General features: G+C 60.6%; 51 protein-coding genes (1 of these 51 running past the window's edge). 26 read left to right on the top strand and 25 right to left on the bottom strand.

Annotated features, from left to right (window positions below; translation table 11 throughout):
* The 3 genes from M5B44_RS10450 to M5B44_RS10440 all read right to left on the bottom strand — a co-directional run.
* Positions 1 to 1198, bottom strand: the 5' portion of a protein-coding gene (locus M5B44_RS10450; protein WP_248739119.1) for a TonB-dependent receptor. The gene continues 1007 nt to the left of window position 1, outside the view; only the first 1198 of its 2205 coding nucleotides appear in the window; its start codon is at positions 1196 to 1198; its stop codon lies beyond the left edge, outside the window.
* 147 nt (positions 1199 to 1345) lie between these two features.
* Positions 1346 to 1747 (bottom strand): ParB N-terminal domain-containing protein, encoded by a 402-nt coding sequence (locus M5B44_RS10445; protein ID WP_248739118.1) that lies wholly within the window; start codon positions 1745 to 1747, stop codon positions 1346 to 1348.
* Between the two features lie 15 nt (positions 1748 to 1762).
* A complete protein-coding gene (locus M5B44_RS10440) occupies positions 1763 to 2650 on the bottom strand; it encodes an HpcH/HpaI aldolase/citrate lyase family protein (protein WP_248739117.1) in 888 nt (295 codons plus the stop codon).
* A gap of 609 nt (positions 2651 to 3259) precedes the next feature.
* Between M5B44_RS10440 and M5B44_RS10435 the strand changes: the two genes are divergently transcribed.
* The 12 genes from M5B44_RS10435 to M5B44_RS10380 all read left to right on the top strand — a co-directional run bounded on the left by M5B44_RS10435 (position 3260) and on the right by M5B44_RS10380 (position 18391).
* The gene (locus M5B44_RS10435; protein ID WP_248739116.1) at positions 3260 to 4654 is read left to right on the top strand and encodes a Y4yA family PLP-dependent enzyme; all 1395 of its coding nucleotides are present in this window, start codon (positions 3260 to 3262) and stop codon (positions 4652 to 4654) included.
* A 14-nt stretch (positions 4655 to 4668) separates the two neighbouring features.
* On the top strand, positions 4669 to 5712 hold the full coding sequence (locus tag M5B44_RS10430) for a PLP-dependent cysteine synthase family protein (RefSeq protein ID WP_192553384.1): 1044 nt from the start codon (positions 4669 to 4671) through the stop codon (positions 5710 to 5712).
* Positions 5713 to 5740: 28 nt separating this feature from the next.
* Positions 5741 to 6889 (top strand): NAD/NADP-dependent octopine/nopaline dehydrogenase family protein, encoded by a 1149-nt coding sequence (locus M5B44_RS10425; RefSeq protein WP_248739114.1) that lies wholly within the window; start codon positions 5741 to 5743, stop codon positions 6887 to 6889.
* Positions 6890 to 6934: 45 nt separating this feature from the next.
* Entirely contained in the window at positions 6935 to 8788 is a 1854-nt protein-coding gene (locus tag M5B44_RS10420) for an IucA/IucC family protein (RefSeq protein ID WP_248739113.1), read from the top strand.
* 13 nt (positions 8789 to 8801) lie between these two features.
* A complete protein-coding gene (locus tag M5B44_RS10415; RefSeq protein ID WP_248739112.1) occupies positions 8802 to 10046 on the top strand; it encodes an MFS transporter in 1245 nt (414 codons plus the stop codon).
* Positions 10047 to 10060: 14 nt separating this feature from the next.
* Positions 10061 to 11245: an aminotransferase class V-fold PLP-dependent enzyme gene (locus M5B44_RS10410; RefSeq protein ID WP_248739111.1), complete on the top strand. Its 1185-nt coding sequence runs from the start codon at positions 10061 to 10063 to the stop codon at positions 11243 to 11245.
* An 84-nt stretch (positions 11246 to 11329) separates the two neighbouring features.
* A complete protein-coding gene (locus M5B44_RS10405; protein WP_085708459.1) occupies positions 11330 to 11845 on the top strand; it encodes a sigma-70 family RNA polymerase sigma factor in 516 nt (171 codons plus the stop codon).
* The gene (locus M5B44_RS10400; protein ID WP_248739110.1) at positions 11846 to 12823 is read left to right on the top strand and encodes a FecR domain-containing protein; all 978 of its coding nucleotides are present in this window, start codon (positions 11846 to 11848) and stop codon (positions 12821 to 12823) included.
* A gap of 94 nt (positions 12824 to 12917) precedes the next feature.
* Positions 12918 to 15332: a TonB-dependent receptor gene (locus M5B44_RS10395; RefSeq protein WP_248739109.1), complete on the top strand. Its 2415-nt coding sequence runs from the start codon at positions 12918 to 12920 to the stop codon at positions 15330 to 15332.
* Between the two features lie 64 nt (positions 15333 to 15396).
* Complete coding sequence (locus M5B44_RS10390) at positions 15397 to 16584, top strand: ABC transporter substrate-binding protein (protein ID WP_248739108.1); 1188 nt, start codon at positions 15397 to 15399, stop codon at positions 16582 to 16584.
* Positions 16581 to 17642, top strand: coding sequence for a FecCD family ABC transporter permease (locus M5B44_RS10385; RefSeq protein WP_192553379.1), 1062 nt, complete (start codon positions 16581 to 16583; stop codon positions 17640 to 17642). Before M5B44_RS10390 ends, M5B44_RS10385 begins: the two co-directional genes overlap by 4 nt.
* The gene (locus M5B44_RS10380) at positions 17636 to 18391 is read left to right on the top strand and encodes an ABC transporter ATP-binding protein (RefSeq protein WP_248739107.1); all 756 of its coding nucleotides are present in this window, start codon (positions 17636 to 17638) and stop codon (positions 18389 to 18391) included. The genes M5B44_RS10385 and M5B44_RS10380 overlap by 7 nt, the downstream gene beginning before the upstream one ends.
* Positions 18392 to 18525: 134 nt before the next feature.
* Here the strand turns inward: M5B44_RS10380 and M5B44_RS10375 are convergent, their stop codons facing one another.
* From M5B44_RS10375 to M5B44_RS10345, 7 genes are all read right to left on the bottom strand, one after another.
* On the bottom strand, positions 18526 to 18912 hold the full coding sequence (locus tag M5B44_RS10375; RefSeq protein ID WP_248739106.1) for a DUF5376 domain-containing protein: 387 nt from the start codon (positions 18910 to 18912) through the stop codon (positions 18526 to 18528).
* 60 nt (positions 18913 to 18972) lie between these two features.
* Positions 18973 to 21099 carry a TonB-dependent receptor family protein gene (locus M5B44_RS10370; protein ID WP_248739105.1) on the bottom strand — a complete coding sequence of 709 codons (2127 nt, stop codon included), beginning with the start codon at positions 21097 to 21099 and terminating at the stop codon, positions 18973 to 18975.
* Positions 21100 to 21192: 93 nt separating this feature from the next.
* On the bottom strand, positions 21193 to 22152 hold the full coding sequence (locus M5B44_RS10365) for a LysR family transcriptional regulator (protein ID WP_248739104.1): 960 nt from the start codon (positions 22150 to 22152) through the stop codon (positions 21193 to 21195).
* A gap of 98 nt (positions 22153 to 22250) precedes the next feature.
* On the bottom strand, positions 22251 to 23606 hold the full coding sequence (locus M5B44_RS10360; protein ID WP_248739103.1) for an FAD-dependent oxidoreductase: 1356 nt from the start codon (positions 23604 to 23606) through the stop codon (positions 22251 to 22253).
* 37 nt (positions 23607 to 23643) lie between these two features.
* Positions 23644 to 24699 (bottom strand): Rieske 2Fe-2S domain-containing protein, encoded by a 1056-nt coding sequence (locus tag M5B44_RS10355; protein WP_248739102.1) that lies wholly within the window; start codon positions 24697 to 24699, stop codon positions 23644 to 23646.
* A gap of 180 nt (positions 24700 to 24879) precedes the next feature.
* Positions 24880 to 25149, bottom strand: a complete 270-nt coding sequence (locus M5B44_RS10350) for a hypothetical protein (RefSeq protein ID WP_248739101.1) — start codon at positions 25147 to 25149, stop codon at positions 24880 to 24882.
* A 64-nt stretch (positions 25150 to 25213) separates the two neighbouring features.
* Entirely contained in the window at positions 25214 to 25984 is a 771-nt protein-coding gene (locus M5B44_RS10345) for an AraC family transcriptional regulator (protein ID WP_085733987.1), read from the bottom strand.
* A gap of 235 nt (positions 25985 to 26219) precedes the next feature.
* Between M5B44_RS10345 and M5B44_RS10340 the strand changes: the two genes are divergently transcribed.
* The 5 genes from M5B44_RS10340 (at position 26220) to M5B44_RS10320 (ending at position 32736) form a co-directional block, all read left to right on the top strand.
* Complete coding sequence (locus tag M5B44_RS10340) at positions 26220 to 27851, top strand: APC family permease (RefSeq protein ID WP_134827150.1); 1632 nt, start codon at positions 26220 to 26222, stop codon at positions 27849 to 27851.
* A gap of 22 nt (positions 27852 to 27873) precedes the next feature.
* The gene (locus tag M5B44_RS10335) at positions 27874 to 28800 is read left to right on the top strand and encodes a 4-hydroxyproline epimerase (protein ID WP_248739100.1); all 927 of its coding nucleotides are present in this window, start codon (positions 27874 to 27876) and stop codon (positions 28798 to 28800) included.
* Positions 28801 to 28855: 55 nt separating this feature from the next.
* Entirely contained in the window at positions 28856 to 29803 is a 948-nt protein-coding gene (locus M5B44_RS10330) for a dihydrodipicolinate synthase family protein (RefSeq protein ID WP_248739099.1), read from the top strand.
* Between the two features lie 67 nt (positions 29804 to 29870).
* A complete protein-coding gene (locus M5B44_RS10325; protein ID WP_248739098.1) occupies positions 29871 to 31448 on the top strand; it encodes an aldehyde dehydrogenase (NADP(+)) in 1578 nt (525 codons plus the stop codon).
* Between the two features lie 4 nt (positions 31449 to 31452).
* Positions 31453 to 32736, top strand: coding sequence for an NAD(P)/FAD-dependent oxidoreductase (locus M5B44_RS10320; RefSeq protein ID WP_248739097.1), 1284 nt, complete (start codon positions 31453 to 31455; stop codon positions 32734 to 32736).
* On the opposite strand, the gene M5B44_RS10315 is transcribed toward M5B44_RS10320, so the two are convergent.
* From M5B44_RS10315 to ycaC, 5 genes are all read right to left on the bottom strand, one after another.
* The gene (locus M5B44_RS10315; protein WP_248739096.1) at positions 32729 to 35662 is read right to left on the bottom strand and encodes a bpX6 domain-containing protein; all 2934 of its coding nucleotides are present in this window, start codon (positions 35660 to 35662) and stop codon (positions 32729 to 32731) included. The two genes, M5B44_RS10320 and M5B44_RS10315, sit on opposite strands and share 8 nt — an antisense overlap.
* Positions 35655 to 37490 carry a hypothetical protein gene (locus tag M5B44_RS10310; RefSeq protein WP_248739095.1) on the bottom strand — a complete coding sequence of 612 codons (1836 nt, stop codon included), beginning with the start codon at positions 37488 to 37490 and terminating at the stop codon, positions 35655 to 35657. Before M5B44_RS10310 ends, M5B44_RS10315 begins: the two co-directional genes overlap by 8 nt.
* Positions 37490 to 37924, bottom strand: coding sequence for a hypothetical protein (locus M5B44_RS10305; RefSeq protein ID WP_248739094.1), 435 nt, complete (start codon positions 37922 to 37924; stop codon positions 37490 to 37492). Before M5B44_RS10305 ends, M5B44_RS10310 begins: the two co-directional genes overlap by 1 nt.
* Entirely contained in the window at positions 37921 to 39042 is a 1122-nt protein-coding gene (locus M5B44_RS10300) for an AAA family ATPase (protein ID WP_248739093.1), read from the bottom strand. Before M5B44_RS10300 ends, M5B44_RS10305 begins: the two co-directional genes overlap by 4 nt.
* 187 nt (positions 39043 to 39229) lie before the next feature.
* On the bottom strand, positions 39230 to 39862 hold the full coding sequence (gene ycaC, locus M5B44_RS10295) for an isochorismate family cysteine hydrolase YcaC (RefSeq protein ID WP_065261269.1): 633 nt from the start codon (positions 39860 to 39862) through the stop codon (positions 39230 to 39232).
* A 225-nt stretch (positions 39863 to 40087) separates the two neighbouring features.
* Between ycaC and M5B44_RS10290 the strand changes: the two genes are divergently transcribed.
* Positions 40088 to 41650 carry a sensor domain-containing diguanylate cyclase gene (locus M5B44_RS10290; protein ID WP_248739092.1) on the top strand — a complete coding sequence of 521 codons (1563 nt, stop codon included), beginning with the start codon at positions 40088 to 40090 and terminating at the stop codon, positions 41648 to 41650.
* A gap of 20 nt (positions 41651 to 41670) precedes the next feature.
* Here the strand turns inward: M5B44_RS10290 and M5B44_RS10285 are convergent, their stop codons facing one another.
* Positions 41671 to 43113: an aldehyde dehydrogenase family protein gene (locus M5B44_RS10285; protein WP_248739091.1), complete on the bottom strand. Its 1443-nt coding sequence runs from the start codon at positions 43111 to 43113 to the stop codon at positions 41671 to 41673.
* 124 nt (positions 43114 to 43237) lie between these two features.
* On the opposite strand from M5B44_RS10285, the gene M5B44_RS10280 reads away from it, so the two are divergent.
* The 5 genes from M5B44_RS10280 (at position 43238) to M5B44_RS10260 (ending at position 47704) form a co-directional block, all read left to right on the top strand.
* Positions 43238 to 44140: a LysR family transcriptional regulator gene (locus M5B44_RS10280; protein WP_248739090.1), complete on the top strand. Its 903-nt coding sequence runs from the start codon at positions 43238 to 43240 to the stop codon at positions 44138 to 44140.
* A 90-nt stretch (positions 44141 to 44230) separates the two neighbouring features.
* Positions 44231 to 45124, top strand: a complete 894-nt coding sequence (locus tag M5B44_RS10275) for a hypothetical protein (RefSeq protein WP_248739089.1) — start codon at positions 44231 to 44233, stop codon at positions 45122 to 45124.
* Positions 45121 to 45957 (top strand): suppressor of fused domain protein, encoded by an 837-nt coding sequence (locus tag M5B44_RS10270; RefSeq protein ID WP_248739088.1) that lies wholly within the window; start codon positions 45121 to 45123, stop codon positions 45955 to 45957. The genes M5B44_RS10275 and M5B44_RS10270 overlap by 4 nt, the downstream gene beginning before the upstream one ends.
* 147 nt (positions 45958 to 46104) lie before the next feature.
* Complete coding sequence (locus tag M5B44_RS10265) at positions 46105 to 46650, top strand: GNAT family N-acetyltransferase (protein ID WP_248739087.1); 546 nt, start codon at positions 46105 to 46107, stop codon at positions 46648 to 46650.
* A 79-nt stretch (positions 46651 to 46729) separates the two neighbouring features.
* Complete coding sequence (locus tag M5B44_RS10260) at positions 46730 to 47704, top strand: hypothetical protein (RefSeq protein ID WP_248739086.1); 975 nt, start codon at positions 46730 to 46732, stop codon at positions 47702 to 47704.
* Positions 47705 to 47741: 37 nt separating this feature from the next.
* On the opposite strand, the gene M5B44_RS10255 is transcribed toward M5B44_RS10260, so the two are convergent.
* A complete protein-coding gene (locus M5B44_RS10255) occupies positions 47742 to 48632 on the bottom strand; it encodes a LysR family transcriptional regulator (RefSeq protein WP_085733973.1) in 891 nt (296 codons plus the stop codon).
* 168 nt (positions 48633 to 48800) lie between these two features.
* On the opposite strand from M5B44_RS10255, the gene M5B44_RS10250 reads away from it, so the two are divergent.
* Both M5B44_RS10250 and M5B44_RS10245 read left to right on the top strand, forming a co-directional pair.
* Positions 48801 to 49790: a zinc-dependent alcohol dehydrogenase family protein gene (locus tag M5B44_RS10250; protein ID WP_248739085.1), complete on the top strand. Its 990-nt coding sequence runs from the start codon at positions 48801 to 48803 to the stop codon at positions 49788 to 49790.
* Between the two features lie 41 nt (positions 49791 to 49831).
* Positions 49832 to 50296 (top strand): thiol-disulfide oxidoreductase DCC family protein, encoded by a 465-nt coding sequence (locus M5B44_RS10245; RefSeq protein WP_248739084.1) that lies wholly within the window; start codon positions 49832 to 49834, stop codon positions 50294 to 50296.
* Here M5B44_RS10245 and M5B44_RS10240 read toward each other — a convergent pair.
* Together M5B44_RS10240 and M5B44_RS10235 are read right to left on the bottom strand one after the other, a co-directional pair.
* The gene (locus tag M5B44_RS10240) at positions 50279 to 50770 is read right to left on the bottom strand and encodes a DUF2269 family protein (RefSeq protein WP_248739083.1); all 492 of its coding nucleotides are present in this window, start codon (positions 50768 to 50770) and stop codon (positions 50279 to 50281) included. The two genes, M5B44_RS10245 and M5B44_RS10240, sit on opposite strands and share 18 nt — an antisense overlap.
* A 2-nt stretch (positions 50771 to 50772) precedes the next feature.
* A complete protein-coding gene (locus M5B44_RS10235; RefSeq protein WP_248739082.1) occupies positions 50773 to 51900 on the bottom strand; it encodes a saccharopine dehydrogenase NADP-binding domain-containing protein in 1128 nt (375 codons plus the stop codon).
* A gap of 184 nt (positions 51901 to 52084) precedes the next feature.
* Between M5B44_RS10235 and M5B44_RS10230 the strand changes: the two genes are divergently transcribed.
* Entirely contained in the window at positions 52085 to 52993 is a 909-nt protein-coding gene (locus M5B44_RS10230; RefSeq protein ID WP_248739081.1) for an alpha/beta fold hydrolase, read from the top strand.
* 81 nt (positions 52994 to 53074) lie between these two features.
* Here M5B44_RS10230 and M5B44_RS10225 read toward each other — a convergent pair whose 3' ends face one another.
* From M5B44_RS10225 to M5B44_RS10200, 6 genes are all read right to left on the bottom strand, one after another.
* Positions 53075 to 53554, bottom strand: a complete 480-nt coding sequence (locus M5B44_RS10225) for a hypothetical protein (RefSeq protein ID WP_248739080.1) — start codon at positions 53552 to 53554, stop codon at positions 53075 to 53077.
* Between the two features lie 154 nt (positions 53555 to 53708).
* Positions 53709 to 54905: an FAD-dependent monooxygenase gene (locus M5B44_RS10220; protein WP_248739079.1), complete on the bottom strand. Its 1197-nt coding sequence runs from the start codon at positions 54903 to 54905 to the stop codon at positions 53709 to 53711.
* Positions 54905 to 55432, bottom strand: coding sequence for a MarR family winged helix-turn-helix transcriptional regulator (locus tag M5B44_RS10215; RefSeq protein WP_248739078.1), 528 nt, complete (start codon positions 55430 to 55432; stop codon positions 54905 to 54907). The genes M5B44_RS10220 and M5B44_RS10215 overlap by 1 nt, the downstream gene beginning before the upstream one ends.
* A 157-nt stretch (positions 55433 to 55589) precedes the next feature.
* Positions 55590 to 56096 (bottom strand): peptide-methionine (S)-S-oxide reductase MsrA, encoded by a 507-nt coding sequence (msrA, locus tag M5B44_RS10210; RefSeq protein ID WP_248739077.1) that lies wholly within the window; start codon positions 56094 to 56096, stop codon positions 55590 to 55592.
* Positions 56097 to 56228: 132 nt separating this feature from the next.
* Complete coding sequence (locus M5B44_RS10205; RefSeq protein WP_248739076.1) at positions 56229 to 56684, bottom strand: VOC family protein; 456 nt, start codon at positions 56682 to 56684, stop codon at positions 56229 to 56231.
* A 136-nt stretch (positions 56685 to 56820) separates the two neighbouring features.
* On the bottom strand, positions 56821 to 57381 hold the full coding sequence (locus tag M5B44_RS10200) for a fasciclin domain-containing protein (protein ID WP_248739075.1): 561 nt from the start codon (positions 57379 to 57381) through the stop codon (positions 56821 to 56823).
* Positions 57382 to 57494: the final 113 nt, after the last annotated feature.

Here is a 57494-nt window from a genome sequence, read left to right as displayed (position 1 = left end):
GGGTGACCGGGCCAGTGGCGAACAGCGCGCGCATCCCCACATCGGCCGTTGAACGATCGACGTTGAACTTGTAGTAACCGGGAATGTTGCTGGTGTCGCCGGCGTCGTTGAGGATTCGCGGCACCTGGTCGGACATGCGCTTGACGTCGGAGCGACCACCGCCGGCGTGGGCGAACACGGTCAGGTTGTCGTTGAGGTCGTACTCGCCGCCGAGCAATGCCGACTGTTCCTTGGTGTCCGACCAGCCCCAGTCCTGCGGCAGGTTGGTGCGGCCGTTCGGTGCCGAGGGAACCTTCACGCCCGGTGCAATGGTGAACGGTCGCGAGGCCGCGTCGAAGCTCTCTTTCTGGCTGATGTAATCCAGATTCAGGCGCAACCGCTCGCCCTTGTAATCGAGAGCGATGGCACCGATGTCCAGCGCACGTTCCTGATTGTCGATGGCGGTATCGCCGCCCTGGGTGCTGCCGTTGAAACGGATGCCGAACTGGTTCTCGCTGCCGAAACGTCGACTGACGTCCAGATGCCCGCCTACTTGCGAGTCGGAGGCGTAAGTGCCGGTGAAGCGGGTCAAGTCTTCGTCCAGTGGCCGCTTGGGCACGATGTTGATCACGCCGCCGACTCCGCTGTTGGGCGAAATCCCGTACATCAGCGCGCCCGGCCCTTTGAGCACTTCAACGCGTTCGGCGTATTCGGTGAACACCCGGTAGTTGGGCGCTACGCCGTACACACCGTCGTAGGCCAGCTCGCCGAGGTTGCCCTCGCCTATCGCAAATCCGCGAATGAAAAACGAGTCGACGATGCCGCCGGTCTGCCCGGTGGAGCGCACCGAAGGGTCGCGCTCCAGTGCATCGGCCACGGTCACCGTTTGCAGGTCGGCGAGGGTTTTGGCGGTGTAGCTGGTCACGCTGAACGGCGTGTCCATCACGTCCTTGTTGCCCATCATCCCGAGTCGCGCGCCCCGGGCGACCTGGCCACCGGCGAGCACTTCCGGCAATGCGGTCGCGCTGTTGTAACTGGCGTTGACGTTGGTGGTGTCCAGCGTCAGCCCTTCCGTGGAGACGGCGTCTTGTTGCTCGGATTGCTTGGGGTCTGCTGCCCAGACAGTGGCGCTTCCTGCGGCCAGAATAGAACTCAGCATGGCGGTGCGAATAGCCAGGGTTAACGCGCGTTCACTGCAAGGTCGACGTGCAACAGACATGACGATGGGGTCCTTCTCGAATGGCTGAAAATGGTAATCACTCCTATTTGCCAGCCAGCAATCGAAAAAGTATCAGCGTCGTCGGAATTTTTTTGGCGATCGGTTTGCGCGGAGGATGGGCGGGAGAAGCCCACCCTCCGGCACAGGTCAGTCGTACAGGCATTGCAGCGGAATGGAGATCACCGGTAGCGCGGGGTCGAACGCATGCCGGGTGGTCTTGTACGGGAACAATTCGCCGCGCTCGATGGTGGTAAAAATCCGCGCCACTTCGAACGCCTGCCCGGTTTGCCAATGCCGTACACAGACACGCGGATCGGCGTAGTCGAGCTGGATACACGGCACCCGTTTCAACCCCAGCGCCCGCGCTGCGTTGAACCGGTGATTGCCGTCCATCACGATGCCCAGGGAGCGCTCGACGATGATCGGTTCCAGCCAGTGCCCGGCCTGGATGATCGCTTCGCGCAGGCGCTGCACGTTGAGCGGATCGACCTGCTCGGATTGCCGCACGTCGCACAGTGGACGCAGGGCAATCTGGTAACCATGTCCCATGATTCGTCCCCCGTTTCAGCAGGCATCCGCGTTGGCGACCAGCGCGTACTGGCTGGCCATGTCCCGCAGGCGTTGCGCCTGTTCGATGAGCGGCAGATCGACCATTTCGCCATCGACTTGCACCGCGTGGCTGCCCCCGGCCACGGCATTCAGGACCCGGTCCGCCCACGCCAGTTGGCGGGCGTTGGGCAGGTAGGCCTTCTGCACCGTGGCGATTTGCGACGGGTGGATACACAACTTGGCGCCGAACCCCAGCGACCGGGCGTAACGCGAATCGCGCTCGACCAGCGCCATGTCGCTGATGGCCGGGGTCACGCCATCGATCGGCGCCGGCAATCCGGCAACTCGCGACGCCAGCACGATGCGATTGCGGGCGAACAGAAACGCTTCGGGAATCTGGCTGCAATCGATGTCCAGCGAGAAATCCAGCGAGCCGAATGCCAGCCGCGCCAGGCCGGGAATCGCGGCAATCGCCTCGACCTGATGCAAGCCCTTGGCGGTCTCGATGATGGCGACGATTTGCAAATCACGGTTCCATTCCAGCAGGCGTTCGACCACGCGGGACAAGCTTTCGGGGCATTCGGCCTTGGGCAGGAAAATCCCTGCGCAGCGCTCGGGGTAGCGCATGTCGCCCAGCCAGGTCATGTCCTGGCGAAACAGCGAACTGCCGACGCTGTTCAGCCGGATGTAACGCTGGCTGGCGGTTTCGGGCGTGCTCTGCTGCCAGGCCCAGATCGACGCCCGGGCCACGGCTTTGCTATTCGGATGAACGGCATCTTCGAGGTCGAGAATGATCGCGTCCGGCCCGGCCTCGACCGCTTTGGAAAAGCGCTCCGGCCGGTTGCCGGGAACGAACAGGTAGCTGATGGGAAGCGTGGCGTTGGTGCTGTGACGAACAGTCATCGGGACTCTCCTGAGCGTGCTTCAGTCGTGGGTTTTCAAAAAAATTCGAACACCTGTTACAGGGGAAAAAACGGGCTGAATCCCGGTGTCTTGAATCAACCGTCAACACCTTGAATAACAAGGCGTTGACGGTTTTTAAAATCAACACGCGAGCGCTTACTTGAGCATGCGAACAAACGGCTTCGCACTCCCCTGTTGTGTGTGTTCATTCAAAAATATTTGAAAACCTTACTTGATAATCGTTCCTGTTCGCAATATTGTTCGAGCCACTGACAGGGTCAGGATTCAAATCAAGACCTGTGATTTTGTTCACGGAAAGTTCGGCGCAATGATGTCATTTACATGTCAGGTAATGGCACTTCAAAAGAGACAAGGCCACCACTCATTGGCCTTCTCCTTGCCTGCCTGAACCTTAAGGAGTGGGGTTCTCATGAAACAGTTTTGTGAAAATTTTATGAAAGAACATACCCCGTGTTTATTTGCAGAGCGGATCTGTCATCCGCCTCCACCTCTTTAAACCCTCGTATCTGACGAGCAGCAAGAACACACGACTCGACAAAGATTAGTTGTCGACCCGCACATGGCGAATATCGACGCTAGAGGTTTTCTATGCCTGAATTAATTGCGCCGCCAACTAAAGAAACAACAGAAGTTCAATACCCAAAAGTGCTGAAACCGTTAATTGACCCTGTTATCGCCAATCTACTTGAACATTCTCCGGAAAAACTTGTTGAACTCGTTAACCAACACGGATCCCCGCTGAATCTGGTATGGCCACATGCATTTGAGGCCAACGTTCAGGCGCTGCAATCGGTATTGAAACGACATGACGTCGACTACGCGATTTTCTACGGTGCCAAGGCCAACAAGTCGCAATGCCTGCTGGCTGCGGCATCGGCTTCGGGCATCGGCACCGACGTATCGAGCCTGTTTGAGCTGCAGGCGGCACTGCGCGCTGGAACGCCGGCGGAACATTTGTGTGCGACCGGGCCGGCCAAAACGGCAGCGTTTCATAGCGCACTGTTGCAAGGCGGATCGCTGATTTGTGTGGATTCACTGGAAGAGTTCAGCCATCTCAAAGCGTTGCTCGACACTTTGCACCCACCGGCCAAAGCCCGGATTCTGCTGCGTTACAGACCGACAAGTTGCCCGGCGAGCCGCTTCGGAATGGGCGCCGAGGATTTGTTTCAGTGCCTGCAAGTGCTGACCGAACAACGTGAGTCGTTCCACTTCGAAGGGTTCCATTTCCACCTCGGCGGCTACGGCTACGAAACCCGGGTACAGGCTTTCCGTGAAGTCACCGGCTTCATCGATGCGGCAAGGGAAATGGGCCTCGACCCGGTCATGATCGACATCGGTGGAGGCCTGCCGATGCGATATGTAGATCCGCAGGATTACAACAGTTTTCTGCAGAACGACAACAACCCGAGCCATTATCAGAACCGTCGAGTACCCGACTCTTTTTATCCTTATGGCAGCAGTCTGACGGCTTGCCAGTGGCTGGAGTTATTCCTGGAGTCGGATCATTCGCCGGGAAAAACCATTGCCGGTTACTTGAATAGCCAGAATATAAAACTGGCACTGGAACCGGGCCGTAGTCTGGTGGATCAAGCAGCGATAAGCGTCTTTCGCGTGACCCGCACCAAACTACTGGCCGACAACAAAGTTGTGGTCTTTGCCGAAGGCAGCAGTTTCAGCGCGTGTGAAACCTGGTTCTCGTCTGAATACCTTGTCGATCCAATTCTTATTACATCAAAAGTATCGAAACCTGTTCCCATGCAAGCCTACATCGCCGGCCATAGTTGCCTGGACGATGATGTGATTACTCATCGCCTGATCAACTTCGACACAACACCAAAAACCGGCGACTTATTGATCTACGCCAACACCGCTGGTTATCAGATGGACTTGCTGGAAAACGAATTTCATCGCCACCCGTTGCCTCGGCGATTGATGGCGACGTGTTGTACGGAAGGTAACTACACATTCACACCTGACTATTAAGGGAAGACGTCCAGATGATACTGAATAAAGTTTCGGATCTTATTGGCAATACACCAATGTTGGGCATTGATGTTCCGGATACCAACGCCCGACTTTTGCTCAAGATAGAGAAGAACAACCCCGGCGGCAGTATTAAAGACCGCATGGCGCGAAACATGGTATTGGCGGCACTCAAGTCCGGAAAGCTGAAACCCGGTGGCGTGGTCGTTGAATCATCTTCCGGCAATACCGGTATCGGCCTGGCCATGGCAGCCGTGGAGTTCGACCTGCATTTCATTGCCGTGGTCGATCACCATGCGGCGCAGGACAAGATCGCGGTGATGAAGGCACTCGGTGCCGAGATTCGCTTTGTCGCCGGAACCTATCGGGAAGACGAAGTGGCTGTGGTCGAGCGTCAGCGGCTGGCTGCCGAACTGGCCTCGCAGATCCCCGGTGCGGTGTTCATGAACCAGTCGGACAACGCGGCCAACGCCGGCGGCTACAGCGACTTCGTCCGTGAAACCATCGCCCAGGCCGGTGGCCACATTGGCGCGTACGTCGGTTGCGTCGGCACCGGGGGCTCGATGACCGGCATCGCACGGGGTCTGAAACTGCACAACCCGGACATCGTCACCGTGGCCGTCGAACCGGCCGGCTCCATTGTCTTCGGCCATCCCGGCTATCCGTATTACCAGTCGGGAACCGGCACTCCCGCCGGCGACACTGTCGGCCTGGTGCTCGACTACAGCTGCATCGACCTGGGCCTGCAAGTCACCGATTCCCAGGCCTTCGAAACCGCCCGCTACATCGCGCGCAATCTGGCCCTGCTGGTCGGCGGCTCGACCGGCGGTGCGATCTACAAGGCGCTGGAGCTGATTCACAAAGGCACGTTGACCGGCAATGTCGTGGTGCCGATTGCCGACGGCGGTGAGAAATACCTGCACACCGTGTTCGACGACAAATGGCTGGAAGAACGGGACCTGCTGGATCCGGGCGTGGCACCACAACTGGATAACTGGCTGGGCAAGACCCGCTGGCTGGAATCCGACGCCACTCCCCTGCAATTGAGCGTCGCCTGACGCGTCCCCCACACAGGAAAGTCTCTGTATGAAACCGCTGAAAGTCGCCATCTGCGGCGCAGGCCGGACCGGGCACCTGAATGCCATCCTGTTCAAGCAGTTGCCCAATGTTCAGGTCTCGATGCTCTCCAACAATAAGGAAGTGGTCGAGCGGCACCTCGCCAACCTGCCGATGCAGGCGCTGATGCCGGACGGCTCGACGCTGAGCGCGCGACCGGACCAGGTCAGCACCGACGCCAGCGTCGTAGTGGCCGACGCCGACATCGTGATCATCACCGTACCGGCCCACGCTCGACCGCAAACCCTGCAAGCCATCGCACCGCATCTGAGTTCGAGCAAACCGGTGTACGTCGGCGCGATTCCGGGATTCTGCGGCTTCGACTGGCTGGCGGAAGCCACGCTGGGTGACCGTTCGAACGTAGTGATCTGGGGCATGAAGGATGTACCGCACACCGCGTTCGATCTGAATCCGGGCGTGTCGGTGAAAATGGGTGGCGGCAAGAGCCAGTTGTATGTCGCGTTGCACGACCGGGAATCAACGCAATCACGGCAGCACCTGGAGGACATCCTCACGACGCTGTACGGCTCCTGCGTGACGATGCTCGACCACTACCTGGAAATCACCCTGACACCGGGCAATCCGATCATGCACAGCTCGGTGATCTACGGTTTGATCGGCCCTTATGGCCAGTGGCATCGCAAGATCTTCCCGCAGCGTATGTGCTGGTGGACCGAGTGCCCCGAACTGGGCGCCTATTTCCTCGAGCGCATGGATAAGGAAAGCCAGGAACTGTGCAGCGTGATCAGCCAGCGCATGGGCATCGACCTGTCGTCGGTGAAATCCCTCAAGCAGGAAATCGTCGAAGCCTACGGCGAGCAGATCCGCGATCAGAGCAGCATGTTGTCGATCCTGCGCACCAACCAGGCCTACAACGACATCCTCGCCCCGATGATTCCGGCCGACGACAACCGCGCCGGCTACGTGATCGAACGCGAAAGCCGCGCCTTCAATGAAGACGTTGCCTACGGCCTGGTGCTACTCGTGGAAATGGCACGGCGCTTCGAACTGAAAGTCCCTTACATCGAAGAGGTCCTGCAATGGAGCGTTACCTATATGCAGGGCTTGCGCGACTCGGCGCTCGACTACTTCCCCCGCCACTGGCCGCGCACGGCGTGAGCGGGTTCAACACCTCATTAATTTCTCGACGAGCAGATAGCTGATATGGATGACTTCAAGACACTCATCGCCTACTCCCGCAAGAACGCCCTGCGACGGATGATCCGTTGCCTGTTTGCCGAAAACATTCTGGATCGCTCAGGGCTGCGTTTCTCCGAGGCCGGCAACGAGGCCACGTACGCGCTGAAAGATGGCCGCTCCCATGTGTTGTTTTCCAACATCGCCAAGGGGCCGGCCGACACCGTGGTCAATGACGGCGACGTGGTGCTGGTGACCGATGAAGGCGTACGCCAGGTGATTCACACCCATCACGACTTGCTGGATGTGCTGCGCGACAGCTTCGATTTCGAACCGACCGATGAAGGCATCGCCGGGCTCAAGTCGGACATGGAAAACAGCCTGATGAACGACGCCCATGCGCGTCAGCATCGCCAGCAGTGGAACGCACGACTGGCCGCCGCCGCCCGGGAACAAGGCCTCGACAGCCTGACCGATTACCTGCGCCAGCACGTCAGCACCAAGGACGCCGCGATCCTCCTCGACCAGTGGGGCTCGCTGGAAGGTCACCCCTACTATCCGACCTGGAAAGCCCGCCCGGGCCTGAGCGATGAAGAAGTCGAGCAACTGTCGCCGGAGTTCAACGCCCAGGTGCCGCTGCGCATTGCCGCGCTGCGGGCCGACATGGCGAAAAGCGAAAGCATGCCCCACGTCACCGATTACCACAGCTGGTTCGCTGGCAACTTCCCGACTCAATGGGAGCAATGGAAAGCGTCGCTCAACGGCAAGGGCTTGGACGAGTCCGAGTGGCTGCCGCTGCCGATTCACGCGTGGCATTTGCAGGCTTATGTGCTGAAAAACTTCGCGGCGGAAATCGCAGAAGGCATCCTGATCACCGACGGCCCGGACATCCAGACCCTGCCGACCATGTCGTACCGCACGATGATGCCGGTGCTCAAGGAGAGCGCGCCGCTGATCAAGTTGCCGATTGCCGTGTGGATGACCAGCGAGCTGCGCAGCCTGCAGGCCAAGTCGATCCACATGGGGCCGCGCATCAGCACGGTCATCACGAAAATCCTCGAAGTCGAAAACGGTTTCGAGCAGCGCCTGGAAATCTTCCCGGAAGAAATCGGCGTGCGCTACAAGAACGCGATCACGCAGGATGACCACCCCGGCCGGCATCTGTCGGTGGTGTTCCGTGCCAGCCAGCAAGCGTTCGAACGCTCCGACGAGTGCCTGCCAATCACCGTGGCTTCTCTGTTCACTCGCTTGCCGGGCAGTGGCCGACCGTTGTTCACCGAGTTGATCGAGCGTGACGGCGTTCGGGCCAATACCGCTCAAGTTGAAGACTGGTTCCGCCAGTACGCCAAAGTGGTCACCCACCCGGTGGTGGCGATCTACTTGATCTACGGCATCGGGCTCGAGGCGCACCAGCAGAACACGATGGTGCTGTTTTCCCCGGATGGCAAAGCACGTAGTCTGCTGATCCGTGATTTCGGCGATGGCAGGACCTACGCTCCATTGCTGGAGGGACGCGGCTACACCCTGCAACCGCATGTGCAGCCGGGCATTCTGCCAACGGTGTTCGAGGGCGATATCGAACCGGTGCGCATGTTCGTGCTGGACGCAGCGTTCCTCACGCACCTGCATGAAATGGCCCTGTGGCTGACCAAGGAGTACGCGCTGGACAACAACCGGATGTGGGACATTTTGCGTGAAGAGACCGAGCAGGCGTTCGCCGCAGTGCGCGAACGTGTTGCGCCGGACCTGTGGGAAGTCGAACGCAAGGCCTTCCTCAATGATCCGTGGCCGACCCGTTCGTTGTTGCGCATGCACATGATGCAGTACTCCAACTACCGGATTCAGCACACGCTGACCAACCCGCTCAATGTCGTTCAATAACCGAGGCTGACCCATGACCCATGCAGGTGCCATCGCGGGTTCGCGCGTAAGAGTCCTGATTTATCTTCTGTTCGCGATCCAGCTCATTTCGATGGGTGCGATGGAAATGAGCGGGCCGTTCTGGCCCGTCCACCTGCGTGGGCTGACCTCGTCAGACTCGCTCTTCAGCTTCGCCAGCATCGCCGTGTACGTCGGACCGATGCTGGGCATTATTCTGACCAGTGCATTCTGGGGCCGTATCGGCGACCGCTACGGCCACAAGTTGATGATGATCCGCGCCCTCGCCGGCCTGTCATTGACCCAGCTTGGGCTGGCCCTGTGCAGTGACATCTGGGTGATCCTGATCCTGCGCTTCCTGCAAGGCGCCTTCGCCGGCTACATCGCCCCGGCCCAGGCGTACGGCGTGAGCATCGAAGCGCCTTCGCGGCGGGCGCGGCTGTTCGCGATCCTGCAGATTTCCACCAACGTCGGCTCTCTGCTTGGCGCAGTGGTCGGTGGGTTGATCCTCGATTATGCGACGTTCTTCTGGATCAACATGATCGCGGCGGTGCTCTGCGCCATTTGCACCGTGGTGGCGGCCGTCACGCTGCCGGACGTGCCGCCGGTGAAGAAGGTCCCGGTTGCGGATACCGTGACGCCGAGCAGTCACAGCACCAGTGTCTGGCAAGGTACGCCGCTGCTGTCGCTGCTCGGTGTCATGGGCATTTTGCTGCTGGCGCGGATGCTGCCGCAGACGTCGTTCTCGCTGTATGTCAGCTCGGTGTTCGAGGTCAGCAATTCGGTGGTCGGGCTGTGTTATGGCTTGCTGGCGCTGGGCTTCATTCTGTCGGCAACCGCATGGTCGCGATACTTCGAGCACCGCAGTCAGCAGGACACTCTGCAACGCATCACCTATGTCGTGATCGGCTGCATTGCGCTCACGGCACTGGCCGGCATCACGCGTAATCCGATCGTGTTCGTCGGCGCCTACTTCATCTGGGGCGTATTGCTGGGCGCCACGACGCCGGTGCTGATGGCGCTGATCTCCAAGACTGCCGACAGCTCACGCCAGGGCTACGTGCTGGGCATTGCCCAAAGCACTGCGCAATTTGCGTCCATCGCCGGCATCTCGGCCGGCGGGCTACTCAGCCAGGTCTATGGTTTGCAGTACACCTACCTGTTTGTCTGCCTCGCCTACATCCTCGCGCTGATTCCCATCGTTGCGTTGCGCTATCGGCCCATGGTCATGCAACCGAGCCAGATCCCGCCGGGCGACTGATCAAGGAGTTTGCTTTGAACATTGAACAACTGCGCGCCGACACACCGGGCGTCGAGCAACTGATTCACTTCAACAATGCCGGTGCGGCGCTGATGCCCGATCCGGTGATCGAGGTGATGACCCGTCATCTGCAACTTGAAGTCCGGATCGGTGGGTACGAGGCAGCCGGGCAGCAATCCGTTGAAGTGGAAAATGTCTACGAAGACATCGGCCGACTGATCAACGCCCGTCCCGAAGAAATCGCGGTGATCGAGAATGCGACCCGCGCCTGGGACATGGCTTTCTATTCATTACCGTTGCGGCCCGGCGATGTGGTGCTGACATCGACCACCGAATACGCCGGCAACTACATTCCCTACCTGCAACTCAAGCAGCAGCGCGGGATCGAGATCAGGGTCATTCCCAACGACGAGCAGGGCCAGGTGTCATTGCCGGCGCTGCGGGACATGCTCGGCGATGATCGGGTTGCCCTGGTGTCGCTGCCGGTGATCGCCACCAATGGCGGCCCGGTGCAGCCCATCGAACAGATCGGCGCCCTCGCCCGCGCGGCCGGGGTTCTGTTTCTGCTGGATGCCTGTCAGGGTGTCGGGCAGATGCCGATCGATGTGCAGAAAATCGGCTGCCATATGCTCGCAGCCACCAGCCGCAAATACCTTCGCGGACCTCGGGGCATGGGGTTTCTCTATGTCGAAAAAACCTTGTGCGAGAACCTTGAGCCGGCATTTCTCGACCTGCACGCGGCTTCATTGCTGACCTTGGACACCTTCAAAATTCGCGGCGATGCCCGGCGCTTCGAAAACTGGGAATGCAACGTTGCCGCGAAACTGGGCATGGGAGCGGCGGCCCGTTACGCCCTGACGCAAGGCATCGAACCCATGTGGCAACGCATTCAACGATTGTCGGCGCACCTGCGCAATCGCCTGGCCGACGTGCCGGGAATTACGCCGCAGGACATGGGTGCAATCAAGTCGGGCATCGTCACCTTCACCTGCCAGAACGCCAGCGCGGCGCACGTCAAGGAATGGTTGGCCGGCCAGGAAAAGCGTATCAACGTCACCACCTCGACCTTTCGCTCGACGATGCTCGACATGCAGCAGCGGGACCTGCTTGAAGTCAGCCGCGCATCGCTGCACGCCTACAACACCGAGGCCGAAATCGATGCCATGGTAGAGGCGTTGATGAGAATGCCCTGCGCCTGAAAACGGATGCCGATTCGCGCTTGCGTCGCGGGCTCTTTGTACACTAGCATTGGGAATACTTCTCAATTGCAAAACACTGCAGCCATGAGCGAAACCCTTCCCGCGAACAACGACAACCATCTGCGCGTGATCGAAGCGCTGTACAGCGGCCATCACGGCTGGCTGTACAACACGCTGAAGAAAAAACTGGGTAACGCCATGGATGCGGCGGATCTGGCGCAGGATACCTTCACCCGGATCCTCGCCTCCCAGGTCACGGCCATCGAACAACCCCGGGCTTACCTGAGCTGCGTGGCCAAGGGCATCCTCATCAACTGGTATCAGCGCAAGGCACTGGAGCGCGCCTACCTCGATGCCCTCGCGCATTTGCCTGCGCCGGAAGTGCCCTCGCCCGAGCTGCGCTTCGTGGTGCTGGAAACCCTGCACGAAATCGACGCCATGCTCGACACCCTCCCGCCACTGGTCAAACGCGCGTTCCTGCTGTCGCAGATCGGCGGCTTGAAATACGCCGACATCGCCGAGCAGCTGGACGTCTCGCTGATCACCGTCAAGCGCTACATGAAACAGGCTTTCGTGCAGTGCCTGATGCTGGTGGAATGAATGCTCACGCGTCGCAATGAACCGCCGCTCGATCCGAAAATCCTCGAGGAAGCCGCCGAGTGGCTGATGCGCCTGAGCGAAAACGACCTCAGTGAAACCGAGCGTGCGGAATGGGAATACTGGAAAGTCAGCAGCCCCGAACGCAACCGGGCGTGGTCCCGCGCGCAATTGCTGCAAAGCAAGTTCGGCGGCCTGCCACCGGCGCTGGCGATGTCGGCGCTGGATCGCCCGAGCAACCCGGAGCGCCGCACAGCCCTCGGCAAACTGGCCTTGCTGCTGGCAGCGGTGCCCGCCGGTTGGGGCAGCTGGAAACTGGCGCAATCGCAGCAATGGTCCGCCGATTACCACACCGCCGTGGGCCAGCGCCGCGAACTGACCCTGGCCGACGGCTCGCACATCACCCTGAACACCGACACGGCCATCGACGTTCTGTTCGACACCCGGCAGCGCCTCATCAATCTGCGCGAAGGTGAAATCCTCGTGCAGACCGCAGCGGACAACGCCGCGCAGCCTCGACCTTTTCTGGTCAGCACCCGCCAGGGCCGGATGCAGGCGCTGGGCACCCGCTTCACCGTTCGTGAATGGCAGCCGCGTACCCAACTCGCGGTACTCGAAGGCGCCGTGCAGGTCGAATTGGCCGACAACCCTCAGCGCACACCGATCATCGTCAACGCCGGGCAACGCACCGACTTTTCATCACAGGCCTTTGGCTCAGTGAACCCGACCGACCGCAACGTCGGCGCCTGGGCCCAGGGCATGCTGATGGCCGACAAGATGCGCCTCGCGGATTTTGTCGTCGAACTGGCGCGCTATCGCCGGGGTTTCGTTCGCTGTGACCCGGCCATTGCCGACTTGCGCATTTCCGGAGCCTTTCCCATCAGCGATACCCAGCGCTCGCTGAACATGCTGGCGCAGACCTATCCCGTGCACGTCTCCGGACACTTGAGCGGTTACTGGGTGACGCTCTCACCCGCCTGAGCAAAAAAAATCACCGCACAGGTGATACTTTTTTTGATCTCGGCTGGCAATGAAAGGAACAACCATTCCACCTCGTCCATAGGGTCATCCCTTCATGCTCGTTGCACGACCCTTGCTTCCGGATCGTCTGCTAAAGCCCGTTATACGCAGTGTGCTGCTCAGCGTCGTACTGGGCCTGGCCGGCGGTGCGTTCGCGCTGGCTGCCGAGCCGGCGCAACTGGACGCGGTCACCGTTCGAGCCTACAACATCGCTCCGGGGCCGCTTGGCGTGACGCTGTCGAGTTTTGCCGTCGACGCCGGGATTGCCCTGTCGTTTCAGCCGTCGATCACCGAAGGGCTTGTCAGCCCGGGATTATCCGGCAGCTACTCGATTCAGGAAGCGGTGTCCCGGCTGCTGGAAGGCAGCGGGCTGGAAATGGTCGCCCGCAGCGACGGCACCTGGACGCTGGTGGTGCGCCGGGTCACGTTGTCGGACACCACGGTCGAAGGCGTCGACCAGCGCACTGACAGCCTGCCATCGGTGCTGCCGGGCGGTCAGGCCGCTCGGGGCGGACGCCTCGGTATTCTGGGCAACCGCGATGCGATGGACGCCCCGTTCAGCGTCAGCAGCTACACCTCGACGCTGATCAAGGACCAGCAGGCAGTCACGGTCGGAGACTTGCTGGAGCGCGACTCTTCGGTGCGCTCCACGGGACAGGCCGGCGGCATTGTCGATTCGTTTTTCATCCGTGGTTTTCCCGTCGGTGAAGGCAACCTCGGTGAACTGGCGTTCGACGGCGTGTACGGCGTGGCCTCCAACTACCGGGTGTTCACCGAATACGCCGAACGCATCGAACTGGTCAAAGGCCCCGCCGCCCTGCTCTACGGCATGTCGCCCAACAGTGGCGTCGGCGGCGTGATCAACGTGGTGCCCAAACGTTCGCTGGACGAAGACCTGACCCGCTTCACCGCCAATTACGCCTTGAACACACAAGTGGGCAGCCACCTCGACATCAGCCGCCGCTTCGGTGAAGAACGGCGGTTCGGAGTGAGGATCAACGGCAGCATCCAGCAAGGCGAAACCGCCATCGACAAGCAATCGAGAGAAGTCGGCATCGGCGCGATTTCCCTCGACTATCAGGGCGAGCGTCTGCGCACCACTCTGGACCTGATCAACCAGAAAGAATCATTCGACGCCGCTTCCCGACCATTCCTGATCGCCTCCGGCGTGGACATTCCTTCGGCGGCCAACGGACGCACCAGCGTCAGTCAGGAATGGGGCTGGTCGGATACCCGGGACAAATCGGCGTTGCTTGGTGGCGAATATGACCTCAACGACAACCTGACGCTGTTCGCCCACGCCGGTGGCGGTCGATCGGACGTCGCACGCATGTCCGACCAGACGCCGACCATCGTCAACGGCGCGGGCGACACCTCTTCGATCCCCGGCTATTACAAATTCGAAGTCCAGCGCTACACCGTCGACGCCGGGGCACGCCTGCGTTTCGACACCGGGCCGGTCAGCCACAGCACCGCCCTGCAAGTCACCCGCTATCGCGATGAGCTGGCGCGGGGCATCATTTCCGGCCCGGCGATCCTGTCGAACATCTACCACCCGATCGACCGCCCGAAACCTGCAATCGCCAAACCCGATACACCCAAAGTCTCGCAAAGCGAACTGTCGGGCGTGGCCCTTGCCGACACCCTGTCGGTACTCGACGAACGCGTGCAAGTCACGGTCGGGTTGCGCCAGCAGAACATCAAGTCGGACAACTACAACGCGGCCGGCTTCGTCACCACCTCCTACGACAAGAGCAGATCCACGCCGCTGTACGGGGTTGTGGTCAAACCCTGGGATCACGTCGCGTTCTACTACAACTACGTCGAGGGCCTGAGCAAGGGTGACATCGCGCCTTCCGCCGCTTCGAATGCCGGCGAGATCTTTTCTCCCTACGTTTCCCGGCAGCAGGAGCTTGGGGTCAAGCTCGACTACGGCAGCTTCATGTCCACCCTGGCGCTGTTCCAGTTACAGAAACCCAGCGGTGAACTGGCCTCGGGCGTGTTTTCGGTCCAGGGCGAGCAACGCAATCGCGGGGTGGAGCTGAACATGGCGGGCGAAGTCTCCCCGGGCACTCGCCTGCTCGGTGGCGTGACGCTGCTCGACGGAGAGCTGACCCGAACCAGCGTTGCCGCCAATCGCGGCAACAAGCCCGTGGGCGTGCCAGAGGTGCAGGCCAACCTCTGGGCTGAATGGGACATCCCGCAAGTAGAAGGCCTGACGCTGACCAGCGGCGCCATCTACACCGGCAGCCAGTACGTCGATCAGGCCAACACGCAAAAACTGGATGACTGGACCCGCTTCGACGTCGGTGCGCGCTACGCCACGCGCATCGCCGAACGGCCGACCACCTTCCGGGCCACCGTGCAGAACGTGTTCGACCGCGAATACTGGTCGGGCGTCGCCTCCTATGGCGCGTTCTCTCAAGGCGCGCCTCGGACCTTGTTGCTCTCGGCCACTGTCGATTTCTGAAACGTCCGGCCCGGTGCGGCGCCTGGCGTTGTGGTCCGATCCGGCTTTTGCAAAGGCATACACCATGGTTAATGTTTTTCGCCGCCGCCAGACCTTCGCCGCCCTGTTGTTCGCCGGGCTGCTGGGTTTGTCGATTTCCTCCCTGATGCCAGGCAGCGCACAGGCTGCAGAACCGGATCCGGCGCTGGGCACCGTGACCGATTTGCAGGGCCGCACGGTCAAGGTTCACCTGCCGGTGCGCCGGGTCATTCTGGGTGAAGGTCGCCAGTTGTATCTGGTGGCCGCGCTGGACACGCAGAACCCCATCGAACGCATCGTCGGCTGGCGCAAGGACCTGATCCAGTCCGACCCGGACACCTACAACGCCTACCTGCGCAAATTCCCCGACATCGCAAAAATCCCGACCTTCGGTGGCTTCGAGAGCGGCACCTTCGACATCGAGCAGGCGATTTCCCAAAAGCCTGACGTGATTATTCTCAACATCGAAGCCCAGCACGCGACCGAGGATGCACGCTACATCGAGAAACTCGACGCACTGGGGATCCCGGTGGTGTATGTCGACTTTCGCAACAACCCCATGCAGAACACCGAGCCGACCATGCGCCTGTTCGGCAAGTTGTTCGGCAAGGAAGAACGTGCCGAGGCCTTCATCGATTTTCGTAACCAGCAGATCCATCGCGTCACCGACGTGATCGAGAAGCACCACCCTGCCCGTCCCAGCGTGTTCATCGAACGCATTGGCGGCTACACCGATGATTGTTGCCTGAGTTTCGGCAACGAGAACTTCGGCCTGTTCGTCGACATGGCTGGCGGCAACAACATTGCCCGCCGGATCATTCCGAGTACGTTCGGGCAACTGAACCCTGAACAAGTGATCGTCGCCAATCCCGACCACGTGGTGGTCACCAGCGCCGACTGGGAAGCCTTTGCACCGGGCGGCCATTGGGTCGGCGTCGGCCCGGGCGCGAACCTGACCGAAGCCCGACGCAAACTGGCGTGGTACACCCAGCGCCCGGCCTACGCCGGGATCAAGGCGCAGCACACTCAGGCGTTTCATGCGATCTGGCATCAGTTCTACAACAGCCCTTACCAGTTCGTGGCCATTCAGCAATTGGCCAAATGGTTCCACCCGGAACTGTTCGCCGATCTTGATCCGGATGCCGCGTTTCGCGAGTTGCACGAGAAATTCCTGCCGGTGCCGTATGAGCCGGGCTATTTCGTCAGTCTGCAAAAAACCGAGGCCAGACCATGAGTTCGCTGGGCGAAGCACCGATCGTGCAAAGCGTCACCTACCGGCGGCTGGTGCTGCGTAAGCGGCTGATCCTGCTTGGGCTGGCCGTGCTGCTGATCTTCAGCGTCCTGCTCGACCTGGCCCTCGGCCCGGCAAAATACAGCCTTGGTGAAGTGCTCGAAGCGCTGTTCTCGCCGGATACAGCTTCGGCCCAGGTTCGGGTGGTGATGTGGGACATCCGTCTGCCGGTGGCGCTGATGGCGGTCGCTGTCGGCGCGGCGCTTTCGCTGGCCGGGGCGCAGATGCAGACCATCCTCAACAACCCGCTCGCCAGCCCTTTCACCCTCGGCATTTCTGCGGCGGCCGGTTTCGGCGCGGCGCTGGGGCTGGCCTTCGGCGTGGCACTGTTTCCGCTGGCAGCGCAATACATGGTGCCGCTCAACGCATTCATCATGGCGATGCTCTCGGCGCTGCTGATCCACTTCATGAGCATGCGTCGTGGCGTCACCGCCGAAACCATCGTGCTGCTCGGCATCGCCCTCGTCTTTACCTTCAATGCGCTGCTGGCGCTGGTGCAGTTCTTCGCCACCGAACAAGCCGTGGCGGCCGTGGTGTTCTGGACCATGGGCAGCCTGACCAAAGCCACCTGGCCCAAGCTCGGGGTGATCTGCGTGGTGATCCTCATCACCCTGCCGATCTTCGCCAAGCGCGCATGGGCGATGACGGCCCTGCGCCTGGGCGATGACAAGGCTGCCAGCTTCGGCATCAACGTGCGCAGCCTGCGTTTTCAGACGTTGATCATGGTCAGCCTGCTCGCGTCGTTTCCGGTGGCGTTTGTCGGCACCATCGGCTTTATCGGGCTGGTCGGGCCGCACATCGCACGAATGCTGATCGGCGAGGACCAGCGGTTTTTCCTGCCGGCCTCGTTGTTGACCGGTGCGCTGATCCTGTCCGCCAGTTCGGTGGTCAGCAAGACGCTGATCCCGGGGGCGATATTCCCCATCGGCGTGGTCACGTCGCTGATCGGCGTGCCGTTCTTCATTTCTCTGATTCTCAACGGGAAGAAAAACTCATGGTGAAGCTGCGGCTCGACAACCTCGGGGCCGGTTACGGCCAGCGCGAGATCATTTCCGGTGTCAGCACCGCGACGTTTACCGGCGGCCAGGTCGTGGCGGTGGTCGGGCCGAATGCGGCGGGCAAATCGACATTGTTCAAGCGCATGGCCGGGCTGATCGACGGGCCGGGCGAAGTGATTCTGGAAGGCTCGAAAAAAGGCACGCAAGGCATCAGTTACATGCCCCAGGGCCTGAACGCCAGCGCGCGGCTGACGGTGTACGAATCGGTGCTGCTGGCGCGCAAGCAACTGACGCCCAACTGGTCGGTTCACGACGATGAATTGCAATTGGTGGACGAGATTCTCGATGCGCTCGGGATCACCGGACTGTCGTTTCGCAACCTCGGTGAACTGAGCGGTGGTCAACAACAGTTGGTGTCAATCGCCCAGACCCTGGTGCGCGAGCCGGAAATCCTGCTGATGGACGAACCCACCAGCGCACTCGACATGCACCGGCAGGTTCAGGTGCTGAACTTCATGAAAGCCCTGGCGCGCCGCCGCGAGGTGATCGTGTTCATCGCCATCCACGACCTGAACCAGGCGCTGCGTTTTGCCGATCAGGTGCTGGTGATTGCCGGCGGCACGGCCCATGGCAGCGGGCCCAGCCATGAAGTCATCACCGAGCCGATGCTACGCACGGTCTACAAGGTCGAGGCGCGGATCGAGCAATGCAGTCGCGGGCAGCGCCATATTCTGATCGATGACATTGTTTGAGGGTTGCCCCGTCAGATCGCAAAGGCAGGGATGCCGAAGCTGGTGGGTGACGGGTCAAAACCTCAGGCAAGCGAAACCAGTTTTGATACGCAATTGCCGGATGGACTGGGCGCTCTCCTGATCGCCGGCCAGGCTCAAATTTCCAGCTCTCGTGTCGCCTCTTTATCGGGTGGCAACACAATAAAATCCCGCCATGCCATCAAGGCTTTTTCAAAGGCTTCCAGACTTAGAAATTCACAATAATCGTCTTCCATCAGGAAATAGATTTTTACGCAGTCCTTTGAAAACTCTGCCCCCCAATCTTCACGACCCCAGCGATCGAATTCGACCTTTGACTCCTTCACCGATTTGATCCGCGCCAAACCCACGTCTATCCACTCCAGCGAGTGTATGTGCCCGCAGCCCCCATCATCGGTCAGGATGCAAGACAAAGGGCTCCCACCATCGTCCTTCACGACGTTTGAACTGCAGTGCGGAAACAAGTCGTCGAATGCTTCTTCCCACGAGAATCGCAATTTCATTTTTTGGATCCATGCACCAGAGATAACTGATCGACAGGGTTTGACACTCAAGCACCAGCCTCAGAGCAGACTCCACGACACCCCGACATACATCGCCATCCCCTCGCCCGGCGTCGAGCGTGCGGCGTCCAGCCCTTTGTCGTCGTAGCCCGGCGTAACGGTAGCGGCGTAGTGCTTGTCGGTCAGGTTGCGCATGTCCAGCCAGGTCTGCCAGTCGCCCTTGGGTGCGTTGTAACCCAGGGTCGCGCCGAAGGTGGCGTAAGGGTCGGCGTAGTAGCTGTTGGCGTAATCCACCGCGACTTTCGACACCAGTTGCGTATTGACTGCGGCGAAGAAACCCTGCGGGAAGTCGTAGCGCAGTTCGCCCTGGTAGTAATGCATCGGCAGGCCCGGCAAGCGGTTGTCGCCGAAGCGATCGTCGTCGCGATAATGGAAGTCGCTGAAGGTGTAGGCCTGACGCAGGCTCAACTTGCCGCCGTCGTTGGCTGACCACAGGTTGCTGTTCAGGCTGGCTTCGATGCCTTGGTGCACAGTCGGGCTGGCGTTTAACTCGTAGGGTGTTGTGGCGTTGGCGTCCGGCAACACCGAAAGCAATTCGTGGCGCACTTGGGCGTAATACCACGCGAGGCTCCATTCGCCGAGCGCGCTGTCGCCACGGCCGCCGAGTTCCAGCGTGGTTGCGGTCTGGTTCTGCAGTTTGACCGGATCACGCTGGGTGCCGGTGGCCGCGCCGCTACCGGCCGGAAACCGTACGTTGGAGCTGTAGATCAATGACCACGGATGCGGCGCTTCGACCGAGCGACTGAGGTTGCCGAACAGTTGCAGGTCCGGCGTCACCTGATACCGCAGGCCCAGGCGTGGCGCGTAATCCCAGTCGCCAAGGCTGGTCTTGCCGCCACCTTCAGGATAAGTCACGGCACTCTCGCGGCGAGTGTAGATCGCGGCAAGGCCCGTGGTCAGCCACAGGTCGTTGGCGATCTCCAGATCATTGCCAAAGTGCAGAACGGTGTCCGAGCCTTGATAAGTGAAGTTGCGCATGCGCGTGCCCGGCGCATAACCGGCGGTGTTGCCGGTGGGGATCCGAACCAACTCAGTGGCGCCGTCGTTGGGCAGGTGCTTGGTCACCCGCAGGCCAACGGTGCTGCGGCTTTCGAGCCCCCAAAGCGTATCGCGGCGCTTGTAGTCGAACGTGCCGCTGACATCGGTGTACGCGACCTTTAAACGGTTGGGGCCTTCACGCAGGTCCATCGGGTAGTCGTGATAAACCAGACCGGTCTGGATGCTCGAGTCGTCGTCTATGTAATACGTGGTCTTGTTGCCGATGAAGGTGCTGCCGGGCTGATCGCGGCTGTCGTTGCGGGTCACGTAGGCCGGGTTGGCTGCGCGTGGATCGTGTTCGATGGAATGCTTGGTCACCCGCCCGGCGAGGTCGTTGTCGGTCTCGCGGTGACGGATGTAGAAACGGGTTTCCAGGTTCGGATTGAAGCGATAACCGAAGTTGGCGATCACACCCTGGCTCTTGCTGGCGGTGTGATCCTGATAACCGTCGGAATGTGCATCGGTCATCGACAGGTAGTAATCGAAATCGCCCAGCACCTGGCCCGAGCTGACTTGCCGTTGCGCATAGCCGTGGCTGCCCATGACGTAGCGCACATTCAATCGAGGCGCGTCGTAGCCGGTGTGACTGACGTAATCGACGGCGCCACCGAGGGCCAGCGCACCGCGGTCGAAACCGTTTGCACCGCGCAGCACTTCCACATGGTCAAGCCACAGTGGCTCCAGCAACTCGTAGGGCGTACCGCCGGGACCGGTCAGCGGCAGACCGTCGAGCATCGTGTACAGCCCCGACGCGTGAGCGCCGGGAGCCCGATTGATGCCCGAGCCACGAATCGAGATTTTCACCCCTTCATTACCCGCCGACTGGGCATATACGCCCGGCTGATACGCCAGCACATCCTGATTGCTCGCCACCCGCCCCTGCAACGGAGCGCGCATATCGACCACATTGGTGCCGCCGGGTACCTGTGCCAACCGGGCCTTGGCCTCCTCCAGCGAAAGGTGTTCGCCACTCTGATCTTCAGCCCCGATCAATACCTGCCCCAACTCCATGCCCTGAGACTCGGCTTCGACCGGACAGGCAAGGGCCAGCCCCAGCAATGCGGCGGGCAGTGTTTTGAGCGAGGGCATCGAGAGAACTCCAGACAGACAGTTACGGGCAGTGAGAACTGCGACGTATGAATGAACGAAGTAAACACATGGCGATTTTGTTTTTTGTCGAGACTAGAACCCGCGATCCTGACTGATCGGCATCAAAGGCTCGGGGCCAATCGCCTTGGCTGCGGCCAGCACCACGCTGCGCAGCCACTTCGAAGCTTGCGAACGATGTTTGCGCGCATGCCACAGCTGGTAGTAGCGCAAGGGCTGCGCAGGCACCGGAAACGGCTCGATCCGCAGCGGCAGCAATTCGGTGTAGTGCTTGGCAAACGAACGTGTGGTGGTGAACACCAGGTTCGATTTGACCAGCACGTAAGGCGCAATACAGAAGTACGGCAAGGTCGTTTTGACGCGCCGGACCAGGCCGCTTTTTGCCAGTTCGGCGCCAATCGTGCCCTGCCCGGACGCATTGTGTGTCATCACCGCCAGGTGGTCCGCTTCCGCGTAAGCCTCCGGGGTCAACCCACCTTGCGGAATCGGATGCTCCTCGCGCATCAGACAAACCAGATCATCGTCGCACAGGGGTTGCAGATGAAGATGCTCGGCCGGCGTTCGCCAGTTGCCGATCACCAGATCCAGAAAACCGTCCTCCAGTCCACGGGAATAGCCGCCCTCGGCCTGCAGGTGCTTGAGCTCCAGCGTGGCGAACGGCGCCTGCGCATAAAAGCGCTCGATGATAGCCGGCACGAAAAACACACTCAGGTAATCCGGCGTGCTGATGCGAAAGGTCTGTCGGGTGGTGGCGGGATCGAACAGGTCGACCGGATGCAGAATCTGCTCGATACCGTTCAACGCCTGCGAAACGGGCTCGATCAAGGTGAGGCCGTGCGCGGTCAGCACCATCCGGCTGCCGCTGCGCACCAGCAGTTGATCTCCGGTGAGCTCGCGTAATCGGCGCAACGCGACACTGATTGCCGGCTGGGTCTGCCCGAGCAGCTCGGCCGTGCGCGACACGCTGCACTCCGTCAGCAGCGTGTAGAGCGTGCGAATCAGCTGGACATCGCAGTTGGGCAAAGCGTTGGACACAGCAACCTCTTATCCGGTGGACAGATTGATATAGCGCTATATACCAGATGATATAGCGCTATTCATTTTCGCGTCCATGCGAGGGTTCACGTGCAGTGCTATCGCCAGTCCGGCAACCTTTTCAGAAGCTCGGCTTTTTCATGGACCGCACCACCCATCAGGACAAATCCCTGCATCTGGCTCTGTTGATCCAGGTAAATGGATTTCACGTGAGCAATGCCTTTGTCACAACGCCCCGCCCACTCGGTCGACCACTCTCCCTCGGGGCTCATCGGCGACGCCACGATGGTCGGCAAGACACTGGTTTTGATCGTCACCGGCATGGCGGGATAGGCGACCGGCGTCGGCTGACCCGCCAGGGTTTGAGCCAGCGCCCGGGCCTGCAACATGATCGGCATCACATAGGGCAGCACCAGGTCATGGACTTGCGCGCAATCGCCCAAGGCGTAAACGTTATCGGCACTGGCACGCAGAAAAGCGTCAGTGACAATACCGCCGGCAACCCGAATACCCGCCGCCCTGGCCAGATCGACGCGAGGTTCCAGGCCAATGGCACTCAACACATAATCCGCCTCCAGCACACGGCCATCGGCCAGTTGCAATGCATACCCCTGACCGGCTCGGTTCACCGCAACGGGCGCATCGCCAAGCTCCAGGCGTACGCCAATCGACGCCAGCGCATTGGCCATTTCCTCTCCGGCCTCCGCAGGCAGCAGGCGACTCAACGGCCAAGAGGCCCGGTCGACAACCCACACTTCATGACCGGCATGTCGCAAGTCATTGGCGAACTCGCAGCCGATTAGCCCGCCGCCCAGAATGGCGATCCGGCTATCAGCGCTGATCTGCTGACGCAGGCGTCGGTAATCTTCCAGGTCGTTCACCGTGATGATGGCGCCCACCCCGTCACCCTGCAGCGCGGGGCGACGCGCATCCGCCCCGAGCGCCAGCACCAGCGCGCGGTAGCGAAGAAGCTGGCCGTCGATGTAGATCGATCGGGCATCGGTGTCGATCCGTTCAATCGACGTACGCGTCTTGATCTGCGCTTGCAGTTGCGCCGCCATCTGCTCTGCGCTGAAGGTCACCAGTTGCTCCGGCAGGCGCCCGGTCTGGAAGGCATTGGACAGCGCCGGTTTCGAGTAAAACTCGCCGCCGTCGCGGGTGACGATCAGGATTGGCGTGTCGCTTTCCAGCTTGCGCAGCTCGCGCGCCACGGTGTAGCCGGCCAACCCCGAACCCAGAATGATCACCGGGTCGGATTGCTCCGGCACGGAGTTCGGCTCTGCACTCTGCCCAACCTGAATCATCTGAAAGTCAGCCTTCCCTACCCCGCACTCCGGGCAATACCAGCTCTCCGGCACGTCCTCCCAGCGAGTCCCGGCCGGGATATCGTGCTCAGGCATTCCCACGGCTTCGTCGTAAATGAAGCCGCACACAAGACATTCCCACTTGAACATGGTCGATCCTCCAGTCAATCGATACGCAGCGGTTGAATCAGCTGGTGAAAGCGCGCCCCAGGCCGAGCGCACTCAAGGCGCGACGGTAGGCAGTGGAGGAACGGTCGGCAGGAATGTGGATTTCCAGCGACAGATCCAGCGGCAAGTCTTCCGGCCGGCACAGTTCGACGATGTCGCGATCTTCTTCGAAGACCTGCTGGTTGAACGCGTAGACGTCTTCCAGCGGCATCTCCTTGTCGAAGTTGCGGGTGATGGCGCAGAACATGCGGGTCTTGCGCGCCGAGATCGGGCTGGCTGCGTTCAGAATCACCAAGCGGTGTTCGGGCTCGGGGAAGTTGACGGTCAGGCGCGCAGTGAACGGTGCGAAGACATCGAAGGTGCGGTTCCAGAGAAAACCTTCCGGCGCGCGATGCTGCAGGCTCTTGGGGAAATTGCTGACGTTGCTGATGTACTCGGCGTGAACCCCGTACGGCGTGACCTCGGCCTTGTAAGTCGGCACCACCGGGTTGTCGCGCTCGGCGAAAGCCTCGTGGTGAATCCAAGCAAAGTGCGCGACATCGATAAAACCTTCCACCTGCCGGCCGGCAGAAGCCGCGATGTCGATGGACGGCGGCAGGATGCGCTGAAAGCTGTCATCGGCCCAGGACGGCATTTCAGCGAACGGCGCATTCGTTCCCGACATCAGCACCCAGATCAGCCCGAAGTCTTCACGGGTCGAGTACATCTGGATGCGATGGCGTTCGGTGAGGTTGGCATTGGGTTCCGACGGAATACGCGTGCAGCGACCATCGGTGCCGAAGTGCAGGCCGTGATACGGGCAGATGATGTTTTCGCCCTTCACCCAACCTTTGCTCAGTGGCGCGCCGCGATGACTGCAAATGTCCCGGGCGGCGTTGAGTTTGCCGCCGGCCCGATAAAGTACGACCGGCTCATCCAGCAGCGTGACGGCATAGGGTTTGTCGGTCACGTCTGCCGAGAAGGCCACGGGGTGCCAGTGCTTGCTGAGCGTCTCGCGGTCTTGTGCGGTGAAGGTGCTGCTCTTGGTGATCGGGTTCCAGGTAACGGACTGACAGGCTATTGCGGCCGTGGACATGAGTGTTCTCCTTGACGTGGAAAAGGCACCGAAGGGGTGCGCATCCGCAGGCTGTTGGATGTGTTGTTGGCCTGCGGACGACGAGTGCGAAATCCATGCTAGAGATTCGCGCCGGCCTCGCCCATGTCGTGAAGAACATGTTGCTTATGTGAAATCAGATATACCGGTATGACTGGGTATTCACTTGCACTTGGCCAACACCACCTGGCAAGTACCGGGAGTACCGCCGGAGCGGCTTGCGTAGCGCATGCAGTTATCCATGGATTTTTTCTGTGCCTGGCCCAGGGTCTGTCCCCAGGCCAGGCCACCCTCGCCCATTGTCGGCACCGCTTTGGCATAGCAGCGATCACCCACGGTCGCATAGCGAGCCTTGCTGGAGCAGCCTGTCGTCAACGTCAGCATGATCGCGCAAAGAAAATACGCGCAATGGCGTATCTGTATCCGGTTCATCTCGTTTTACCTGCGCAACTTGGGACTGACGGACTCAGTTTATCCGCAATGACCCGAGAACCGTTCATTGCTCCGTCGCCTGCCGGTATTGACGCGGCGTGAACCCGGTCGAGGCCTTGAACTGGCGAGTGAAGGCGCTGTGGTCGGTGTAGCCGCACTGCAGGGCGACTTCGGTGATCGGCAGGTCGGTGTGCAACAAGCGATGGGCATGTTCCAGCCGTACTTTCTGGATCATCTGCCGGGGCGTCAGGTGGAACACGCGTTTGCAGTAGCGCTCCAGCTGCGCCACGGAAATACCGGCGATCCGGGTCAGCTCGCCCAGCGTCACCCGCCGATTGAAATGCGTGCGAATGTGCTCGTCGACGGCGGCCAGACGTTCGAACGCCGGATGCGTCTCGCTGGCCGATTGCAGATCCACCGAAATCCCCGCCAGACCGATGATCGCACCATCGCGGTTGTACAACGGTCGCTTGTGGGTCAGGCACCAGCCCGGTTCGCGACTGCCGTACAGATGCAATTCCAGTTGATCCTCCAGCACCCATCCCTCTTCCAGCACCCGGCGATCCTGCTCGGTATAGCCCGGTCCCAGTTGCGCCGGGAATACCTGCGCGCTGGTTTTACCGAGCAAGGGTTTCAGGTCTTTCAACCCGCAGCGCTGCACCAGTGTGCGGTTGGCCAGGACGTAACGCGCGTCCGGATCCTTGATGAAAATCACCGCATTCGGGATCACGTCGAGCATCGGCAACAGCGCGGCAACGCCTGCCACCAGGGCTTCGAGGGTCTGGGGGCGATTGTGCTCATCGCCCTCGCACAGGCGCGCAAATGCGTTCTGCATCGTCGGTGTCTTCCTTCGCGGGTGGATCGGCCAACGGCCCGCCATACGGCGTTCGCGTGCAGAGTGCAGCAACGCTTACGGCCTGTCGAGGCCTGCCGTCGTTCAGCGCAATTGTGCTGATTTCGTCATCCAGGCTTGCGCAAAACATCAATCGCCCGACCACCGATGAGTTCAATGTTGGCCCGTCCCAGTGACATACACCTGCCTATCCAATAACTCACAAGAAGGCGACGCCATGTCAGGCCAAGGCAAGTTCAAAAAACAGCTTTCATTGATCGACCTCACGTTTATCGGGCTCGGAGCGATCTTCGGTTCGGGTTGGCTGTTCGCGGCCAGTCACGTTTCCGCGATTGCCGGGCCGGCGGGGATTTTTTCCTGGCTGCTGGGCGGTTTCGCCGTGTTGCTGCTGGGCATCGTCTACTGCGAGCTGGGCGCCGCGCTGCCCCGGGCCGGCGGTGTGGTTCGCTATCCGGTCTACAGCCACGGGCCGCTGCTCGGGTACCTGATGGGGTTCATCACACTGATCGCGTTCTCCAGTCTGGTGGCGATCGAAGTGGTTGCCTCGCGCCAATACGCGGCGGCGTGGTTTCCCGGCCTGACCAAGGCCGGCAGCGGTGATCCGACGGTGCTGGGCTGGCTGGTGCAGTTCGGTCTGCTCTGCGTGTTCTTCCTGCTCAACTACCGCAGCGTGAAAACCTTCGCCAAGGCCAACAATCTGGTGAGCGTGTTCAAGTTCATCGTGCCGCTGCTGGTGATCGGTGTGCTGTTCACCTTCTTCAAACCGGAGAACTTTCAGGTTCAGGGTTTCGCCCCTTTCGGGCTCTCGGGCATCGAGATGGCGGTTTCCGCCGGCGGCGTGATCTTCGCCTACCTCGGCCTGACCCCGATCATTTCGGTGGCCAGCGAAGTGAAAAATCCGCAGCGCACCATTCCGATTGCACTGATCCTGTCGGTGCTGCTGTCCACCGCGATCTACGTGCTGTTGCAAACGGCTTTCCTCGGCGGCATCCCTACCGAATTGCTCGCCAATGGCTGGGCCGGGGTTTCCAAGGAGTTCGCCCTGCCGTATCGCGACATCGCCCTCGCGCTCGGCGTAGGTTGGCTGGCTTATCTGGTGGTCGCAGACGCGGTGATCTCGCCCAGCGGCTGCGGCAACATCTACATGAACGCCACGCCTCGCGTGATCTACGGCTGGGCGCAGACCGGTACCTTCTTCAAGGTGTTCACCCGCATCGATGAGAAGTCCGGCATCCCGCGCCCGGCGCTGTGGTTGACCTTCGCACTGTCGGTGTTCTGGACCCTGCCGTTCCCGTCCTGGGAAGCGCTGATTAACGTGGTGTCCGCCGCACTGGTGTTGAGCTACGCCGTGGCGCCCGTGACCGTCGCCGCGCTGCGTCGCAATGCACCCGACATGCCGCGCCCGTTCCGGGTCAAGTGCATGGGCGTGCTGGGGCCGGTGTCGTTCATCATCGCCGCGCTGATCGTCTACTGGTCCGGGTGGGACACCGTCTCCTGGCTGCTCGGCCTGCAAATCCTGATGTTTGTCGTGTACTTGCTGTGTGGTCGTTTCGTACCGACCCGCCACCTGAGCCTCGCCCATCAAGTGCGCTCATCCGCGTGGCTGATCGCCTTCTACGCCGTGACCATCGTCCTGTCGAAACTCGGCACTTTCGGTGGCCTCGGCATCCTCGCCCACCCTTTCGACACGCTGGTCGTCGCCGCTTTCGCCACCGGCATCTACTACTGGGGCGCCGCCACCGGTGTGCCGTCGCACCTGCTGCGTCTGGAGTCCGAAGAGGATGAAAGCGAAGTCGCTTCGACGTCCCCGGCCTCCGCTGCCAACCCGCGCGCTGCCGGCGCTTATTGAAACCTCTTGAAGGGACACGAACATGAAACGCGTACACGTCATTGATTCGCACACCGGCGGTGAACCCACGCGTCTGGTGATGAAGGGTTTCCCCGATCTTCCCGGCAACACCATGGCCGAAAAGCGCGATGCCCTGCGCAACCAGCACGACCGCTGGCGCCAGGCCTGCCTGCTGGAACCGCGCGGCAACGATGTGCTGGTGGGCGCGCTGTATTGCGAACCGGTGTCGCCGGACGCCACCTGCGGGGTGATTTTCTTCAACAACGCCGGTTATCTGGGCATGTGCGGCCACGGCACCATCGGCCTGATCGCCTCCTTGCAGCATCTGGGGCTGATCGCCCCGGGCATGCACAAGATCGACACGCCGGTCGGTCCGGTCAGCGCGACGTTGCATGAGGACGGCGCCGTGACTCTCGGCAACGTACCGGCTTATCGATTACGCAAACAAGTAGCGGTTGAGGTGCCGGGATACGGCCGTTTCCTCGGCGACATCGCCTACGGCGGCAACTGGTTTTTCCTGGTGTCGGAGCACGGCCAGACGTTGACGATGGACAACGTCGAAACCCTGACCGACTTCACCTGGAAAATGCTCAAGGCCCTCGAAGACCAAGGCATCCATGGCGAGGACGGCGCAATCATTGACCACGTCGAACTGTTCGCCGATGACGATCATGCCGACAGCCGCAACTTCGTCATGTGCCCCGGCAAAGCCTACGACCGCTCACCGTGCGGCACCGGCACCAGCGCCAAACTCGCTTGCCTCGCCGCCGACGAAAAACTTCAGCCCGGCCAGCGCTGGGTGCAGGCCAGCATCACCGGCAGCCAGTTCGAAGGCCGCTTCGAACGGGAAGGTGAACGCGTGCGCCCGTTCATCACCGGCCGCGCTTACATGACCGCCGACAGCACGCTGCTGATCGACGAAGACGATCCCTTCGCGTGGGGCATCTGAGCCGCCGCGCTGCTTTTCCAAACCCTTCTGAATGACCGTTCCAAGGAGAACAATAATGAGCGACAACATCTTCACCGGCTGCATGCCCGCCCTGATGACCCCGTGCACCGCCGCACGCAAACCGGACTTCGATGCGTTGGTGGCCAAGGGTCGCGAGTTGATCGATATCGGCATGAGCGCGGTCGTGTATTGCGGCTCCATGGGCGACTGGCCGCTGCTCACCGAAGCCGAGCGTCAGGAAGGCGTGGCGCGGCTGGTGGCGGCAGGGATTCCGACCATCGTCGGTACTGGCGCCATCAACACCCGTGAAGCGGTGTCCCACGCGGCCCATGCGGCCAAAGTCGGCGCTCAGGGTTTGATGGTGATTCCTCGGGTGCTGTCCCGTGGCGCTTCGCTCGCCGCGCAAAAGGCGCACTTCTCCGCGATTCTGCAAGCCGCGCCGAACCTGCCGGCAGTGATCTACAACAGCCCTTACTACGGCTTCGCCACCCGCGCCGACCTGTTCTTCGAACTGCGCCACGAGTACCCGAACCTGATCGGCTTCAAGGAATTCGGCGGTGGCGCCGACCTGCGCTACGCCGCTGAAAACATCACCTCCAAGGACGAAGACGTGACCCTGATGGTCGGTGTCGACACTCAAGTGGTGCATGGCTTCGTCAACTGCAACGCCACCGGCGCGATCACCGGCATCGGCAACGCCCTGCCCCGCGAAGTGCTGCAACTGGTGGCCCTGAGCAAGCAAGCAGCCAAGGGGGATGCCAAGGCCCGGCGCCAGGCACGGGAGCTGGAATCCGCGCTGGCGGTGCTGTCGTCCTTCGATGAAGGCACGGATCTGGTGCTGTATTACAAACACCTGATGGTGCTTAACGGCGACAAGGAATACACCCTGCATTTCAACGAGACCGACGCCCTCAGCGACTCCCAGCGTCGCTACGCGGAAGCCCAGTACGCGCTGTTCCGTCACTGGTACGAAAACTGGTCGGCGGAACAGAACTTCGCCTGACCCGCAGCCTCGTTTCAGCCCGCCGTGATTACCGGCGGCGGGCCTTCTTTCTTTTCAGGAACATGCCATGTCTCTTACGGGCAAACTGCTGATCGGTCAGCAAAACCTCTCGGGCAATCGCGAGGTCATTCAGGGGATCAACCCGGCCACTGACGCACTGCTGGAGCCCGCTTACGCTGGCGGCTCCGCCGAGCACGTCGAACAGGCTTGCGCGCTGGCCTGGGCTGCGTTCGACCGCTACCGCGAAACCGCGCTGGACGCACGCGCCGAATTCATCGAAACCATCGCCCAAGAGATCGAAGCCCTCGGCGATGAGTTGATCGACCGCGCCATGGCCGAAACCGGCCTGCCGCGCCCTCGTCTGCTGGGCGAACGTGGACGTACCTGCCAACAATTGCGATTGTTCGCTCGCACTGTACGAGCCGGTGAATGGCTGGATGTGCGCGTCGACTCCGCCCAACCGCAACGTCAGCCAATGCCGCGTTCGGATCTGCGTCAGCGCCAGATTGCGCTGGGGCCGGTGGCCGTGTTCGGTGCGAGCAATTTCCCCCTCGCCTTCTCCGTCGCCGGCGGCGATACCGCTTCGGCACTGGCCGCCGGTTGCCCGGTGATCGTCAAGGCCCACGGCGCCCACCCCGGCACCAGCGAACTGGTCGGCCGCGCCGTGGCTCGGGCCGTCAAGGCCTGCGATCTGCCTGAGGGTGTTTTCTCGTTGCTGTACGGTTCCGGGCGCGAAGTCGGGATTGCGCTGGTCAGCGATCCGCGCATCAAAGCCGTCGGTTTCACTGGCTCGCGCAGCGGCGGGCTCGCGTTGATCAAAGCGGCTCAGGCTCGCCCCGAACCGATTCCGGTGTATGCGGAAATGAGCTCGATCAACCCGGTGCTGCTATTTCCCGCTGCGCTGCGCAATCGCTCGCAAGCGCTGGCCGAAGGTTTTGTTGCCTCGCTCACGCTGGGTGCCGGCCAGTTCTGCACCAATCCCGGCCTGGTCATCGCCCTCAAGGGACCGGCGCTGGACACCTTCATTGGCGCCGCCGCCGAACTCATCCAGCGCAGCCCGGCCCAGACCATGCTCACGCCCGGTATCTTCAATGCCTACGAGTCCAGCGTGAATGCACTGGCGGAAAATCCGCACGCACGCCTTGCAGCGGTCGGCCAGAGAGGAACAGCTCCGAACCAGGGTCAGGCCCATGTCTTTGTCGCCGATGCTGCGGACTTTCTTGCCGATCATTCGCTGCAAGCCGAGGCCTTTGGCGCGGCGTCGTTGGTCGTGCAATGCGCCGACCACGATGAAATCCGTCAGATGCTCGAACGGCTGGAAGGTCAACTGACCGCCACGTTGCATCTGGATGACGCTGATCTGGATCAGGTCCGTTCACTGCTGCCGACACTGGAACGCAAGGCCGGGCGCCTGCTGGTCAACGGCTGGCCGACCGGTGTGGAAGTCTGTGACGCGATGGTGCATGGCGGGCCGTTCCCGGCCACGTCCGATCCGCGCACCACGTCGGTCGGCACGGCGGCGATCCTGCGTTTCCTGCGCCCGGTCTGCTATCAGGATTTCCCCGACGCATTGCTGCCCACCGCACTCAAACAGGCCAATCCACTGGCACTGCGACGCCTGCTCGATGGCCAGAGGGAAGCCTGAATCCATGCCGAACATCACCCATGACATCGCCGTGGTCGGCGCCGGCATCATCGGCGTTGCCTGCGCCCTGCGTCTGGCGAAGCAGGGTTTGCAGGTGGTCGTGATCGACCCGCAGGAGCCCGGCCACGGCGCATCGTTCGGCAATGCAGGGCACCTGGCCACCGAGCAGGTGTTTCCGATTGCCGACCTGTCGATCCTCAAGCGCTTGCCGGCCATGCTCATGGACCCGATGGGGCCGCTGCGCCTGGACTGGAAATACCTGCCCTGCGCCCTGCCCTGGTTCACTCGCCTGCTGCTGAATCTGCGGTCGGCGCCGTTCCAGCGCACCGTGGCAGGTCTGCGAGCGCTCAATGAGAGTTCGCTGGAGGCCTGGCACCGGTTGCTCGGTGACATCCAGCGCCCCGAGCTGCTGAAGGTGGAAGGTTCGCTGCTGGTGTTCGAACGGCCCGATTCGCGCCCGGCCATTGAAGCGTTGCAGGCGCGCTTGCGTCAGCAACAGGTCCCGGTCGACTTATGGCAGGCATCTGCGGTGCGTGACACCGCGCCGCAACTGAGCGAACACCTGCAGGGCGGATTGTTTTTCCCGAGCACCGGGCACTTCATCGATCCGTACCGGGTGGTGTGCGAACTGGTCAGCGCCGCCAAGGCCAGCGGCGTGCAGTTTGTGAAACAACGGGTCGAGGGCGGACAACTGAATGCACAGGGCGTTTCGCTCAAGACCGGAAGCGGCAGCCTGAATGCCCGTCGAGTACTGATCGCCTGCGGTGCCCACTCGGCCAGGCTGACAACCACGCTGACCGGCAAGAAAGTGCCGCTGGACACCGAACGCGGTTATCACCTGATGCTGCCGCAGGAACACAACCGGTTGCCCTTCCCCGTCACATCACTGGAACGCAAGTTCATCATGACGCCAATGTCCGAAGGACTGCGCCTGGCGGGCACCGTCGAGTTCGCCGGACTCGAAGCACCGCCGACCATGGCGCGGGCCTGGCAGTTGCATCGGTTGAGCAAGGGGTTGTTTCGTGAGGAGTTGAGTATAGAAGCGGCCACACCGTGGATGGGGTTCAGGCCTTCGCTGCCGGACTCGTTGCCGGTCATCGATCAGGTGTGCGAAGGCAAGGTTTTGCTTGCCTTCGGTCACCAGCATCTGGGTTTGACGCAAGCGGCAGTGACAGCGGAATTGGTCGAACGGATGGTTTCACCTTCACCTGGAAGCAAAGGTGACGTACTACCGAAGATCGAACCTTACAAGCTCGCTCGCTTCCAGCGCTCGGGGCCAGTCAGTTGAGGGAGATATTGCACTGACTGGCTTCATCGACGTTGATATGGCTCAAACGGCCCTGCTGGTCGAACAGTAACCAATCGGCGCCGAGGTATCGCACCTGCACATTTTGCGACGGCCATTGCAGACTTGCGCAGACCTGGTCGCTTGTACGATGGATAAAACGCCAGCGACTTTGCTGATCCTCGGCGCCGTAGCCAATCACGAACCAGTGCTCGACAGGAAACACATGCAGGAGAGGTTCATTGGCAAACGCATCAACGTGTCCGGGCAGTCGGTAACCCTTGCGACTGCCGCGCTGCTCCAGCACCAGTATCGGATCGTCTTCGTCCTGATACTGAAGCCTCACGTCGATGACCACACCGAAGCGATCGAACAACTGAAAACCTTCAGGAAAGATCGCCTCGGGTAACGGCTCACGACTCTGCAGCCGACGTTCAGGCAGTCGGTAGCGCCAGAGCTGGCAGCCAACCCCGGGCTCTGACAGTAAAAGGCATTCGTTCTGAACATCGTCCTTCATACTCACGATCTGACCGGGCAAATCACTGACCTGCCAGAGAGTTTCAAACCCGCGATCGACGTCGACCACTCGCAACTGCTGACCTCGACCGATGGTCCACGCCGTACCATCGAATGATCGGGCAAAAACGTCGAGCATCAATACACCCAGATCCTTGACGGTTCCGTTCACCAGATCCAGTTTGCTGATTCGCCAGACGTTGTCGCGCCTCGCCAGTGCAAGCGCTACCTGCCGACCATGGGCCAGGACGATCGTCTGCGTCGGTATCGGGAAATGGAAAAGCGTTTTGCCGGCAGCATCGATGACCAGCGCTCCGGCTTCCCCGAGGGCCACCAGATAACGTGCATCCTCCAGCGGCACCGCATCGAAAATGGGCAAATTGCCCCGGTCTGGCGCCTCCCACTCAAGAGCCGAGGCAACACGCTCCAGTGACACACGGGCGGCGCGCGGCAGCGCTTGCTCCGGCAGGTCGGCTTGCAGCAGCTTGTCCTTGCTCATTTTGATCAGCGCCTTCAACTGATCCCGGGTCAACCGCCCGTGGTCACAGGCCTGATCGGCGATGATGGCGTGCACCGTGGCGCCGGCGAGCCATGCCAGTGCATTGGTCTCCGACTTCTGCTGCAACAACGCCTCGGCCAGCGCGGCACGCTCGGCGAAGCGCTGAGGATCGTCCCGCAATTGCTCGATCCATGCCCCGTACGCCACCAGGGTGTCGGGCAGCAACACGGCCCGCTTGACCAGTGCACCCATCGCCAGCCGTCCTCCGGCCGCTTCGGCATTGAGCAACCATTGCGTGGCCTGTTCACGCTCGGCAGGCAGACTCCAGATAACCTCCACGGCTTGAAGCCACAGGCCCTTTTCGACCAAGGCCCTGGCCCATTCCAGGCGCAAGGCATCGGCATTTGCCGGCCATTTTTCCTGAAGCATCAGCACGGCATCAGCGAAGGCATCGTCACGACGGGCGACCTGTAATGCTCGCTCCCAGTTGCCTGCCAGACACAGCAGACGCACGATCATGGCGGCCGGCATATCCCATGCGAGTGCAAGATCAGCGGCCTGCTGCTGTCGGCCGTGTTTTTCCAGATAATCGAGGGCTTCCTGACGATCCTTCAGCAATTCGGCCAGGACAAACACCGCCTCTTCGATTCGCAATTCGCGATCCAGACGTTCAAACGTCTGTCGGTAGATTTTCCGCAGGTGGGACTCCAGGTCCTCTTCGAACAGCATCGAACGACTCGGCCCCTGGTGCTGACTGATCGCCAGTTCCTGACGACGCTGCGGCGTGCCGAACGCCTGCTCGACGCTGTCTTGCCCGCCGCCCAATGGAATGGCGTGGCGCAGGGCTTCCTCCAGATCGCCATTCTCGAACATCGCGAGCATCCGGCGCATATAGTCGGCCTGACGTCGACCATACAAAGCCGACAGACGCGAGTGTTGCGTCAGGCGGGTCAACAAGCGGCGCCAGATTGCGGGTTTGTGCCTGACGGGTCTGGCGCGCGGTGCGATCGGTGGTTTCGTCGCTGGGGGCGCCGATGCTTGAGGAGCCCGTGCAGCCCCCGGCAATATAGGCTCCACCGGACGCAGAAGTTTGCGTACGCCCATCAACAACAGGGTGAACAGTACCGAGCCGATCACCGTTCCCAGCACCACTGCGCCGATATCAGAGGGTGCCGAGTGCTCCGGGGCCACCGGTGTCGGGGGCAGTCCGTTGCTTTGACCCTGCGTCCCCATCCAGAACAACGCCACCAGTACCAGAAAGGTCACGCCGAGCTTCAGCCACGGCCATGACGCCTCTTCAGTACTTTTCCAGGCACTGTTCGAGGGTTTTACGGGTTGGTCGGGCTGACTTTTGGCGGCCGTGCGCGGACGTTCCAGCAGCGCTCGCATCACCCCTTCGCGCTCGGGGCTGACCGGCCCCAGCGCGCCACCAAGAATTTCCCGTACATCGGTAGAAACCGCACGAGGTTCAGGTGCCGGCTCCGGCAATGCGCTGCAGCAATCGAATGTGTCCAGCAGGGTGTAAGTACTGACGTCGATCCACTCACCAGGTGCGAGCGTTATTGCATCGCGCAGTTGCAAAATGCTGACGTGGCTGCCGCGCACCAGCCAGACATCGGCGGCAGGCAGGCGGGCCAACTCTTGCGGAGTCAGCGGCGCCGAACACAAGGTGTGGCCCTGACGGATCAGCGGCCATCCGACCAGCGCATCACACTGGGCCGATACCGGCTGACGAAAACGCAACAAGTCGCCATCGTCGAAGCGGTAGGCTCGTGCGCCGGTCTGCCAGTGATCAAGGATCTGGCGCGCACGCTCGGATTCATCAAAGCGTTCGGCAGGAAACCAAAGCCCTTCAATCTGTTGATGCCCGGTCAGCACCGGACGGCGTATCAATGCTGCGTCATGCTCAAGCATCGGCGCCTTCCTTGTGTTTTGCCGCCACCTGGTTGCAGAAAATCTGCAGGCGCAGGGTACGCAGGGGAACCGAGTAAACCAGCAACTCACGTGCGCTGGTCAGTGCTGCAACCAGGCCACTCATGGGGCAGAAGCTGATTTTGACAATGTCACTGGCAGCGGTGAACAGGACACGCTGCTGTCCTTCGCTATGCAGAGCAACGGTTTGCTGATCAGAGCCGATCAAGACCAGCGAGTACGGGTCACCCTTGTGTTGACGCAACAGTCCAAGCCCCTTCCAGCCATGGGCCAGATCGACTCGTTCGGCTGGCATCGAGCTGCCTGTCGCCGAAATGATCTGCCAACGCTGTTTGCCATTATCGACCGAGAGCAACGCACAACCACCGAAGGACCGGTGCCACAGTCGACTGGCGGCAAACAACACCTGGCTCACGCCTTCGGTATTGCCGATCACATGACCGCACGATGCAGCGCCTTCGGCGCCAACCGAATGGGCATATAACCGGCCGCCGTCACTCCGTACATACGCCATCGTCTCATTGGCGACCTTGGCCAGCCCCAGCACGTTGTCGGCCCAGCGACGGGTTTTCGCGGGTGGCGACGGGGGCGGAGACTCTCCGCTGGCGGCCTCCCAATACGCCAGATGTCCTTGAGTATCCAGCAAGAACAGGCGGCCGGTTCGACCACCGTTCAGCCAGACGACAGGCAGCAGTCTGGCGGTACCAGGCGGTAATTGCAGTTGCTCGCGAGGGGGCTTCTCCACAGCGCTCAAGCCGGGCACTTTCCAGAACCAGAGCCAGTCGTGCTGGCTCAATACCGCGCCGAGGTTGCGGCCCGAAAAAGTTGCAGCCAGCGGCACGCGCCCGGTGCTCCAGAGGTTGCGGCGCACTTGCAGCGATTTTTTCTGGTGCTCTGTCGGCAGCTTTATCACCACCATGCCCTCTTCATCGAGCAACTTAAGCGCTACATGGGTACCGGCACTGGAGATGACCGGCGGCAGGTTGAGGGCGACCCGGGGTACTGTGCCCTTGACTGCCGGTGCGGCTGCCACCACTTCAGCTTCGAACTGACCGCTGAGCAACCGCACGGCCGAACCTTCTTCGGGAATCGGCAGCGACACACGACGGGTTGTCGCAGCCTGCAATTCGAAGGACAGGCTCTGCCCTTCGAGGCTGCGATGGATCTGAACCCGGTGAGTGCAGGACTGGCTGTCGGTTTTGGGCAGGCGCTGGCCGACGACCCAGCATTCGCCGGCCTGATCCGGCTGCTCGGCGAGCCACCCGCGCCAGGCCTGCCAATGCGCGTCACTCACCGTGTGATAGGTGCGAGCGCTGAGCAGACGCTTGAGTTGCGCCGAAGTGTCGAGTTCATGGAGACGAGGCGCCTCTTGCAGGATTCCCCAGCGCAACTCTGCACCCGCCTCCCGGGCGCGGCGTGCCAGCAGGATCAGCAAGGCAAGATGCACCAGGCGCGCGGCCCCCAACTGCAAGGGGCCGGCATCAAACAAAACGACAATCAGCCGATTGGCCTGCCGGGAGCGGTATTGCGGGGCGAGAAAAAGGTGTTCTCCCACGGCGACCCGGCGCATGAATTCTTCGGGCACTTCGTCTGCCAGCAGCCATTCGCTGGACAACAGGCGCTCATAAGCACCACGGCGTTGCAAATCACCCAGGCCATCAGGCTCGGGCACACCGCCCTGATGCTGACCGCGCAAAGGGCCAAGGATGGGGTCGAGACGACCCAGCAGGTCGCCGAACAGTGGCATCTGCTCCGGGGCAAACCATTCCAGCCATTGTCGCCAAGGGTGCAAGGAATCGGGTAACTGCATCAGCGTCCTGCCCAATAAGCATCGATTTTCTGCAGATGCTGCGCCGTCACCGGCAGTTGTCGATCAAGGGGAATCACCACCGCTGGATCGCGCCAGAGCAACAGCGGCGCACGTGAAAAGGCGTTGAACAACGCCTGTCCCAACAGATCGATTGGCACCTCGGGCTCCCAACGCGTGGGAAGCCAGAGCCCCGGTGCACGGGCATCCGTTGCGGCATATGCCACGCCGTCGACCCAGGGCAGATCATCGGCCGCTCCCGAAACCATCAGCATGTCGCGATTGGCTGTGGCTTGCAGGCGTGATGCCTGCTCGACAGGCATCAACCGCAATCGGGCATGCAGGTGTCGGGCGGCATCCCCCCAGGCCACAGCGGCTTGCGGTTCGACAGGCGTCGACCGTGGACGCCAGGTCCAGGCCCTGGCCGAAACACTCATACGGCGGACGTCATCAGGCGGGTCATTTGCCCACGGACTTCCTGCAATTGTGCCGGCATGGTCTGGCTGTCGAAGTTGGCGTCGATCTCGCGCAGCAATCCTTCAAGCAGAGGGCTCGCTGGCGGCTCGGCGCGCGTCAGATAGTCCTGCGCCGTTTCCAGCAGGCGATTGAGCCGCGACATCGGCTGCAAGGTCGCCTCCTCCACGGCACTGAACAGATGGCTGTTGCTGGACTGCGCGAAGATCTCCCGCAAAACCTCACGGCCATGTTGCTGGGTTTCTTTGGTCGGCAGCACATACAGCAAGGGCCACAGGTCCGCTTCGCTGGCTTGCAGACGTCCACCGAGCAAAGCGGCGGCGGCAATCAACCGCTGGGATTTGACGATACGGCGGTCCGACAACTGAATGCCGGCCTCACGCAAACGGCGAATGGCCTGGGCCAATACAGGGCGAACCTGTGTGAGATCGACATTCTTCAGCGCCTGACCAAGGGTGTCCAACTGGCTCAAACCGAGCAGTTGCTGAACCGGCCGCTGCTCGGACTGCCAACCACCGGCCAGCATGGCCTCCAGTTGATTGTCCGGTACCGACTCGACAAACAGGTGCAACAGGAACCGGTCACCGAACGCAGCCAGCGCTTCATCTTCCGGCAGACCATTCGCGGCGCCAACACAGACGCGCAACGGGCATTGAATCTGAGTGTGTCCGCGACGAAAGCGTCGTTCGTTGAGCACACCCAGCAGCGTATTGAGAATGGCCGTGGACCCGAGAAAGACTTCGTCCAGAAACACAATGTCGGCCTCGGGAAGCATGCCGGTCACGTCGGTTTCTACCGTGCCTTCGCGCAGCTTTTTCAGGTCCACGGCACCGAATAGCTCAGAGGGCTCGGTGAAGCGGCCCAACAGGTATTCGAAATAGCGTCCCCCCATGGATTGCGCCACTCGCCGCACCACCGCACTCTTGGCTGTGCCCGGCGGCCCGACCACCAGAATGTGCTCCTGGGCGACAGCGGCGAGGACAATCAGCTCGGCCAACTGTTCACGCCCCACCAGGCCCTCGGTGGCCACACGAACGGCCTGGCGAATTTGCGCAGCTGCGCTCTGCAATGAAGCAATCATGGGGGTCTTCCCTGAATCTGAAGCCGCGGATTCTGCCTGAGCGCAAGGCTCTGTCACAAGACAATCAGCGAGATAAATGGCGCAATGCCATCATTTTCTGACGAGGTGTGCACTGACTCCCTTTTGATTGCGGTATGAACGACGAAAGCCTGCTTTTCAGGGCAGGCTTTCTGTTGTCCGCGAAGGGTTATTTCTGGTGTGCCGTCAGCGCCGCATACCCATTCATCAAATTGCGGTAGTTCGGAATCCGCTGCGACAGCAGATTGCCCAATCCTTCGATATCGTTGCGCCAGTCGCGGTGCAGCTCACAGGCCACCGAGAACCAGTTCATCATTTGTGCGCCGGCCTGGGTCATGCGGTTCCATGCGGCCTGTTGCACGGTGGTGTTGAAGGTGCCGGAGGCATCGGTCACCACGAACACGTCAAACCCTTCCGCCAGCGCCGACAAGGTCGGGAACGCCACGCACACGTCGGTCACGACACCGGCAATGATGATCTGCTTGCGGCCGGTGGCCTTGATGGCCTTGACGAAGTCTTCGTTGTCCCAGGCGTTGATCTGGCCCGGGCGGGCAATGTACGGCGCATCCGGGAACATTTCCTTGAGTTCCGGCACCAGCGGGCCGTTCGGACCCTGCTCGAAACTGGTGGTGAGGATGGTCGGCAGCTCGAAGAATTTGGCCAGGTCGGCCAGTGCCAGCACGTTGTTCTTGAACTCGTTCGGCGAGAAGTCCTGTACCAGCGAAATCAGACCGGTCTGGTGATCGACCAGCAGAACCACGGCGTCGTCTTTGTTCAGGCGGTTGTAGGTTGCAGTGCTCATATTGAATCCCTTTTTAGTTGTGGAAGTTCGCTTGCGTTCAAGATGGGCACAGATTAATGACTCGCCTGAAAGCGATAAATCACCTGCAAAGCGTTTAACCGTCAACTCAAACGAGACAATCCACTCAATCCGGGGCTCAATCGCACGGCGGTCCCGACCTTCCCGCCGATCCTTGTCATAATGTTCGCCAGCAATACGTTCAGAACGACATCCAGGGAAAAGTTGATGCTCGGACGCAACACACAAGCGCCCACGGCGAACGACACGCGGCGCCCCGCCGGCAAAGCGATGAAGGCCGGTTCGACCTTTCGGCTGACCGTCAGCTTCATGCTGGTGGTGGTCGTGGCGTTTCTGGCAGTCGAGAGCTGGCGGACATGGCGTGACTATCGTTCGGTCTTTGCGTCCGCGCGCGATTCGGTGACCAACCTGGCCCGCGCCACGGCCCAGCACGCCGAGGACACGATTCGCCAGGTCGATGTGGTCACCGCCGGGCTGGCCGAGCGTGTCGAAGGTGATGGTCTGCAGAACCTTGATGTCCCGCGCATTCACAAGTTGCTGGTGCAGCAATCGAAAATCATGCCGCAGCTGCACGGCCTGTTCATCTACGGCCCGGACGGCCACTGGATCGTGACCGACAAAGAGGTCACCCCGGAAATGGCCAACAATGCCGACCGCGATTATTTCGAGTACCACCGCACCCATGAGGATCGGCAAGTGCGCATCGGCCAGGTAGTCGAGAGCCGCTCCACCCATGACCTGATCATTCCCATCTCCCGCCGTTTGAACAACCCCGATGGCTCGTTCGCCGGCGTGCTGCTGGGGACGGTCAAGGTCAGTTACTTCGTCGACTATTACGGTGATTTCCGGATCGATGACAAAGGCGCACTGGTGCTGGCCATGCGTGACGGGACGATTCTGGTTCGCCGCCCTTTCATCGCCTCCGTGGTGGGCAAAAGCCTGGCGAACAGCGAGATCTTCAAGACCTACCTGCCCGCCTCCAACGAAGGTATTGCCCAGATCCGGGCGGTGGTCGATGACACCGAGCGTCTGTATGGCTATCGCGCCCTGACCACCTATCCGCTGGTGGTGGAGGCCGGTTTATCGAAAGATTCCATCACCGCACCTTGGCGTCGGGATTTGCTGAAAAACGGCTTCGTGCTGATTTTCCTGATTCTGGTCCTCGCCGGTTTTGGACTGATCGTACTGAGCCAGTTGCGCCAGCGGATCGCGATGGAACGGGAAATCCGTTCCGCCCACCAGGCCATGCGCGACATGGCACTGACCGACAGCCTCACCGGCCTCGGCAACCGTCGGCGCCTGGACAACACACTGGCAGACGAGATTCGTCTGGCGCGCCGTCAGGGCTCGTCGCTGTCGTTGATCATGCTCGATGTCGACCACTTCAAACGCTACAACGACCGCTACGGCCACGCCGCCGGCGACGACTGCCTGAACGCCGTCGGGCGGGCGATCCAGCAAGCGGTCAAACGCCCCGGCGACCTCGCCGTGCGCTACGGTGGCGAAGAATTCACCGTGCTGCTGCCCAACACCGAAAACGCCGGCGCCATCCAGGTCGCCGAGGACATCCTGCAAGCCATCCGCTCGCTGGAACTGGAACACACCGGGCATCCCCTCGGCTACGTGACCGCCAGCGCCGGCATTGCGACCCGTCATCCGCTTGACGACGCGGTGACGCCGGCGATGCTGCTGAAGTCGGCGGATACCTGCCTGTATCAGGCGAAGCGGCTGGGGCGCAATCGTTGCTGTTCGGCGGATGAGTCGGTGTGATCGATGGCGCTCGATATCGATCAATCTTCACGGGCCGGTTTCGGAAGAACCGTGATCAACGTCTTCGGTTCCAGATACGCACTCATCCCCCACTTGCCCATTTCACGCCCCAGGCCCGAGTGTTTGAAGCCACCAAAAGGAGCGCGCGGTTCGTGGGCCAGGGTGTTGATGAGCACGCGTCCCGAATCGATCTGACGGGCAATGTTCACACAACGTTCGGGATTCTGGCCCAGCACCAGGGCGCTCAGCCCATAGTCCGTATCGTTGGCAATGCGGATCGCATCGGCGTCGTCTTCGTAAGGGATGATCGTCAGCACGGGGCCGAAGATTTCCTCGCGCGCGATCCGCATCTGGTTGTTGGCGTCGGTGAAGATCGTGGGTTTGACGAACCATCCGGCGTGCAGGCCTTGCGGACGACCTTCGCCACCCGCCAGCAACCTCGCACCCTCCTCCTGGCCGATACGGATGTAGCGCTGCACCCGCTCCCATTGTTTCTGGCTGACCATCGGGCCGATATCGGTGTCGGCGTTGCGCGGGTCGCCCGATTGAAACTGTGCGACGCCCTCTTTCGCGACCTGCTCGAACTCCGCGAGCCGTGAACGCGGGACAAGAATGCGAGTGCCGGCGATGCAGGCCTGGCCGCTGTTGAGGAATCCGGCGTGCAGTGCCAGCGGCATGACTGCCTGAAAATCCGCGTCATCGAGTACTACGGTCGGTGACTTGCCACCGAGTTCCAGGGTCACGCGCTTCAGGGTGTCAGCGCCGGCTCTGACCAGATGCTGACCGACCGCGGACGACCCCGTGAACGAGATCTTGGCCACGTCGGGATGGCGGGCGATCTCCTCGCCAACCACGTCGCCTCGTCCGTTGACGATGTTGAAGACACCCGGTGGCAGCCCCGCTTCATGCAACGCCCGGAGCACGACCTGCGTCTGCAACGCGCTCATCTCGCTGGGCTTGATGACGGCGGTGCAGCCCGCCGCCAGTGCGGTGGCCAGCTTGTTGCAGATGAAGCCGGCATTGCTGTTCCACGGCGTGATCAGGCCAGTCACGCCCACGGGCGTCAGAATGACCTTGGCCATGCCGGCCTGCTCTTCGAAGTCGAACGCCTCCAGTGCCTCGATCGCTTGCGCAATCACGTCCGCCGGGTACGTCGCCATCCAGCGCCCGCGAACCGCGGGCGAGCCGTACTCCTCAAGGATGGCTTCCAGCAGTTCTTCCTCTCTGGCCGCCACGGCCTTGTGTATGCGTTGCAGGGCGGCGATGCGCTCTTCGCGCGTGGTACGAGACCAGGCCGGGAATGCAGCCTTGGCGGCGGCGATGGCGCGCCGGGCATCGAGTGCATCGCCCAACCGGACCTGACCGATGACTTGCTCGGTGCTCGGGTTATGGAGGTCGAACCACTCCTGGCCGTGTGGGAGGACGTACTCGCCGTTGATGTAGATGTGTTCAATGCGCTGCATGACAACTCCTCGCTGAAAATGACTCGCTTGAAGCGAGCCTCGATGGAGCGAAGTCTAAGAAGGGTTGATTGTTCCGATAAGCTATCCTTTGACTGATGAAGCATCCCTATTTTCAGGACAATCCATGCACAGAACAGGAATGACCGAGCTGGAAGTGGTACTGGCCGTCGCCCGGCGCAACAGTTTTCGCGGCGCGGCACAGGAACTGGGCATGTCCACTACCGCCGTGAGCAGCGCCGTGGCCGGCCTCGAAGCGCGGCTGAAGGTGCGCCTGTTCAATCGCTCCACACGCAGCGTTGCCCTCACCGACATCGGGCAGCGCTATGTGGAGCGCATCGCCCCGGCCCTGGCGCAGATCAAGAGTGCCGGCGAAGAGGCCAGCGTCGGTCTCGACGAACCCAGCGGCACACTGCGCATCAACGCGCCGCACGGCGCGGCCTATCTGCTGCTGGAGCCGCTGCTCAATCAGTACGCCCGACGTTATCCCGAGGTTCGCATCGACGTCGTCAGCGAGGCCAGCATGGTCGACATCGTCGCCGGGGGCTTCGACGCCGGGATCCGCCTGGCAGAGTCCGTGCCGCAAGACATGATTGCGGTGGCGCTGTCAGGCGACATCCGCATGCTCATGGTGGCAACGCCGGAGTACCTCAAACGCCATGGCGTGCCGGAACACCCACGGGATCTGCTCACCCACCAGAGCATCGGCATGCGCATGGCCCACGGCGGTCTCTATCACTGGGAGCTGGAACGCGACGGCGAGAAATTGCAGATGGATCTGCCGACGCGCTTCGTGTTCAACGAATTGCTGGCCATCAAACAGGCCGTGGTGCTGGGCCTGGGTATCGGTTTCATTTCCGAGTGGTTCATCCAGGAAGAACTGGCCAGCGGCGCACTGGTGCCGGTGCTGATGCCGTGGTGTCCGTCGTTTGGCGGGTTGAGGCTTTACTACTCGGGCCATCGCTTTGTGCCGGCGCGGTTGCGTGCGCTGATTGATCTGGTGCACGAGTTGCGGCCGAGTCCGGTTTGATTCTTGCGATCAATCGAGATGTGCGTTGCAAATGTACGGCGGTCTGGCTTCAAGGCAAAATGGCGCCTCGTTTTTTCAAGGAACAGATGAGTGATCAGCAATACATTGAAATCATGGATCGATTGTCGGCTGATCTCGCCGCTGCTTTTCCTGACAGGCCTGGCTTCCCTTTCTGGCTGTCACCAGCTGACCACTGACCAGCGAATCAATGCCTGGATGGACAGTGGTGGCAAGTCCGCTCCAACGTATATGACTTCAAAAGAAATCAACGCGATGGAGGCAAGGCGCTATATCAGGGTTTTACGTAACACCTTGGCCGAGAAAGTGTTTCTGGCGAATAGCGAAGGCCTACGAGGCAGCGTTAAGTTGCGGATGAAACTCAGCCGGCAAGGTGACGTATTGCTCTGCGAGGCGCGGTCAACTGAGCCGGATTCCCCAGCCGACTTCGCCAATCTTGTAACCGATGTGTGCTGGAGCGAGATCTGGTCAACCATCCCGGAAGATCTCCAGAGCCCGGTCGACGGCTCCCTTGAGATCATCGCGCCATTGATCGCCCAGGGCGATGTTTCATCCATTTCCGATTACGACCTGGGACACCGGAAGGCTGGTCTTGCAAGCCGCTTTTTCTGGGACAACCTGCTGGCCGGGCACTCAATCAACGCGTTCGGAAGCGCCCACTTTGATTTCACGGCTAACGCAAAGGGCCAAGTCACACGTTGCGATGTGACGCTTGAGAAAAGCTATTCCCGTCCAGAGTCCTTTCACCCGGATCCCGCGTTACAAAAGGCACTTGCGGCTCAGTGCTTACAGCTTGATCTGCAACACATGCCCGGGTTTCAGGTGGGAGAATCCGGAGTAATCAATCGCTCGGTTTTTGTTAAGTACTTCCCGTGGAAAAACCACGTGGGGAAACATCAGGAAAAAGCTCCGGCTACCGAAAAGAAAGAGCCCGCACCGCTCAACACCAGCAAGGAACGCACATGAATTTGTTCAAGAAGCTTCTCGACTCATTGAAACGTCCTTTCAACCAGGACACCCAGGCCCCACCACAAGCCCTCCAGCTGCAAGAACTGGTGACTACCGGCGACCTGAACGAGGCTGAAGCAGCAAACATGGCAGCCAGAACGGCCGGTGCAGCATGTCTGGATCGCTACTGGGGATCTATCGGCACCGTGGAGCGGGATGTCCTTGCCTACATGATCAGCCCGAGCTTTTCCGGCGGCCCTTACTGGCCCTCGACGCGTCAGGCCTACCGGGTCATTCGCCGTGGCGACAACATAATCATCGCCACCGAAGGCCTGTCGGACCCTTTCGATGATGATGCTGAGGGGACGGGCAACGGTTTCGAGATGGAGTTGTTCCTGGAAACCGCCGATATACCCGAGCACGCCCGTGGTCCCTTGGGTGATGTCGACCTTTTCCAGCGCAGCTGGGCATTCGAGCTGGTGGAGCACATTGCCAAAACGGTGGCAGACGCTGGAGGAATAACCCACCGACTCGACCAGTACGGTGCGCTATCCATCGAAATTCCCGGGTTCAGCCTGTCCAGTCACATGAGTGATCAACTGCCCGCACATTTCGTGACGGAGGACGACTCAACCGGCGTCCTGCTGGGCGCCCCTGAACCGGACTTCCCTACCCGACTGGATGACATGCCTCTATCCCCGGTCAGAATGGTTCCCGTGGTGTTGATCACAGCGTCGGAGCTTGAATACATTCGTTCGGGTGGACGCGCAGCGCGCGATGACCTGGTGAACCGTTTGAAGGCTGCGGGCATCGGGTATATGAGCAGCCTGCAACGTGAGAGCGTTGTATGACGGCGGCGATTCAAGCGTCGAAACCGTAGATCTCAAGATTGAGCACGATGGCTCCATCAATATCAGGCGCATTGGATCTTTTCTTGAGGATCCGTGACTCTAGACTGGTTCCCTTCCCACGATTCAACTGGAAAGGAACCCATTCAAGTGCGCGACTTCGACTGCCAACCCGTTTTATGCGGGAGCACGCTGAGGCTCAGGCCTCTGACCGAAAACGATTTTGAAGGCCTGTTTCTGGCGGCCTCGGACCCGCACATCTGGGCAGGCCACCCCGCCAGCGACCGCCATGAGCGGCCGGTATTCGAAACGTACTTCGCCGCGCGGCTGGCCACCGGCAAAACCCTGGTCGTCATTGATATCGATACGGGGCTGATCGTGGGCATGTCGAGTTACTACACACCGCCCGACCTGCCGGACAGTATCGCCATCGGATATACCTTTCTGGTGCGGGCGAAATGGGGTGGCGAGACCAATCGCGAACTGAAGCAACTGATGCTGGAACACGCCTTCAAGGTGTACGACACGGTCTATCTTCACATCGCACCGTCAAACATCCGCTCGCAGAAAGCCGCCATGAAGATCGGTGCGGTGCACTTGTACGATGCCGAGCTGACGCTGTCCACGACACCGGCCTGGTGCAAGTGTTACGGGCTGACCAGGGAGCAATGGGCTGCGTCGCAACAACACGCCTGAAGTTCGGGATGGAACTGCATCGTACCCATCATTTGCCTGTTAAACACTCTGCCCCTACGCCTGAACATTTGAGAACCGCATGACAGTTTCTGCATCCGATGTGCCCTTGAGCGAACAAGTCGCCTACCTGAAGCTCGCGTTGGAACTCCGTACACTTGACGTCCCGGACATCGTGCAGTGGGCGAATGCGCAGATCCAGGACCAGGCAAACCCTGCCTATGCGCTGATAGAACTCGCACTGATGGGCGAATCAAATCGTTTCGACACCGCGAGTCAATTATTACGAATCGCACGTCCCGCCATGACCACCGCAGAGCTACTGCCTTACATTCTGGCCGATGCGCACAAAATGCTTCTCGACAATCCTGGCTTCGCCAGAGCGCTGGCTGAAGGGATGTATCAAGTCTGGGCGAGGGACAATGACAGTTTTACGGAGGCACTTGCCCTGTGCGGCTACTTCGATGATGCCTACGATCTGGCCCAAGCCGGGATAAATGCAACAGTCGAACAGATCGATCAGGAACTGCTGGCGTTCACCGGAGGATTTCTGAACTGGAACTGGATGACAAGGTGCGGCAGACAAATCAAAACCGGATTGACCAGTGTCCCGACACGTTCAAACCCGCCAATTCAGGAAATCGCAGTCATCAAATCACGTTATGCAAAAGGCCAGGGCCAGGCACCCTTTCATCTCGCACTCATCCATTCGACAGCGGACGAATCGGGCTATCTGCAAATGATGGATTACGCAGACGCGGAGCATCGAGTTCCCTTCAATTCCCACGCCGAGCGACTGTGCCTGCTCACCCGTCTGATAGGCGAACGCGTGCCCATGGCCGTCGGTGGCATGTGCCCGGGCCCGGCCGATGAGGTCGCGCTGTTGATTGCAAGCAAGGCGCTCAATGGCCCTTTCATCGAACTCTCGTGGACCGCGCCACAGCAGTGGATCGTGCGCGAAATCGCAGGTGACACCGTGGAATGGGAAGCTGAACCCGACGTGGCAACGATCGCCAATACTTCGTTCGATCCGGGTTTGCTGACAGGCTCGGAATGAATTGAACGATGGAAGCTGATCACGCTTCGCTGCCCTTTCACGCACCAGCGCCAAACACAGCCCTCGCAAAATCCACGAAGCTTCGCAGCTTGGGCGTCAACCGAGGGTCCGGTGCGTACAGAAGATTCATCGGGGAAACCGGAACGTTGTAGTCCGGCAGCAGCCCGACCAGCGTTCCGCTTCTCAGCGCATCCTTGACCAGCTCCAGCGGCAACAGCACCACACCCAGCCCGGCCACCGCCGCCGACAGCAACGGGTCGGCCTGATTGATCGTCAATCTGCTTTTAATCGGCACGTCGATGCAACCGTCCGGCCCTTCCAGGCGAATGTGGGAACGACCGTCGGAATAGGCGAACGCCAGGCATTCATGTTCCTGCAGATCCAGCGGGGTCGTGATCGGTGGACGCCTGGCCAGATAGGCAGGCGCCGCGCACAGCACCATTTGATATGGCTTCAAAGGCAATGCCTTCAGGCCGCTGTCAGACAGTTCACCGATTCGAAACACCACGTCATACCCGCCCTCCAGCAGGTCAACGAGTTCATTGGACAGGGTCAGGTCCACCGACACCTGCGGATACCTGACCATGTACTCCAGCAGTCGAGGCGCCAGCGTGCTGACGCCAAAGGTGACCGGTGCGTTGATTCTGAGCCGGCCACTGGGCACGCCTCGGGTCATCGCAGCCATTTCTTCGGCGGCGTCCATGTCGGCCAGGATCAGCTTCGCCCGTTGATAGAACGTACGGCCGAAGTCGGTCAGGCTCTGTTTGCGGGTCGTGCGATTGAGCAGCGAGACACCCAGATGCTGCTCGAGCATCTTGACCTGTTTGCCGACCAGTTGCGGGGACAGATTGAGCTCATCGGCCACCGCGCTGAAGGAGCCAAGCTCCACCGCTTTGACGAAGACGGCCATCAAGGTGAGGCGATCCATTGGAAACCCTGTGTTTCTAGTGTTGCGCTATCGTAGGTCTTTATCCGACCCGGGCCAAAGCCTAAATTGGCGGCCATGGAAACGACGCGCACAACGGCAACAGGCGCGTTTTTTTTACTCGAACTAAGGCCGGCCACACCGGCCTCATTGATCACAGAAGAGGTAACCATGGCACGCATTGTCAGGATTCATGAATACGGCGACGCAAGCGTTTTGAAACTGGAATCGGTCGAAGTGCCGGCGCCGGCATCCGGAGAGGTGCAAATCGAGGTCAAGGCTTTCGGGTTGAATCGGGCCGAGGTCATGTTCCGCAATCACGCCTACCTGCAGGAAGCGCAATTTCCCAGCCGCCTCGGTTATGAAGCCGCCGGCGTGGTGGCTGCCGTCGGTGCCGGCGTCAGCGAGTTCAAGGTCGGCGATGCGGTCAGCCTGATTCCGCCGCTGGACATCGCCAAATGGGGTACCTACGGCGAACTGGCCAACGTTCCCGCCGAGCTGACAGTCAAACACCCGTCGAACCTGTCTTTTGAACAGGCTGCTGCATCCTGGATGCAGTACGTCACCGCGTGGGGCGCGCTCGTCGAACAGGCCAGACTGACGAAAAACGATTTTGTGCTGGTCACTGCCGCCTCCAGCAGCGTCGGCCTGGCAGCCTTCCAGATTGCCCGAATGGTCGGCGCGACTTCGATTGCCGTAACCCGCACCCGCGCCAAGAAGCAAGCCTTGCTGGATGCCGGCGCCGCGCACGTCATCGTCAGCGATGAAGAGGATATCGTCGCCGCCGTCATGGCCCTGACCGATGGCCAGGGCGCGCGCGTAGTGTTCGATCCGATTGGCGGCCCCGGTTTCGAACAGCTCACCCAGAGCATGGCCCGAGGCGGCATTCTGCTCGAGTACGGCGCATTGAGCCCGGAACCTACGCCGTTCCCGCTGTTCACCGTGCTGGGTAAAAGCCTGACGCTCAAGGGCTATCTCTACGCAGAGATCGTCGCGAATCCTGCGGCGCTGGCCCGGGCCAAGGCGTTCATTGGCGACGGCCTCGCATCAGGCGCTCTGCAACCGATCATTGCGAAAACGTTCGCCCTTGAGGACATTCAGGAAGCGCATCGCTTTCTTGAAGCCAATCAGCAGGTCGGAAAGATTGTCGTGACCGTTTAAGGATATGATCCGGGAAACCAGGCCTCAATGGACCGACGTCTATGCCCGTTTCCCGGATTCGCCCTTCACCGGCTCCCCTGCTGAAACTCGGCGAGACGGTGGTGTTGTTCGATGGCGTCTGCAAGTTGTGCAATGGCTGGGCGAAATTCCTGATTCGCCATGACCGCCATCAGCGAGTCCGGCTGGCAGCGGTGCAGTCTCCCGAAGGGCAGGCGCTGCTCGCCTGGGCAGATTTACCCCTCGATCAGTTCGACACCATGGCGGTCATCCGCGACCGACACTATTGGGAGCGCTCCGATGCCTTTTTCGAAGTCGTTGCCCAACTGCCCGCCCGCTGGCGTCCATTGCAGTGCTTGCGCATTTTCCCGCGCGGGCTTCGGAACTGGGCTTACGATCGTATTGCACTGAATCGTTATCGGCTGTTTGGACAATATGACACTTGTCTTCTGCCTGCTCCCGATCATGAGCAACGCTTTCTGAAGGCTTCGCTACAGCAAGAGCCCTAGCACCTGCACGGGCGTCATCTTCGTCACCATCATCAAGACGATCACGAACATCCCCAGAAAACCGGCCACCCCCATCCAGAACCATTTCCGGTAGACCGAGCGGTACTCATCCGCGAGCCCTCCCCCGGTTTCGATCGCATTCGAAGCCATCACGTACAAGCGCTTCTGCAGCACCAGCACCGGCAGCCAGAGCGAACCCACGCAAAGAAAGATGATCAACGAAGTCAGCACCCATTCCGTGGTCAACGGCAGGCCGGCCAGCCTGATCAGCCCATAGCCCGATGCGATCTGAATGAAGCCTGCCGGGGTGGTGATCCATGCGTCGAAGCGCACGACCATTTTCGCCACATGAGCGATCACCTGAGGGTTGGCGGTGCGGCTGGCTGCGATCAGGTACAGGTAGGAACCCATGCCGAAGCCGAACAGGAAAACCGCGGCGATCACATGAATGTATTTGAGGCACAGGTAAAGCATGCTCAGCGCTGCCCGTCAGAGAAATGCACGGACAGGCTCAGGTTTTCAGGATCGTTGATCGCGGCCATGTATTCGTCGACGGTGATTTCGCCCACGCAAGGCCGGGCGCCGGGTTCAGGCACATAGCCTTGGGCCATTTTGGTGGCCAGGGCCACAGCGGCGCAGCTTGGGATTTCCGGGCCCTTGTCATTCCATGCCGTCAGCTGAGCGGTCATGGACAGCGATTGTCCTTCAACCCCGATACCTTGCACGTCGATGTACATCGCGCTTTTGCCATCGCCGAGTCGCTCGAACCAAGTGCCCAGGCGATGCAGTCTTGCAGCCCAGGGTGCATGGTCCCGAATCAGCCCCTTCTTCTGGGCCTGTGCGAACAATGCATTGGCGACACCGCCGAGCTTGAGCCCGGCACCGGCCTTGAAGTTCAGTGTCCGGGCGCCATAACGCCCGGCGAAAATGTCCATGTCCGGCACGTCGACATTGGCCAGCAAGCGAGTGCCCAGGTGCGGCATCTTGCGCAACGTCAGATCCTGCCAGCCCGGCACCTCGTGAACCCGGCCATCCTTGAGCTGTTTGATCGGCTTGCCCGCGTAGGCAAGCACACCTTCAACGGTAGACAGCCCCGGCATCTTGGCGGAAGAGGAAATGCCATGTTCGATCGAGTCGATGCGTTGAAAGCGATACCGCTGCTGATCGATGATGGCCGAAGACAGGGTCGGCACTGAACTGCAACCACTGAGAATCGCCACGCCCGCCGCTTTCGCGCGCGCATCGAGTACGCCGATACCGTTGACGAAGGTTCGGCAGTCAGACAGGTCGCAATAGTTCACACCGGCCTCGATGCAGGCCTCGGCGACCGCATAGGATTGCCCTTGAAACGGGCCGCCGGTGTGGATGACCAACTCAATGCCCATCGAGCCCAATGCTGACTGAATCCCTGGCCCCATGGCATCGCCACACCAACTTGCGCAGGCTTTTCCGGAAGCGGCTTGTAACGCCTCGACCTTGCGCAGCAACTTGTGCGCATCGCGACCCGAGATCGCCAAATCAACATCAGGCATCGACGCCAGATGCCGGCAGACAATGCTGCCGAAGTTTCCATACCCACCGACCACCAACACCTTGAACGCCATTCACCGCTTCCCTAACGATTCGATCGTAAAGCCGACTTGCCCGAGACAGGATTCGCGGGAGCTTCCCTGATATCGACGGGTCAGGCAAGTCAGTAGCAGTCGGTGATGCAAAACCCACAGCCTTGAAGGCAGCGCTTTCAAAGCGGTCTACGCTCCATCCACTACCCCCTCTGGAGTCTCCGTGATGATCCGCGCCTTGCTGACCGCCTCCTTGCTGGTGGCCCTGAGTGTTCCGGCACATGCTGACGTAGAACCCTTCCCCGCTTCCTTCCGCACGCAAGACATTACCGTGGACGGCGCGAAGATCCACACGCGCATCGGCGGCAAGGGCCCGGCCGTGGTGCTGTTGCATGGTTTTGGTGATACCGGGGACATGTGGGGGCCGCTCGCCACGGATCTGGCGAAGGATCACACCGTGGTAATCCCTGATCTGCGCGGCATGGGGTTGTCGTCGATTCCCGACAGTGGCTATGACAAGAAGACACAGGCGGGAGACATCCGCGCCGTGCTCGCCTCGCTGGGCATCGAACATTCGGTCGTCATCGGTCACGACATCGGCACCATGGTCGCCTTCGCCTATGCCTCGCGGTATCCACAACAGACCGATCGCCTGGTAGTGATGGATGCGCCAGTTCCGGGCATTGCGCCGTGGAATGACATCGTGCGTTCGCCGATGCTCTGGCACTTCGATTTTGGAGGCGCGGACATGGAGCGGCTGGTCGCCGGCCGCGAGCGCATTTATCTGGATCGGTTCTGGAACGAGTTCGCCGGCGACCCGAAAAAAGTCGACGAAGCCACGCGCCAGCACTACGCCAGACTCTACGCCCGCCCCGGTGCGATGCACGCGGCCTTCGCTCAGTTCCGCGCCATTCGCCAGGACGCGGTGGACAACGAAGCGTCGTCAAAGAACAAACTGACGATGCCGGTCCTGGCGGTCGGTGGCGAGAAATCCTTCGGCAACAACGAAGCCATCGTGATGCGCAACGCCGCCGACAATGTCACCGAAGTGGTGATCGCCGGCGCGGGCCATTGGCTGATGGAAGAAGCGCCGGGGGAAACCACGCAGGCGATTCGTAGCTTTATGACCCGCTGATGTTAATAAAATGGGGACAGATTTATTTTTTGAAAAATAAATCTGTCCCCATTGAATCTCAAGCGTAGAGCGTCAGGACACCTATCCATTCAGCCTCTTGTTATTGATCTTGTCCAGCGCTTCAAGGATGGCTGGTTCACGCTCCTTCAGCAGGGCCTGGAAGGTATTTTCGACGGTGTCTTCAGCGTCGAAAATCTTGTCCAGAAAGGCGCGGCCCTCAGGCGTGTTATTCAAAATATCTTTGCTCTGCGCGGGGTTATCGTGGGCACGAATCGCCGCATTGAGTTCATCCGGCTGCAATTGAGCCGCCAGGGTATCGATCCGCAGGTTTCTGATCTCGTCGAACGGAACCTTGTCTTCCACAACCTCACGGATTTCTTCGTCCATCACCGCCATGTAACGTGGCGAATAATCTCGCATTGTGGTTTCCACCACCTCATCGTAATGCTCCTTGAAGGCGCCACTGATATCGACCAGTTCCGTGGCCTTGTCCTTGCTTCCTCCACAGGCGGTCAGTGACGTTGCAAGCAACAAAACCAACGCAGCCGTTCTCATACCCATGAGACTTTGTCCTTGTTCAATTTGTGGAAGCCGATTGCCTGGTGCAGGTTCGTAAGGCTGCTTTCCATGGCAAACCTGCAGAACTGCAGGGCGCGCAATTCTAAACAAAATGGGGACAGATTTATTTGTTGATAATAAATCTGTCCCCATTGAATCACTGCTGCTCGCCATACTCCGGCAATTCGATAGCATCGGCCTTCGGCGAAAGGATTTTCCCGAACAGGCGCCGGAACCCCGGCGCACTCGCCAGCCGCAACACCGCGTGGCCAAGGGTGATGCCAAGGCGCGAATGCGGCGAGGCCAGTCTGGGAGCGAAGCCGGGCACGCTTTGCGCCTGGGCGACGAAGGGCCGCATCCGTTTTTCATAGGCCGTGAACGCCTGGGCATGGTCGGCATGACGCCCCAGTTCACCGGCCAGCACATAGGCGCCGCACAGTCCCAGGCTGGTACCCATGCCGCTGATGGGCGATGCGCAATAAGCTGCGTCCCCGACCAGCGCGATACGCCCCTTGGACCAGCGGGACATTTTGACCTGCCCCACTGCATCCAGATAAAGATCGGTGGCATCTTCCAATGCAGCCAGCACGCGTGGTGTCTCCCAACCGGCGTCGGCGAAGAGTTGCCTGAGCAAGGACTTCTGCTCGTCCTGCGCGAGCTTTTCGTAACCGCACGGCGCCTGCTGGAAAGACAAAAACGCGCGGGTGGTGCCCAGATTGTCCGGCCGCAAGCAGACACAGCGACCACCCGGAAGGTTGTGCCAGCGCATGACCTGGCCATCGCTCGGCTGTCGAGGCACGGTGAAATAAGCCGTATACAGATTGAGGGGACGACGCTGGACCTCGTTGCCGAACACCCGGTTGCGGGTCGTCGAACCAATCCCTTCAGCCACGATCACCAGATCGTAAACCTGCTCGGCGCCCTGTTCGAAACGCACATGGACCTGCTCGCCATCGTCTTCCATGGCTTCAACGCTGTCGCCGAATCGGTACAGGACACGGTCCTGGCTGTGCTGGATGAGCAGTTTGGCGAGCTCACCCCGCAGGATCTCCAGCTCAGCTATCGGCCCCTCACCGTCGAACGCATCGACACCCAGAAACGCCTTGGTCCGGTTGTTCTGGTCAACGAAGGCGATGCCCTGTTCCTGAGTCGTGTTCGCCCGAATCAAATCTTCCAGGCCCATGCGCCGGACGACCTCACGCCCGGCGCCCCGCACGTCAATCGTCTGTCCGCCATCACGAAACGCAGGCGCCCTTTCCACCACCGTGACGTGCATGCCCTGCCGGGACAGCCAATACGCCAACGCAGGTCCGGCGATGCTTGCGCCGGTCACCAGTACTTTTTTGGGATTCATCACGCGTCCCGGTTTTCAGAGGTGGCCACAGCGCTGCCCGGCAACGTGGTGCGATAGACCTCGATCACTTGCCCCAGGAAGGCTTCAACCACGGCGCGATCCTCGCCATCGAGGGCTCCGAGCACGGCGCTCAGGCCATTGAGCATCGGCGCGATATGCCGATAGGCCTGCGCCACCGATTCCGGAACCGGACACACCAGCACCCGGCGCTTGTCATTGAGCTGCCGCTCGCGGACCACATGCCCGGCGCGTTCCAGGCGATCGATGACCTGTGTGATACCCGCCGTGGTCACGGAAAGCCGCGCCGCGAGTTCGGTCGGCGGCAGAGGTCCATCCGCGATCAGATGCTCCAGCGCCGCGACATCGGTCTGATTGATGCCCAGAACCACGCCCAGATGGCTGGCAGTCTTGCGGGTGAGGATGGCGATCTGTTGCAACTGCTGGCCGACGACATCACTGGCGATCTGCAGGTTGCGGGGATCTTCGGACGGATCGGACGGATCGGGCGGTGATGAAGGCGATGTCATGGGCAGGGTCAGTCCAGGCGGTTCGTGATGAGGACGCGAAACTAACATATAGCTAACTTGCTTAGCTATCTTTCTAGACCGAAGGCAAAAAAAGGGAACCGGTCCGTTTTTCAGAAAACAGACCGGCTCCCCTCTTTCACACTGACGCTACCGGACTTCAGGTGCGCTTCGGAAGCTTCCAGTTCGGGCGAATGAAGTGGCAGGTGTAACCATTCGGAATGCGCTCCAGGTAATCCTGATGCTCCGGCTCCGCCTCCCAGAACGGCCCGGCCGGTTCGATTTCGGTCACCACTCGTCCTGGCCACAGGCGCGAAGCGTCGACATCGGCTGCGGTGTCTTCGGCGACGTCGCGTTGCTGTTCGCTGAGGTAATAGATCGCCGAGCGATAGCTGGGACCGCGGTCATTGCCCTGACGGTTGGGCGTGGTCGGGTCGTGTATCTGAAAGAAGAACTCGAGGATCTGCCGATAGCTGATGACGGCAGGGTCGAAGACGATTTCGATGGCCTCGGCGTGATTGCCATGATTGCGGTAGGTGGCATTCGGCACATCGCCGCCGGTGTAACCGACGCGTGTCTTCAGGACACCGGGGTAGCGCCGCAGCAGGTCCTGCATGCCCCAGAAGCAGCCGCCGGCGAGGATGGCAGTTTCGGTTTGGCTGGTCATGGTCTGTCCTTCCCCTTGGGGATGTTGGAGGTAACCCTTGTTATGAGGGCACGCTGGCCAATTCCAAGCCCTCAAATGGACCTCAAATGGGGACAGATTTATTTTAAAAATAAATCTGTCCCCATTAAAAAATCAGGCAAACGCAGATTCGATGAACGCTTCCAGCGCCTGTTCTTCCAGAATCTCGATAGAAAAATGCCCGAAGCGCTTGGGCAGCCAGATGATGCGTGTCCCGGACGGTGATTGCAGGTTGGCGCGTTCCAGTGGCTGGCCGTTTTCGTCTTCTGGCTGCACACCGGCGATCACCAGTTCGTCGTAGGCCTTCTCGATGTCCGGTGTCGAATAGCAGTGACGATAGATCATCCCCTCCCCCGACGAATCCAGCAGTTCCTTGAGATTGCCCGCCAACGGCTGGACCAGCATGAAACGTTCCTGGCCGATCAGCGCAACCGCGTAGCGAACGTGCAGGCCACCCCGTTCCCAGACGAGGGTCCGGGAGATTCTGGCTTTCAGAATCTGCGCATAGTAGGCGCAGGCTTCCTCAAGGTTATTGACCAATACGTCGACGTGACTGAACTTCAGATCCATTGCATCGCTCCTTCTGACAGGCGCCCATCTTAAAAACAAAAGAGCACCCGAAGGTGCTTTTCTGTTGGTGAAAATGGGGACAGGTGAAAATGGGGACAGATTTATTTAAAAAATAAATCTGTCCCCATTAAAAAGACTACTTCGGCATCAGCACCGTATCCACTACATGAATCACACCATTGGACTGCATCACGTCCGCAATGGTGATCGCAGCCTTCCCGCCTTTGGCGTCCACCACCCACAATTTTCCGTCGTGCAGCATGACAGTCAGGGATTCGCCCTGAACGGTTTTGAGCATGACTTTGCCGCCGTGCATTTTGGCGTCATCCATCAGCTGTTTTGCCGTGTGAGTGCCGGCAACCACGTGATAGGTGAGGATCGTCGTCAGGTCGGCCTTGTGCTCCGGTTTGACGAGCGTATCGACGGTGCCGGCGGGCAACTTGGCGAAGGCTTCATTGGTCGGCGCGAAGACTGTGAATGGCCCCTTGCTGTTGAGGGTGTCGACCAGCCCGGCCGCCTTGACCGCTGCAACGAGCGTGGTGTGGTCCTTCGAGTTGACGGCGTTTTCGACGATGGTCTTGTTCGGGTACATGGCCGCACCGCCGACCATCACGGTATCGGCGGCAAAGCTCGATCCCGTGCCAAGGCAGAGCAAGGTGAAGCAGGCGATGGCGATGCGTTTGATGAGCGAGTGCATGGTGTATCTCCTGAATTCTTCGACCCTTCGAATGAGGGTGATGAACTTACGGAGCAGACGCGCAAATGGATGCATCACGGTGCAAGTATTTTTATTCGTCTATGATCGATTTT

The sequence above is a fragment of the Pseudomonas sp. MWU12-2029 genome (assembly GCF_023242425.1).
In the GTDB taxonomy this organism is placed as follows: domain Bacteria; phylum Pseudomonadota; class Gammaproteobacteria; order Pseudomonadales; family Pseudomonadaceae; genus Aquipseudomonas; species Aquipseudomonas kribbensis.
This window is presented reverse-complemented; position numbering and strand designations above follow the sequence as displayed.

Bases quoted from the DNA above. Each gene is read 5' to 3' on its own strand.
- M5B44_RS10445 (WP_248739118.1), bottom strand. From the start codon at position 1,747: ATGGGACATGGTTACCAGATTGCCCTGCGTCCACTGTGCGACGTGCGG.
- M5B44_RS10440 (WP_248739117.1), bottom strand. From the start codon at position 2,650: ATGACTGTTCGTCACAGCACCAACGCCACGCTTCCCATCAGCTACCTG.
- M5B44_RS10435 (WP_248739116.1), top strand. From the start codon at position 3,260: ATGCCTGAATTAATTGCGCCGCCAACTAAAGAAACAACAGAAGTTCAA.
- M5B44_RS10430 (WP_192553384.1), top strand. From the start codon at position 4,669: ATGATACTGAATAAAGTTTCGGATCTTATTGGCAATACACCAATGTTG.
- M5B44_RS10425 (WP_248739114.1), top strand. From the start codon at position 5,741: ATGAAACCGCTGAAAGTCGCCATCTGCGGCGCAGGCCGGACCGGGCAC.
- M5B44_RS10420 (WP_248739113.1), top strand. From the start codon at position 6,935: ATGGATGACTTCAAGACACTCATCGCCTACTCCCGCAAGAACGCCCTG.
- M5B44_RS10415 (WP_248739112.1), top strand. From the start codon at position 8,802: ATGACCCATGCAGGTGCCATCGCGGGTTCGCGCGTAAGAGTCCTGATT.
- M5B44_RS10405 (WP_085708459.1), top strand. From the start codon at position 11,330: ATGAGCGAAACCCTTCCCGCGAACAACGACAACCATCTGCGCGTGATC.
- M5B44_RS10400 (WP_248739110.1), top strand. From the start codon at position 11,846: ATGCTCACGCGTCGCAATGAACCGCCGCTCGATCCGAAAATCCTCGAG.
- M5B44_RS10395 (WP_248739109.1), top strand. From the start codon at position 12,918: ATGCTCGTTGCACGACCCTTGCTTCCGGATCGTCTGCTAAAGCCCGTT.
- M5B44_RS10390 (WP_248739108.1), top strand. From the start codon at position 15,397: ATGGTTAATGTTTTTCGCCGCCGCCAGACCTTCGCCGCCCTGTTGTTC.
- M5B44_RS10385 (WP_192553379.1), top strand. From the start codon at position 16,581: ATGAGTTCGCTGGGCGAAGCACCGATCGTGCAAAGCGTCACCTACCGG.
- M5B44_RS10380 (WP_248739107.1), top strand. From the start codon at position 17,636: ATGGTGAAGCTGCGGCTCGACAACCTCGGGGCCGGTTACGGCCAGCGC.
- M5B44_RS10375 (WP_248739106.1), bottom strand. From the start codon at position 18,912: ATGAAATTGCGATTCTCGTGGGAAGAAGCATTCGACGACTTGTTTCCG.
- M5B44_RS10370 (WP_248739105.1), bottom strand. From the start codon at position 21,099: ATGCCCTCGCTCAAAACACTGCCCGCCGCATTGCTGGGGCTGGCCCTT.
- M5B44_RS10360 (WP_248739103.1), bottom strand. From the start codon at position 23,606: ATGTTCAAGTGGGAATGTCTTGTGTGCGGCTTCATTTACGACGAAGCC.
- M5B44_RS10355 (WP_248739102.1), bottom strand. From the start codon at position 24,699: ATGTCCACGGCCGCAATAGCCTGTCAGTCCGTTACCTGGAACCCGATC.
- M5B44_RS10350 (WP_248739101.1), bottom strand. From the start codon at position 25,149: ATGAACCGGATACAGATACGCCATTGCGCGTATTTTCTTTGCGCGATC.
- M5B44_RS10345 (WP_085733987.1), bottom strand. From the start codon at position 25,984: ATGCAGAACGCATTTGCGCGCCTGTGCGAGGGCGATGAGCACAATCGC.
- M5B44_RS10340 (WP_134827150.1), top strand. From the start codon at position 26,220: ATGTCAGGCCAAGGCAAGTTCAAAAAACAGCTTTCATTGATCGACCTC.
- M5B44_RS10335 (WP_248739100.1), top strand. From the start codon at position 27,874: ATGAAACGCGTACACGTCATTGATTCGCACACCGGCGGTGAACCCACG.
- M5B44_RS10330 (WP_248739099.1), top strand. From the start codon at position 28,856: ATGAGCGACAACATCTTCACCGGCTGCATGCCCGCCCTGATGACCCCG.
- M5B44_RS10325 (WP_248739098.1), top strand. From the start codon at position 29,871: ATGTCTCTTACGGGCAAACTGCTGATCGGTCAGCAAAACCTCTCGGGC.
- M5B44_RS10320 (WP_248739097.1), top strand. From the start codon at position 31,453: ATGCCGAACATCACCCATGACATCGCCGTGGTCGGCGCCGGCATCATC.
- M5B44_RS10315 (WP_248739096.1), bottom strand. From the start codon at position 35,662: ATGCTTGAGCATGACGCAGCATTGATACGCCGTCCGGTGCTGACCGGG.
- M5B44_RS10310 (WP_248739095.1), bottom strand. From the start codon at position 37,490: ATGCAGTTACCCGATTCCTTGCACCCTTGGCGACAATGGCTGGAATGG.
- M5B44_RS10305 (WP_248739094.1), bottom strand. From the start codon at position 37,924: ATGAGTGTTTCGGCCAGGGCCTGGACCTGGCGTCCACGGTCGACGCCT.
- M5B44_RS10300 (WP_248739093.1), bottom strand. From the start codon at position 39,042: ATGATTGCTTCATTGCAGAGCGCAGCTGCGCAAATTCGCCAGGCCGTT.
- ycaC (WP_065261269.1), bottom strand. From the start codon at position 39,862: ATGAGCACTGCAACCTACAACCGCCTGAACAAAGACGACGCCGTGGTT.
- M5B44_RS10290 (WP_248739092.1), top strand. From the start codon at position 40,088: ATGCTCGGACGCAACACACAAGCGCCCACGGCGAACGACACGCGGCGC.
- M5B44_RS10285 (WP_248739091.1), bottom strand. From the start codon at position 43,113: ATGCAGCGCATTGAACACATCTACATCAACGGCGAGTACGTCCTCCCA.
- M5B44_RS10280 (WP_248739090.1), top strand. From the start codon at position 43,238: ATGCACAGAACAGGAATGACCGAGCTGGAAGTGGTACTGGCCGTCGCC.
- M5B44_RS10270 (WP_248739088.1), top strand. From the start codon at position 45,121: ATGAATTTGTTCAAGAAGCTTCTCGACTCATTGAAACGTCCTTTCAAC.
- M5B44_RS10260 (WP_248739086.1), top strand. From the start codon at position 46,730: ATGACAGTTTCTGCATCCGATGTGCCCTTGAGCGAACAAGTCGCCTAC.
- M5B44_RS10255 (WP_085733973.1), bottom strand. From the start codon at position 48,632: ATGGATCGCCTCACCTTGATGGCCGTCTTCGTCAAAGCGGTGGAGCTT.
- M5B44_RS10250 (WP_248739085.1), top strand. From the start codon at position 48,801: ATGGCACGCATTGTCAGGATTCATGAATACGGCGACGCAAGCGTTTTG.
- M5B44_RS10245 (WP_248739084.1), top strand. From the start codon at position 49,832: ATGCCCGTTTCCCGGATTCGCCCTTCACCGGCTCCCCTGCTGAAACTC.
- M5B44_RS10240 (WP_248739083.1), bottom strand. From the start codon at position 50,770: ATGCTTTACCTGTGCCTCAAATACATTCATGTGATCGCCGCGGTTTTC.
- M5B44_RS10235 (WP_248739082.1), bottom strand. From the start codon at position 51,900: ATGGCGTTCAAGGTGTTGGTGGTCGGTGGGTATGGAAACTTCGGCAGC.
- M5B44_RS10230 (WP_248739081.1), top strand. From the start codon at position 52,085: ATGATCCGCGCCTTGCTGACCGCCTCCTTGCTGGTGGCCCTGAGTGTT.
- M5B44_RS10225 (WP_248739080.1), bottom strand. From the start codon at position 53,554: ATGGGTATGAGAACGGCTGCGTTGGTTTTGTTGCTTGCAACGTCACTG.
- M5B44_RS10220 (WP_248739079.1), bottom strand. From the start codon at position 54,905: ATGAATCCCAAAAAAGTACTGGTGACCGGCGCAAGCATCGCCGGACCT.
- M5B44_RS10215 (WP_248739078.1), bottom strand. From the start codon at position 55,432: ATGACATCGCCTTCATCACCGCCCGATCCGTCCGATCCGTCCGAAGAT.
- msrA (WP_248739077.1), bottom strand. From the start codon at position 56,096: ATGACCAGCCAAACCGAAACTGCCATCCTCGCCGGCGGCTGCTTCTGG.
- M5B44_RS10205 (WP_248739076.1), bottom strand. From the start codon at position 56,684: ATGGATCTGAAGTTCAGTCACGTCGACGTATTGGTCAATAACCTTGAG.
- M5B44_RS10200 (WP_248739075.1), bottom strand. From the start codon at position 57,381: ATGCACTCGCTCATCAAACGCATCGCCATCGCCTGCTTCACCTTGCTC.